The 57245-nt window shown below is 67.6% G+C and carries 47 protein-coding genes and 2 pseudogenes (1 of these 49 only partly in view); 35 read left to right on the top strand and 14 right to left on the bottom strand.

Annotated features, from left to right (window positions below; genetic code table 11):
* Positions 1 to 276: 276 nt before the first annotated feature.
* The 8 genes from C722_RS0107090 to gspK all read left to right on the top strand — a co-directional run bounded on the left by C722_RS0107090 (position 277) and on the right by gspK (position 6819).
* Entirely contained in the window at positions 277 to 915 is a 639-nt protein-coding gene (locus C722_RS0107090) for a peroxiredoxin (RefSeq protein WP_017639832.1), read from the top strand.
* Between the two features lie 163 nt (positions 916 to 1078).
* The gene (gene ssuE, locus C722_RS0107085) at positions 1079 to 1666 is read left to right on the top strand and encodes an NADPH-dependent FMN reductase (protein ID WP_017639831.1); all 588 of its coding nucleotides are present in this window, start codon (positions 1079 to 1081) and stop codon (positions 1664 to 1666) included.
* Between the two features lie 15 nt (positions 1667 to 1681).
* Positions 1682 to 2647: a sulfonate ABC transporter substrate-binding protein gene (locus tag C722_RS0107080; RefSeq protein WP_017639830.1), complete on the top strand. Its 966-nt coding sequence runs from the start codon at positions 1682 to 1684 to the stop codon at positions 2645 to 2647.
* A 24-nt stretch (positions 2648 to 2671) separates the two neighbouring features.
* Positions 2672 to 3820: an FMNH2-dependent alkanesulfonate monooxygenase gene (gene ssuD / locus C722_RS0107075; protein ID WP_017639829.1), complete on the top strand. Its 1149-nt coding sequence runs from the start codon at positions 2672 to 2674 to the stop codon at positions 3818 to 3820.
* Positions 3821 to 3830: 10 nt separating this feature from the next.
* Complete coding sequence (ssuC, locus tag C722_RS0107070) at positions 3831 to 4619, top strand: aliphatic sulfonate ABC transporter permease SsuC (RefSeq protein WP_017639828.1); 789 nt, start codon at positions 3831 to 3833, stop codon at positions 4617 to 4619.
* Positions 4616 to 5425 carry an aliphatic sulfonates ABC transporter ATP-binding protein gene (gene ssuB / locus C722_RS0107065; RefSeq protein WP_017639827.1) on the top strand — a complete coding sequence of 270 codons (810 nt, stop codon included), beginning with the start codon at positions 4616 to 4618 and terminating at the stop codon, positions 5423 to 5425. The genes ssuC and ssuB overlap by 4 nt, the downstream gene beginning before the upstream one ends.
* A 23-nt stretch (positions 5426 to 5448) precedes the next feature.
* Positions 5449 to 5664, top strand: a complete 216-nt coding sequence (locus tag C722_RS0107060; RefSeq protein WP_007163030.1) for a molybdopterin-binding protein — start codon at positions 5449 to 5451, stop codon at positions 5662 to 5664.
* A gap of 135 nt (positions 5665 to 5799) precedes the next feature.
* The gene (gspK, locus tag C722_RS0107055; RefSeq protein WP_256204526.1) at positions 5800 to 6819 is read left to right on the top strand and encodes a type II secretion system minor pseudopilin GspK; all 1020 of its coding nucleotides are present in this window, start codon (positions 5800 to 5802) and stop codon (positions 6817 to 6819) included.
* Between the two features lie 256 nt (positions 6820 to 7075).
* On the opposite strand, the gene C722_RS0107050 is transcribed toward gspK, so the two are convergent.
* Complete coding sequence (locus C722_RS0107050; RefSeq protein WP_017639825.1) at positions 7076 to 9118, bottom strand: PhoX family phosphatase; 2043 nt, start codon at positions 9116 to 9118, stop codon at positions 7076 to 7078.
* Positions 9119 to 9313: 195 nt separating this feature from the next.
* On the opposite strand from C722_RS0107050, the gene C722_RS0107045 reads away from it, so the two are divergent.
* The 12 genes from C722_RS0107045 to C722_RS0106990 are packed head-to-tail and all read left to right on the top strand — an operon-like array spanning position 9314 to position 20577.
* The gene (locus C722_RS0107045) at positions 9314 to 10984 is read left to right on the top strand and encodes a hypothetical protein (protein WP_017639824.1); all 1671 of its coding nucleotides are present in this window, start codon (positions 9314 to 9316) and stop codon (positions 10982 to 10984) included.
* Complete coding sequence (locus C722_RS26415; protein WP_017639823.1) at positions 10984 to 11751, top strand: hypothetical protein; 768 nt, start codon at positions 10984 to 10986, stop codon at positions 11749 to 11751. Before C722_RS0107045 ends, C722_RS26415 begins: the two co-directional genes overlap by 1 nt.
* Positions 11748 to 13757 carry a type II secretion system secretin GspD gene (gene gspD, locus C722_RS0107035; RefSeq protein ID WP_017639822.1) on the top strand — a complete coding sequence of 670 codons (2010 nt, stop codon included), beginning with the start codon at positions 11748 to 11750 and terminating at the stop codon, positions 13755 to 13757. Before C722_RS26415 ends, gspD begins: the two co-directional genes overlap by 4 nt.
* Complete coding sequence (locus tag C722_RS0107030) at positions 13757 to 15214, top strand: GspE/PulE family protein (RefSeq protein WP_017639821.1); 1458 nt, start codon at positions 13757 to 13759, stop codon at positions 15212 to 15214. The genes gspD and C722_RS0107030 overlap by 1 nt, the downstream gene beginning before the upstream one ends.
* 24 nt (positions 15215 to 15238) lie before the next feature.
* Complete coding sequence (gene gspF / locus C722_RS0107025; protein ID WP_017639820.1) at positions 15239 to 16444, top strand: type II secretion system inner membrane protein GspF; 1206 nt, start codon at positions 15239 to 15241, stop codon at positions 16442 to 16444.
* Between the two features lie 23 nt (positions 16445 to 16467).
* Positions 16468 to 16908, top strand: a complete 441-nt coding sequence (gspG, locus tag C722_RS0107020) for a type II secretion system major pseudopilin GspG (RefSeq protein ID WP_017639819.1) — start codon at positions 16468 to 16470, stop codon at positions 16906 to 16908.
* Between the two features lie 6 nt (positions 16909 to 16914).
* Complete coding sequence (locus tag C722_RS0107015) at positions 16915 to 17373, top strand: GspH/FimT family pseudopilin (RefSeq protein WP_017639818.1); 459 nt, start codon at positions 16915 to 16917, stop codon at positions 17371 to 17373.
* A complete protein-coding gene (locus C722_RS0107010; RefSeq protein WP_017639817.1) occupies positions 17370 to 17714 on the top strand; it encodes a type II secretion system protein in 345 nt (114 codons plus the stop codon). Before C722_RS0107015 ends, C722_RS0107010 begins: the two co-directional genes overlap by 4 nt.
* Positions 17711 to 18298 carry a prepilin-type N-terminal cleavage/methylation domain-containing protein gene (locus C722_RS0107005; RefSeq protein WP_017639816.1) on the top strand — a complete coding sequence of 196 codons (588 nt, stop codon included), beginning with the start codon at positions 17711 to 17713 and terminating at the stop codon, positions 18296 to 18298. The genes C722_RS0107010 and C722_RS0107005 overlap by 4 nt, the downstream gene beginning before the upstream one ends.
* 4 nt (positions 18299 to 18302) lie before the next feature.
* Positions 18303 to 19469, top strand: a complete 1167-nt coding sequence (locus tag C722_RS0107000; protein WP_017639815.1) for a type II secretion system protein GspL — start codon at positions 18303 to 18305, stop codon at positions 19467 to 19469.
* Positions 19466 to 19888 (top strand): hypothetical protein, encoded by a 423-nt coding sequence (locus tag C722_RS0106995; RefSeq protein WP_017639814.1) that lies wholly within the window; start codon positions 19466 to 19468, stop codon positions 19886 to 19888. The genes C722_RS0107000 and C722_RS0106995 overlap by 4 nt, the downstream gene beginning before the upstream one ends.
* Positions 19885 to 20577 carry a hypothetical protein gene (locus C722_RS0106990; protein ID WP_017639813.1) on the top strand — a complete coding sequence of 231 codons (693 nt, stop codon included), beginning with the start codon at positions 19885 to 19887 and terminating at the stop codon, positions 20575 to 20577. The genes C722_RS0106995 and C722_RS0106990 overlap by 4 nt, the downstream gene beginning before the upstream one ends.
* A 14-nt stretch (positions 20578 to 20591) precedes the next feature.
* Here C722_RS0106990 and C722_RS0106985 read toward each other — a convergent pair whose 3' ends face one another.
* The 3 genes from C722_RS0106985 to C722_RS0106975 form a co-directional block, all read right to left on the bottom strand.
* Entirely contained in the window at positions 20592 to 21152 is a 561-nt protein-coding gene (locus tag C722_RS0106985) for an alpha/beta hydrolase (RefSeq protein WP_017639812.1), read from the bottom strand.
* 229 nt (positions 21153 to 21381) lie between these two features.
* Positions 21382 to 22002: an NAD(P)H-dependent oxidoreductase gene (locus C722_RS0106980; protein ID WP_007162355.1), complete on the bottom strand. Its 621-nt coding sequence runs from the start codon at positions 22000 to 22002 to the stop codon at positions 21382 to 21384.
* Complete coding sequence (locus C722_RS0106975; protein WP_017639811.1) at positions 21989 to 23383, bottom strand: class II fumarate hydratase; 1395 nt, start codon at positions 23381 to 23383, stop codon at positions 21989 to 21991. The genes C722_RS0106980 and C722_RS0106975 overlap by 14 nt, the downstream gene beginning before the upstream one ends.
* Positions 23384 to 23555: 172 nt before the next feature.
* Between C722_RS0106975 and C722_RS0106970 the strand changes: the two genes are divergently transcribed.
* The 5 genes from C722_RS0106970 (at position 23556) to arfB (ending at position 26777) form a co-directional block, all read left to right on the top strand.
* Complete coding sequence (locus tag C722_RS0106970; RefSeq protein ID WP_017639810.1) at positions 23556 to 24092, top strand: DUF2059 domain-containing protein; 537 nt, start codon at positions 23556 to 23558, stop codon at positions 24090 to 24092.
* A gap of 102 nt (positions 24093 to 24194) precedes the next feature.
* Positions 24195 to 24506 carry a BolA family transcriptional regulator gene (locus C722_RS0106965; protein ID WP_017639809.1) on the top strand — a complete coding sequence of 104 codons (312 nt, stop codon included), beginning with the start codon at positions 24195 to 24197 and terminating at the stop codon, positions 24504 to 24506.
* A gap of 267 nt (positions 24507 to 24773) precedes the next feature.
* Positions 24774 to 25727: a rhodanese-related sulfurtransferase gene (locus C722_RS0106960; RefSeq protein ID WP_017639808.1), complete on the top strand. Its 954-nt coding sequence runs from the start codon at positions 24774 to 24776 to the stop codon at positions 25725 to 25727.
* A gap of 1 nt (position 25728) precedes the next feature.
* Positions 25729 to 26364 (top strand): DsbA family protein, encoded by a 636-nt coding sequence (locus C722_RS0106955; RefSeq protein WP_017639807.1) that lies wholly within the window; start codon positions 25729 to 25731, stop codon positions 26362 to 26364.
* 2 nt (positions 26365 to 26366) lie between these two features.
* Positions 26367 to 26777, top strand: a complete 411-nt coding sequence (gene arfB, locus C722_RS0106950) for an alternative ribosome rescue aminoacyl-tRNA hydrolase ArfB (RefSeq protein ID WP_037063345.1) — start codon at positions 26367 to 26369, stop codon at positions 26775 to 26777.
* 17 nt (positions 26778 to 26794) lie between these two features.
* Here the strand turns inward: arfB and C722_RS0106945 are convergent, their stop codons facing one another.
* A complete protein-coding gene (locus C722_RS0106945) occupies positions 26795 to 27640 on the bottom strand; it encodes a universal stress protein (RefSeq protein WP_017639805.1) in 846 nt (281 codons plus the stop codon).
* Between the two features lie 60 nt (positions 27641 to 27700).
* Positions 27701 to 29161, bottom strand: a complete 1461-nt coding sequence (locus C722_RS0106940) for a SulP family inorganic anion transporter (protein WP_017639804.1) — start codon at positions 29159 to 29161, stop codon at positions 27701 to 27703.
* A 425-nt stretch (positions 29162 to 29586) separates the two neighbouring features.
* Between C722_RS0106940 and C722_RS25405 the strand changes: the two genes are divergently transcribed.
* The 8 genes and pseudogenes from C722_RS25405 to C722_RS0106895 all read left to right on the top strand — a co-directional run bounded on the left by C722_RS25405 (position 29587) and on the right by C722_RS0106895 (position 45545).
* Complete coding sequence (locus C722_RS25405) at positions 29587 to 31650, top strand: acyltransferase family protein (RefSeq protein WP_017639803.1); 2064 nt, start codon at positions 29587 to 29589, stop codon at positions 31648 to 31650.
* A 127-nt stretch (positions 31651 to 31777) separates the two neighbouring features.
* A pseudogene (fdnG, locus tag C722_RS24695) lies at positions 31778 to 34857 on the top strand (formate dehydrogenase-N subunit alpha).
* On the top strand, positions 34857 to 35816 hold the full coding sequence (fdxH, locus tag C722_RS0106920) for a formate dehydrogenase subunit beta (protein WP_017639801.1): 960 nt from the start codon (positions 34857 to 34859) through the stop codon (positions 35814 to 35816). The pseudogene fdnG and the gene fdxH overlap by 1 nt, the downstream one beginning before the upstream one ends.
* Before the next feature lie 45 nt (positions 35817 to 35861).
* Positions 35862 to 36485, top strand: coding sequence for a formate dehydrogenase subunit gamma (locus C722_RS0106915; RefSeq protein WP_017639800.1), 624 nt, complete (start codon positions 35862 to 35864; stop codon positions 36483 to 36485).
* A gap of 175 nt (positions 36486 to 36660) precedes the next feature.
* Positions 36661 to 37578, top strand: coding sequence for a formate dehydrogenase accessory protein FdhE (gene fdhE / locus C722_RS0106910; protein WP_017639799.1), 918 nt, complete (start codon positions 36661 to 36663; stop codon positions 37576 to 37578).
* Between the two features lie 493 nt (positions 37579 to 38071).
* Positions 38072 to 40333, top strand: a complete 2262-nt coding sequence (katG, locus tag C722_RS0106905) for a catalase/peroxidase HPI (protein WP_017639798.1) — start codon at positions 38072 to 38074, stop codon at positions 40331 to 40333.
* Positions 40334 to 40558: 225 nt separating this feature from the next.
* The gene (locus tag C722_RS0106900) at positions 40559 to 44554 is read left to right on the top strand and encodes a Pls/PosA family non-ribosomal peptide synthetase (protein WP_017639797.1); all 3996 of its coding nucleotides are present in this window, start codon (positions 40559 to 40561) and stop codon (positions 44552 to 44554) included.
* Positions 44555 to 44621: 67 nt separating this feature from the next.
* The gene (locus C722_RS0106895; RefSeq protein WP_017639796.1) at positions 44622 to 45545 is read left to right on the top strand and encodes an SdiA-regulated domain-containing protein; all 924 of its coding nucleotides are present in this window, start codon (positions 44622 to 44624) and stop codon (positions 45543 to 45545) included.
* Between the two features lie 15 nt (positions 45546 to 45560).
* On the opposite strand, the gene C722_RS24690 is transcribed toward C722_RS0106895, so the two are convergent.
* The 3 genes from C722_RS24690 to C722_RS0106880 all read right to left on the bottom strand — a co-directional run bounded on the left by C722_RS24690 (position 45561) and on the right by C722_RS0106880 (position 47952).
* Positions 45561 to 46217, bottom strand: a complete 657-nt coding sequence (locus tag C722_RS24690; protein WP_017639795.1) for a nucleotidyltransferase domain-containing protein — start codon at positions 46215 to 46217, stop codon at positions 45561 to 45563.
* Complete coding sequence (locus C722_RS0106885; protein ID WP_017639794.1) at positions 46218 to 46742, bottom strand: ankyrin repeat domain-containing protein; 525 nt, start codon at positions 46740 to 46742, stop codon at positions 46218 to 46220.
* Between the two features lie 118 nt (positions 46743 to 46860).
* Positions 46861 to 47952 (bottom strand): hypothetical protein, encoded by a 1092-nt coding sequence (locus C722_RS0106880; protein WP_017639793.1) that lies wholly within the window; start codon positions 47950 to 47952, stop codon positions 46861 to 46863.
* A 278-nt stretch (positions 47953 to 48230) separates the two neighbouring features.
* Between C722_RS0106880 and selA the strand changes: the two genes are divergently transcribed.
* The gene (gene selA, locus C722_RS0106875) at positions 48231 to 49640 is read left to right on the top strand and encodes an L-seryl-tRNA(Sec) selenium transferase (RefSeq protein ID WP_017639792.1); all 1410 of its coding nucleotides are present in this window, start codon (positions 48231 to 48233) and stop codon (positions 49638 to 49640) included.
* Positions 49641 to 49779: 139 nt separating this feature from the next.
* Here selA and phnE read toward each other — a convergent pair whose 3' ends face one another.
* The 5 genes and pseudogenes from phnE to C722_RS0106855 form a co-directional block, all read right to left on the bottom strand.
* Positions 49780 to 50511 (bottom strand): phosphonate ABC transporter, permease protein PhnE, encoded by a 732-nt coding sequence (phnE, locus tag C722_RS26670; RefSeq protein WP_231893118.1) that lies wholly within the window; start codon positions 50509 to 50511, stop codon positions 49780 to 49782.
* A gap of 51 nt (positions 50512 to 50562) precedes the next feature.
* Positions 50563 to 51375: pseudogene (locus C722_RS26665) on the bottom strand (PhnE/PtxC family ABC transporter permease); the annotation flags it as partial.
* Positions 51369 to 52178 carry a phosphonate ABC transporter ATP-binding protein gene (locus C722_RS0106865; protein ID WP_017639790.1) on the bottom strand — a complete coding sequence of 270 codons (810 nt, stop codon included), beginning with the start codon at positions 52176 to 52178 and terminating at the stop codon, positions 51369 to 51371. The gene C722_RS0106865 and the pseudogene C722_RS26665, both read right to left, overlap by 7 nt.
* Positions 52175 to 53023: a putative selenate ABC transporter substrate-binding protein gene (locus C722_RS0106860; RefSeq protein ID WP_017639789.1), complete on the bottom strand. Its 849-nt coding sequence runs from the start codon at positions 53021 to 53023 to the stop codon at positions 52175 to 52177. The genes C722_RS0106865 and C722_RS0106860 overlap by 4 nt, the downstream gene beginning before the upstream one ends.
* A 196-nt stretch (positions 53024 to 53219) precedes the next feature.
* Complete coding sequence (locus C722_RS0106855) at positions 53220 to 55148, bottom strand: transglycosylase SLT domain-containing protein (protein ID WP_017639788.1); 1929 nt, start codon at positions 55146 to 55148, stop codon at positions 53220 to 53222.
* Between the two features lie 220 nt (positions 55149 to 55368).
* On the opposite strand from C722_RS0106855, the gene C722_RS0106850 reads away from it, so the two are divergent.
* Positions 55369 to 57245, top strand: the 5' portion of a protein-coding gene (locus C722_RS0106850) for an ATP-binding cassette domain-containing protein (RefSeq protein ID WP_017639787.1). The gene runs 28 nt beyond the window's last position; the window shows 1877 of its 1905 coding nt (coding positions 1-1877); the start codon lies at positions 55369 to 55371; its stop codon lies off the right edge, out of view.

The raw sequence follows: 57245 nt of genomic DNA, 5'->3' as shown, positions 1-57245 counted from the left end.
CCAACAGACCATGGCGAGCGCTGCGGGTTGCCCCGCTCGGCCAAATGGCGGTCCGTCGATCTTCCTTAGGTGTAGCACCCTAGCGGCCGCTGCGCCTGGGTGGAAAAAGCGCGACGAAATTGTGAGGGACATCACGCAGCACAGGACGTAGCCGCCGGACGATGGCCCTGGACGGGTCGTCTTTCGCGTTATAACCACAGCGTGATCCGATCTTTCCCGCCCATGCTGATGGGCGGCATAGTGCCGCTATCCCTACCTGCATCAGGAGAACTGCCAATGACCATCCGTCTGGGCGACATCGCCCCCGATTTCGAACAGGATTCCAGCCTGGGCCGCATCCGCTTCCATGAGTGGCTGGGCGAAAGCTGGGGCGTGCTCTTCTCCCATCCCGCTGACTTCACCCCGGTGTGCACCACCGAGCTGGGCCTCACCGCCAAGCTCAAGGACGAATTCGCCAAGCGCGACGTCAAGGTGATCGCCCTCTCGGTGGACGGTCTGGAATCGCACCAGGGCTGGATCAAGGACATCGAGGAAACCCAGGCCACCGCCGTGGGCTTTCCGATCCTGGCCGACGCCGACCGCAGCGTGTCGACCCTCTACGACATGATCCATCCCAATGCCAACGACACTCTGACGGTGCGTTCGCTGTTCATCATCGATCCCCAGAAAAAGGTGCGGCTGTCGATCACCTATCCGGCCAGCACCGGGCGCAACTTCGACGAGATCCTGCGGGTGATCGATTCCCTGCAGCTCACCGACAATCACAAGGTGGCGACCCCGGGCAACTGGAAGGATGGCGATGACGTGGTCATCGTGCCGTCGCTCAAGGACGAAGAAGAACTCAAGCGCCGTTTCCCCAAGGGCTACACCGCGGTGAAGCCCTATCTGCGCCTGACCCCGCAGCCCAATCGCTGACACCTCTGGTGACAAGAAAACCCCGGCTCCGGCCGGGGTTTTTGTTTTCTGGTTATAACCAAGTGCCTAAAGGATATTTTTAGGGAATAAGCACCCCTTGCTAAGGTCCGCTCATTCCTTTTCGAGCGGCGCGACACCGCTCCTTTTTATCCTGGAGGCGGCGATGCAGGTGGTGACTTTGGCGGGCAGTCCGGGAGCGCGGTCGCGCTCCACCGGCGTGCTGGATCTGGCAGCGAACTGGCTGCAGGCGCGCGGCGTGGAATTGTCGCGCTGGCGTATCCAGGACTTTCCCGCCGCCGACCTCATCGGTGCCCGTTTCGACAGTCCGCCAGTAGTGGAACTGATCGCCCAGTTGCAGGCCGCCGATGGCCTGGTGATCGCCACCCCGGTGTACAAGGCCTCCCTGGCCGGCGCCCTCAAGACCCTGCTGGACCTGCTGCCCGAACGCGCCCTGACCCATAAGGTGGTGCTGCCCCTGGCCACCGCCGGTTCTAGCGGCCACCTGCTGGCCATCGACTACGCGCTGAAGCCGGTGCTCTCGGCGCTCAAGGCTCAGGAAATCCTCAATGGCGTCTTCGCCGACGACAGCCAGGTCAGCTACACCGAGACCGGCGTCGCCCTGACTCCGGCGCTGGAGCAGCGCCTGTACGAATCCCTCGAACAATTTCACGCGGCCCTGGTGCGGCGTCCCCAACCCCTGACTCCCGAGCTGCTGGCCGATCGTATCGGCCAGGCGCGCTGGGGTATCTGACCCGGAGTCTCAGTCATGCAGTTCTCCTTCACCCGTTCACTGCTCGCCGTTTCCCTGCTGACCCTGGCCGCCGGCCTGGCACAGGCGGAAGAGACGGTGCGCATCGGCTACCAGAAGTACGGCACCCTGATCACCCTCAAGGCCCGCGGCACCCTGGAGCAGCGCCTGGCCAAGGACGGCGTCAAGGTGCAGTGGACCGAATTCCCCGGCGGCCCCCAGCTGCTGGAAGGCCTCAATGTCGGCAGCATCGACTTCGGCGTTACCGGGGAGACACCGCCGGTGTTCGCCCAAGCCGCCGGCGCCGATCTGGTCTATGTGGCCCATGAGCCGCCGGCGCCCACCAGCGAAGCCATCCTGGTGCCCAAGGATTCGCCGATCCGCTCGCTGGCCGATCTCAAGGGCAAGAAGATCGCCCTGAACAAGGGCTCCAACGTCCACTATCTGCTGGTGCAGGCACTGGCCAAGGCCGGCATCCCCTACCAGGACATCCAGCCGGTGTACCTGCCGCCCGCCGATGCCCGGGCCGCCTTCGAGCGCGGCGCGGTGGATGCCTGGGTGATCTGGGATCCCTATCAGGCCGCCGCCGAGACCCAGTTGCAGGCACGTACCCTGACCGATGCCACCGGCCTTGCCGACAACCACCAGTTCTATCTGGCCACCCGCAGCTTCGCCAAGGCCCATCCCGAACAGGTCGGCGCCATCGTCGACGAGGTGCGCTCGGTGGGCGAGTGGGCCAAGGCCCACCCCGACCAGGTCGCCGCCCAGGTGGCGCCGCTGCTGAACCTGCCGCTGGACACCGCCGAACGGGTGGTCAAGCGCCAGGGCTATGGCGCCCGGTTCATCAGTCCCGAGGTGGCGGCGCAGCAGCAGAAGATCGCCGACGCCTTCACCGCCCTCAAGCTGATTCCCAAGCCGCTGGTCATCCGCGACGTGGTGTGGACCCCGCCCGCCAGTCTGCAGACCGCTGCCGCCCAACCCTGATTTCGCCTGCTGGAGAACGCCCCCATGAGTCTCGATATCTTCTGGTTCCTGCCGACCCACGGCGATGGCCACTACCTGGGTACCGCCGAAGGCGCCCGCGCGGTCGATCACGGCTACCTGACCCAGGTCGCCCAGGCCGCCGATCGCCTGGGCTTCGGCGGGGTGCTGATCCCCACCGGCCGCAGTTGCGAGGATTCCTGGCTGGTGGCCGCCTCGCTGATTCCGGTCACCCAGAAACTCAAGTTCCTGGTGGCCCTGCGCCCCGGGATCATCTCGCCCACGGTGGCGGCGCGGCAGGCCGCCACCCTGGATCGCCTCTCCGGCGGCCGGGCGCTGTTCAATCTGGTCACCGGCGGCGATCCGGACGAGCTGGCCGGTGACGGTCTGCACCTGTCCCACAGCGAAAGATACGAAGCCTCCGTGGAATTCACCCGCATCTGGCGTCGCGTGCTGGAAGGCGAGACGGTGGACTACGACGGCAAGCACATCCAGGTGAAGGGCGCCAAGCTGCTCTATCCACCGCTGCAACAACCGCGCCCACCGCTGTATTTCGGCGGCTCCTCCGATGCCGCCCAGGACCTGGCCGCCGAGCAGGTGGAGCTGTACCTGACCTGGGGCGAGCCGCTGGACGCGGTGCGCGAGAAGATCGAGGCGGTCAAGGTCAAGGCCGCCGCCCAGGGCCGCACGGTGCGCTTCGGCATCCGCCTGCACGTGATCGTCCGCGAGACCAACGAAGAGGCCTGGAAGGCCGCCGACCGGCTCATCGCCAACCTGGACGATGCCACCATCGAAAAGGCCCAGGCCGCCTTCGCTCGCTTCGACTCGGTCGGCCAGCAGCGCATGGCCGCGCTGCACGGGGGCCGCCGCGACAACCTGGAGATCGCCCCCAACCTCTGGGCCGGGGTCGGCCTGGTGCGAGGCGGTGCCGGGACCGCGCTGGTCGGCGACGGTCCCACCGTGGCCGCGCGGGTCAAGGAATACGCCGCCCTGGGCATCGATACCTTCATCTTCTCCGGCTATCCGCACCTGGAAGAATCCTACCGGGTGGCCGAACTGCTGTTCCCGCACCTGCCGGTCAAGCGGCCGACCCAGGTGGAGGGCGCCAACTACGTGAGTCCCTTCGGCGAGATGGTGGCCAACGACATCCTGCCGCAGAAAGCGGCGCAGAGCTGAGGGGGCGGGCATGAGCAGCACGACCGAACGTCAACTCCAGCGCCTGGCGCCCTGGGTGGTGCCGGTGGCCCTGATCGTCGCCTGGCAGCTGTCGGTGAGCAGCGGCCTGCTGTCCAGCCGCATCCTGCCGTCACCGGCGGCGGTGCTGGAAGCGGGCTGGAGCCTGGTCAAGAGCGGTGAGCTCTGGCAACACCTGGCCATCAGCGGCTGGCGTGCCGGTATCGGCTTCGCCATCGGTGGCAGCATCGGCCTGGCGCTGGGCTTCATCACCGGGCTGTCGAAATGGGGCGAGCGCCTGCTCGACAGCACCCTGCAGATGGTGCGCAACGTGCCGCACCTGGCGCTGATCCCGCTGGTGATCCTCTGGTTCGGCATCGACGAATCGGCCAAGTTGTTCCTGGTGGCCCTGGGGGTGTTCTTCCCCATCTACCTCAACACCTACCACGGCATCCGCAACGTCGATCCGGCGCTGGTGGAGATGGCCCGCAGCTACGGCCTCTCCGGGGCGCGGCTGTTCTGGCACGTGGTACTGCCGGGCGCCTTGCCGGCCATCCTGGTGGGGGTGCGTTTCGCCCTCGGCCTGATGTGGCTGACGCTGATCGTCGCCGAGACCATTTCCGCCAGCTCCGGTATCGGCTACCTGGCGATGAACGCCCGGGAATTCCTGCAAACCGACATCGTGGTGCTGGCCATCCTGCTCTATGCCGTCCTCGGCAAGCTGGCGGATCTCGCCGCCCGCGGCCTGGAACGCGCCTGGCTGCGCTGGCACCCGGCCTATCAGAAGGGAGCCCACGCATGACCAGTCTGCAAGCCGTTCCACCGCTGGCGCGGGGCATCGCCCTGAAGCTGCAACAGGTGGTCAAGACCTTTGGCGAGCGCACCGTGCTCCATGGGATCGATCTGGAGATCCCGGCCGGCCAGTTCGTCGCCGTGGTGGGCCGCAGTGGCTGCGGCAAGAGCACCCTGCTGCGCCTGGTGGCCGGACTCGACCGCGCCAGTGGCGGCACCCTGCTGGGGCAGGACGAACCCCTGGCGGCGCACCGCGAAGACACCCGGCTGATGTTCCAGGACGCGCGCCTGCTGCCCTGGAAACGCATCATCGACAACGTCGGCCTGGGTCTCAAGGGCGACTGGAAGCCCAAGGCGCTGGAAGCGCTGGAAGCGGTCGGCCTGGCCGATCGCGCCCAGGAATGGCCCTCGGCGCTGTCCGGCGGCCAGAAGCAGCGCGTGGCCCTGGCCCGCGCCCTGATCCACCAGCCGCGCCTGCTGCTGCTCGACGAGCCGCTGGGCGCCCTGGATGCCCTGACCCGCATCGAGATGCAGCAACTCATCGAGGGCCTCTGGCAGCGCCACGGCTTCACCGTGCTGCTGGTGACCCACGACGTGGGCGAGGCGGTGGCCCTGGCCGACCGCGTGGTGCTCATCGAAGACGGCCATATCGGCCTGGATCTCGACGTCAACCTGGCGCGCCCCCGGGCCGCCGGCGATGCCCAACTGGCCCGCCTGGAAGCCGAGGTGCTGGCCCGGGTGCTGCAGCAGCCGCTCAACCCCGATCTACCGGAAATCGTGCAACCCCTGCCCACGCAACTGCGCTGGGCCTACTGATCGTTCATCCGAGGAGTTCTGCCATGACCATCAAGGCCATCAACGTTCGCAACCAGTTCAAGGGCACCATCAAGGAAATCATCGAAGGCTCGGTGCTTTCCGAGATCGACGTCCAGACCGCCGCCGGCATCGTCACCTCCGTCATCACCACCCGCTCGGTCAAGGAGCTGGAACTGCAGGTGGGCAGCGAGGTGATCGCCTTCGTCAAATCCACCGAGGTGTCCATCGCCAAGCTGTGAGGCGGCCCTGCTGGTGAGGAAACCCGCCCTGGTGGCGGGTTTTTTTGTTGGGGCCTGGTGTTGGGTATCCGCGTCACTGCCACGATTCTGCAACCTGGGTCGGTTCCAATGCCGCTTTTGTCTGGAGGAATGCGGGTGCGGCGACAAAGGGGCGTGGCCCTGCTCATGGCGCTCTGGGCGCTGGCCCTGGTGGCGGCCTTGTTGCCGGTGCTGCTGGCCGAAGGGCGGGCCGAACTGCAGCGGGCGCGGTTGCTGGAGCACGAGACCCTGGCGCGGGCGCTGGCGGCGGGCGCCGAGCAGGTGGTCACCCAGGGTCTGATACAGGCCGGGGCCCGTCAGCGTCCCGAGTTCTGGCAGAGCCTGAGGGGCGAGGTGCTGGCCTATGAGGTGGAGGGGGCCCAGGTCCGTGCCCAGCTGCGCGATCTGCACGGCTGCTTCAACGTCAACGCCCTGGCCGGCCCCGAGCGGGACCTGGCGTTGCGGCAGCTGAAGCAGCTGCTGGCGCAGCGTCCGGGCGGCCTGGGCGAGCCCGGACTGACGGCTGCGGCCTTTGCCGAACGCCTCGCCGACTGGGTCGATGCCGACGGCGAGACCCGTGAACTCGGTCTGGAGAGCGCCGAGGCCCTGCGGCTGGCGCCGCCGGCGTTGGTGCCCAATCTGCCGCTGGCCGAAATCGGTGAGCTGGATCGGCTGGAGCCGGCGCGTCCGGGTCGGCATCTGCACTTGCGCGAACTCTGTGCCCTGCCGGAAACCTCCGGCTGGCGCCTCAATGCCAATGCCCTGGGGCTGGGTCAGCTGCCGCTGCTGGAAGCGCTGTTTCTCGATGAGGTGCCGCGGGAGACGCTGCAACTGCTGATCACCGCGCGGCCCGCCCAGGGCTATGCCACGGTCGAGAGCCTGCGCGAAGCGCTGCCGGGGGTGGGGGAGGAGACCTTCAGCCTGCTGACCCAGCGGCTGATCCTCAACAGCGGCGACTTCCTGCTCGGGGTCGAGGTGAGTCGCGACGGTCAGGTCTTTCGCCAGGTGCGGCAGCTGGCGGCCCAGGGCGTGAGTCGCTGGCATGCGGCGGTACCGGCGCAACGGGTGCGCTGGCTGGCGACGCGTGACACCACCCTGTGGGTGCCGGGGCCTGGTGGGGCTGAGGTGTTGCAGTAGCTGATCGCGGCCAGCGCACGCCGAAGCGGCCGTTCTCACCACTCGTCGTAGGTTGGGTTGAGCGTAGCGAAGCCCAACGTAGCGGGGCTTGGGTGCTGGCAATGTTGGGCTTCGACGATGGAGCAGTCTCAGCCCAACCTACGGTCAATCTGGCGCCAGGAGGTGAGAACGCCACAGTGCGGATTTTGAATCCGCTACAAAGCAAAAGGCTCCCGCGGTCTTCGCCGACCGGGGAGCCTGGCTATCGCCGACGCGATCAGACGCCGATGGGGCCGCCGTCGAGTTTCTGGATCACCACGGTGGAGGCGCGGGGGCGCACCTTGGTGCCGGCCGGGGTGGCCTCGGTGGCGACTTCGCTGAAGGGCCAGTTGTCCGGATGCTGGACGTTGATGAACATGGTCGTGAGATCCGGCGTCCAGGTGATGCCGGTGATCTCGCAGCCGTTGGGCCCGACCAGGAAGCGGCGCAGCGCGGTCTGGTTGGTGGCCGAGATGGCGACCTGCTTGCCGCTGTCGTCCACCACCTGGGCCGGGATGACCGCCAGCAACTGGTCGTTGGTGTACTCGGCCACGGCGTTGTCGCTGTTGTCGGTCTCGATCCAGAGGATGCCGCGGCTGTCGAAGGCCAGGCCGTCGGGGCTGGCGAACTGGTTGAGTTCGGTCAAGCCCGAGCGGTTGATGTCGGGCGCCGCACCGGCGTCCGAGCCGAAGACGAAGATGTCCCAGGTGAAGTCGGTCTGGTTGCTGTTGTCCTTCCAGCGCACGATGTGACCGTTGACGTTAGGCACCCGCGGGTTGGCGGCGTTGGCGGCGGTGCGCGCCGAGTTGTTGGTGAGGGTGACGTAGACCTCGCCGGTGAAGGGGTTGACGGTGGTCCACTCCGGGCGGTCCATGGGGGTCGCGCCCACTGCATCGGCGGCGCCGCGGGTGTTGAGGATGATGCCGGCCAGGTCGCCATAGAGGGCGCCCAGGGTACGGCCGTCCTTGGTCGGCGCATTGACCGTCAGCGGCAGCCACTTGCCGTTGCCGTTGCCGCCGTCGTCGAAGCGAGCGACGTAGAGGGTGCCGTTGTCCAGGTACTTGGCGCCGATGGCCAGGCGGTTGGCCGAGTTGGCGTCGGCCGGATCCCAGGCGGCGGCGGAGACGAACTTGTAGATGTATTCGTTGCGCGAGTCGTCGCCCATGTAGAACGCCAGCGGCTGGCCGGCGACCGGAATGCCGTAGGCCGAGCCCTCGTGGCGGAAGCGGCCCATGGCGGTGCGCTTGGTGGCGGGCGCGGCGCTGTTGTAGGGATCGATCTCGACGATGTAGCCGTAGCCGCTGGCTTCGTTGCGGAAGTCCTGAGTCGCGCTGGCGCCGGTGGGGGTCAGGTCGAAGCGACGGAATTCGTTGTCCACCTCGCTGGCGTCACCCGCCGGCGTCTCCCAACCGTAGTTGCTCTTGCTACCGATGCCGATGCGCTTCTGGTCGACCGGCAGAGTGCCCTTGTTGACGAAGATGCCCGGCCAATTTTCCTCGCAGGTGAGGTAGGTGCCCCAGGGGGTGAAGCCGTTGCCGCAGTTGTTGTTGGTACCGCGGGTACGGGTGCCGTCCGGAGAGTAGGGAGTGATCAGGTTGGCGTTGCCGCGCAGCGGGCCGGCGATTTCCATCGGCGTGGCGCTGGTGAAACGGCGGTTCAGAGCGTCGTTGGTGACCACCTGCCAGATGCCGTCGACCTTGCGGATGCGGATCACCGCCGCCCCGTGGGCGTTGATCTCCTTGCGCACTTCCTCGGCGGGCCGCTTGCCGTTGGTGGTGGTCGGGCCGTTGGGGTGCAGCACCTTCTGGTCGATGTATTCGTAGTTGATGGCCAGCAGGCCATCGCTGCTGGAGTTGTTCAGCGGGAAGAAGTGCATGCCGTCGTGGTGCATGCCAGCCGCATTGGCCTGGTCGGTGGAGGTATTGCTGCCATCGCTGCGCCAGGCGTTGGCCAGGTTGTTCAGCGGGGTGCCCCAAGGCGCCAGGGTGCGGGCGCTGTAGCCGGCGGCCAGGACGATGGCGTCGAGGCGCGCGCCGCGGATGGATTCGAAGCCAAGCTTGAGCTGCGGCGCCGGGGTCGGCTGGCTGGGAGCCGGATCGTCGTTCGAGCCGCCACCGCCATCGAAGCAGGCGGTCAGTCCACCGCCGGCGATCATGGCGATGGCAGCGCCCAGGCCGCCCTTCATGACGCTGCGGCGCGACAGGTAACGGTCGACGACGGCGTCCAGCGGTTCGTTGCCGCTTTCATTACGGTTACGGTCGTCGCTCGTGAAAGTGCTCATGCGCAAAGCTTCCTTGATTAATCACGGGAGCGGCGACTGTAGGAAGCCTCTGTGATGGTCTGGTGACTGAAAGGTTACAGCCGGCATTTCCCGGCAGGCCATCTGTAACAGTTTGTAACTTGCTGTTTTGTCATGAATTTGTAGCTTTTCGCCGCCTAGGATGCCGCCCTCTCTAGCGCGCAGGGCAGATATCGGATGAGCAACTGGGCACGACGCCAGGTCTTGGGTTGGCTCGCGGCGGGCGCCACGGTGCCGCTGCTGGGCGGCTGTGCCCAGGGCCTCTCGACTCGCTCGGGGGATGCCGATCTGCAACTGCTCTATGTGGCCGACACCCTGGACGCCCGCGAACCCGGCTGGCCGGTGGTGCCGCGGGTACGCCTCGGCCCGGCCGGGCGCATCGGCGCCGCGCCCTGGCGCACCGGTGCCGATGCCGCGCGCCTGGCCCCGACGCTGGCGCCTCTGCTGGATGCCGGGCGTGGCGATGGCCAGCGCTACGGTGGCTATGCCGCCCTGGCCTGTCAGCTCTCCCAGCTGCGCACCCGTCAGGGCGCGACCCGCAGCCTGACCCTGGAAAATGGCCAGTGCTGGAACGGCAGCGGCCTGACCCAGCTCACCCGCGGCGAAGCCGGGGTGGATGGCAGCCAGTTGCTGGGCAGCGAGGTCCGGGTCAGCAGTGACGAACGCCTGCTCTGGCCCGAGCGCAGCGCCGCCCTCTATCGCCGTTATGGTCGTCCGGTACTGGGCGCCACCCTCACCGAGGAACAGCGCAGCGCCCTGGGCGTCGCCCCCTTCACCCTGATCGAGCGCGACGGGGTGCGCATCGCCCTGGTCGGCGTGACCGATCCCTATGCCAGCGATCAGCAGGCGCCCCTGGCCGATTGGTATGCCCGGCTGCGCCCGGTGCTGGCCGAGGCACGGGGCAAGGTCGATCTGCTGGTGGTGCTGGCCGATGTCGGCAGTGGACCGGGCCTGTGGCTGGCCGAGCGGTTGGAGGAAGCGGACCTGCTGCTCTGCGCTCGCGGGCAGGATCTCTGGCCGGAGCTGATCCCGGTGATGCGCGGTAGCGGTCGGCCGCTGCCGGTGTGCCTGCCGGGTTGCCGCGGCGTCGGTATCTTCGAGATCCGCTGCCGGGGTGGTCGCGACGGCTGGCGCCTGGACGCCGTCTTCCATCCGGTGCAGGCCGAGCGGGTGCTCGACCGGGCCCTGCTGGAAAGCCACCAGCGTCAGTTGGCCGTCGCCCGCGCGCCCCATGCCGGGTGGCTCGACCAGCGTCTGGCACGGGCGCCGGTGGACCTCTGGCGCCGTGACCTGCTCGGCGGCAGCTGGGACGCCCTGATCGCCGCGGCCCTGGGCGGTGGCGATGCGCAGCCGGTGCTCCTGCCGGGGTTGAGATACGACCAGCCGCTGCGCCGGGGCGACTGGATCACCCGCGAGCACCTGATCGCCCTCTGTGGCGGCCACGAGGCCACGGTGCTGGATCTGCCCACCTCGGCCGACGGCCTGCGCACACTGCTGGAGGAAGCCGCGGACAATCGCTTCGGCGAACCCCTGCTGCTGGACAACAGCCAGGATCTGCCGCGGCTGACGGGCGTCCAGTGGACCTGCCGCTATGGCGCGCCGCGTGGCCAGCGCATCGGACCGGTGCAGGCGCCCCTGGGCACCTCCTTTACCTGTCGCACCTTCGCCCTAGGGCGCGAGCTCGGCGCCGGTGAGGCGCTCTGGCAACGCCTCGAAGCCTTTCTGCGCGCCCGGCCCGCCGACTGGGGCCTGGCGCCGCTACCCGTGCCACGCCTGGAGTTCGTCGAAGGTCATCCGGGCCGGCATCCGCTGGCCGCCTTGCGCCGCCGTCTGGAGTCTCTGGCCTGATGGCGCGCCTGCTCATCCATCCCCTGGCGTTGCGGCTGCTGACCCTGCTGTGGCTGGGCATCGCCGCCTGGCTGGCGGCGCGGGTGGTCTGCGATCTGCGCCTGCTGTGGCTGCCGACGCCCGTACCCAGTGTCCAGGTCGAGGCGTCTCCCGCCACCGATCTGCTCGCCGGCCATTGGCGCGCCGCCAGCCAGGCGGCGCCCAGCACCCTGCCGATCCAGTGGGTCGGGGCGATCAAGGCAGTGCCCATCGACGGCTCCGTGGTGGTCCTGCGCCACGGCGATCGCCAGCGGTCACTGGTCCTGGGCGACAGCCTGGCGCCTGGGCTGGTGCTGACCGCCATCGACGCCCAGGGCCTGGTCTTCAGCCGCGCCGGCCGCGAAGAGCGGCTGCCCTGGCCGGCGCCGCGAGCGCTGGTGGGCCTGGCCGCCAGCGATACGGCCACGCCGGCCACAGTCAAGGCGCCGTCTACGCCAGCGGCGGAGGAGGGTGACCTCGCCAGTCTGCTCAGACGCATTCGCGCCACCCCCGTGCGCGAACACGGCGAGTTGACCGGCTACCGCCTGCAACCCGGGGCCGAGCCGGCCTTCTTCAGCGGCCTCGGACTTGAGCCCGGGGACGTGCTGCGCCGGGTGGATGCCGTCCCCGTGGCCGATACCCGGGCGCTGCTGCAACGCCTGCCGCACTGGCGCGCTACCGGCGCCCTGACCTTGGAACTGGAACGTCAGGGCCACGCCCTGGCCCTACCCGTGAGACTGTCCCTGTGAAGAAACGCAGCTATTGCGGCCTGCTCCTCGCCTTCTGGCTGCTCGGCGCCCAGGCCGAACAACGCTTCGAGGTCAATTTCGAGAACACCGAGATCGATCTGTTCATCGAAAGCGTGGGGCGCATCACCGGCACCAACTTCGTCATCGATCCCCGGGTGCGCGGCACCCTGACGGTACGCAGCGCCCAGTCCCTGGCCGCCGATGACGTCTATGCCCTGGCCCTGGCCCAGCTGCGCGCCAATGGCTACGCCGCGGTGGAGCTGGACGACGGCAGCGTGAAGATCCTGCCGGACCAGGCCGCGCGCACCGAACCGTTGCCGGTGGAGGTGGACGACGGCGCCCCGGCCAAGCCCGGCGCCGGGGATACCGTGGCCACCCGGGTATTCGCCGTGCGCGGCGGCAATCTCGAACAGCTGCTGGGCATCGTCCGCCCGCTGATGGACGCCCGGGTCGGAGTGGCCACGCCCTATCCGGCCAGCAACCTGCTGGTGGTGACCGACTGGCGCAGCAACCTCAGCCGCATCGGCCAGCTGCTGACGCGGCTGGATCGCGGGCGCGACGAACCGGTGGAGATGATCAGCCTGCGCCATGCCCAGGCGCGTGACACCGCGCCGCTGGTGGAGCGCCTGCTGGCCAGCCGCGGCCAGGCCGGTGGCGGCGTCCAGGTGCTGGCCGACGCCCGCAGCAATGCTCTCATGGTGCGTGGCGACGAAAGCGTGCGGCGTCAGGTACGCCGGCTGGTGGCCGAACTGGACGTCTCTCGCGATGCCGCCAGCGACACCGAGGTGGTCTATCTGCACCATGCCAAGGCCGGCGAGGTGGTCAAGGTACTGCGCGGCCTGAGCGGCGAGGTCACCCAGGAGGCGCGGGTGGAGATCCCTGTGGCCGCCCCTGTCGGTAATACCACCCCTGTTGAAAGAGGTGGAGAGGGGGAAGCTCCTCTGCCCAAGGGCAGCAGCGGGGCGTTGGCGCCGGGAGCGCCCGGTATTCGCCTGGAAGCGGACATGGGCACCAATTCCATCGTGCTGATCGGGCCGCCGCGGGAGCTGGCCGGCTACAAACGCATCATCAGCCAGCTGGATATCCGCCGCGCCCAGGTGGTGGTGGAAGCCATCATCGCCGAGATCACCGACACCAAGGCCAACCAGCTGGGCGTCCAGTGGCTGTTCCTCGACCGCAACGGCAACCTGCCGGCAGGCAGCGTCAACTTCACCAACGGCACGCCCATCAACGGCATCGCCGCCGCCGCGGCCAACCAGGACACCAGTGCCCTGGGCAGTCTACTGTCGGGCATGCAAGGCATCTCCGCCGGGGTCGGGCGCATCGGCGGCAGCGGCTTGAATTTCGTCACCCTGCTGCAGGCCATGCGCAGCGAGAGCGGCTTCAACCTGCTGTCGACCCCGACCCTGCTGACCCTGGACAATGCCGAAGCCTCCATCATGGTCGGCCAGGAGGTGCCCTTCGTCACGGGTTCGGTCACCAGCAACAACGCCAATCCCTACCAGACCATCGAGCGCCGCGAAGTGGGGGTCAAGCTCCGTCTCAAGCCGCAGATCAACGAGGGCGACACGGTGCGCATGGAGATCGTCCAGGAGGTCTCGTCCCTGGCCGACAACGTGCGTGCCAGCGACGTGGTCACCAACAAGCGCGAGATCAAGACCACGGTGATGGTGGAGGACAATGGCCTCATCGTCCTCGGCGGCCTGATCAGCAACGAGGGTAACGACAGCGACCAGCGGGTGCCGCTGCTGGGCGACGTGCCGGTGCTGGGCAATCTCTTCAAGTCGCGTACCCGCTCCAGCACCAAGCAGAATCTGGTGGTGTTCATTCGCCCGCGCATCCTGCGCGATCCGGCGCTGGTGCAGCAGATCAGCGAGGACAAGTACCGCGGCATGCGCGCCGCCGCCCCGGCCGCGGCCTTGCCGGCCACGCCGCCGGGTACGCACGGTGCGCCCACCCTGCAGAGTCTCTATCCCTCGGCGCGGGCGCGCCTGGACGGCCTCTGATGACGCCGACGCTGCCCTATCGTCTGGCGCGCCAGGCCGGCATCGCCCTGGCCGCCGCACCCGAGGGCTATCGGCTGCTGTGCCGCACGGATGCGGACCTGGCGCTGCTGCAGGAGGTGCAGCGCCGCCACGGACCGCCGCAGGGCTGCGAATGGCTCGCCCGCGAGGTCTTCGAACAGCGCCTGGGGCCGCTCTACGAAGCCGGGCAGACCAGCACCGAGGCCTTGGTGGAAGGCCTCGGCGAGACCGTCGACCTGGCCGGGCTGATGGAGGAATTGCCACGGGTCGAGGACCTGCTCGACAGCGCTGGCGAGGCGCCGGTGATCCGCCTGATCAACGCCTTGTTCGCCGAGGCCCTGCGCCTGGATGCCTCCGACCTGCACGTGGAAACCTTCGAGCAGGCGCTGGTGGTGCGGGTACGGGTGGACGGGGTGCTGCGCGAGCTGCTGCGCCCGCCGCGGGCCTTGTCGGCCATGCTGGTGTCGCGGATCAAGGTCATGGCGCGGCTGGACATCGCCGAGAAGCGCCAGCCCCAGGACGGCCGCATCACCCTGAGGGCCAGCGGGCGCGACGTCGACATCCGCGTCTCGACCCTGCCCGGCGTGCATGGCGAGCGGGTGGTCATGCGCATCCTCGACAAGCAGGCCAGCCTGCTGGAGCTCTCACGCCTCGGCCTGCCACCGGCCATCGATGCCGGTCTGCGCGGCGCCCTGGCGCAGCCCAACGGCATCCTGCTGGTCACTGGCCCCACCGGGTCGGGCAAGACCACCACCCTCTATGCCAGCCTGGGGCTGCTCAACGAAGGCAGCCGCAGCATCCTCACCGTGGAAGACCCGGTGGAATACGCCTTGCCCGGCATCGGCCAGACGCCGGTCAACCCCCGTGCCGGCCTGACCTTCGCCAGCGGCCTGAGGGCCATCCTGCGCCAGGATCCGGACGTCATCATGATCGGCGAGATCCGCGACGTGGAGACCGCCGGTATCGCCGTGCAGGCCAGTCTCACCGGCCACCTGGTGCTCTCCACCCTGCACACCAACAGCGCCCTGGGCGCCATCACCCGCCTGCGTGACATGGGCGTGGAGCCCTTCTTGCTGGCGTCGAGTCTCAAGGGCGTGCTGGCCCAACGGCTGGTACGACGGTTGTGCAGCTGCGCGGCCTGGCGTCCACTGCGGGCAGCCGAACAGACGCTGCTGCCAGGGCTGACCGGGCTCGAACGGCTGCGCGAGCCCCAGGGTTGCCCAAGCTGCAATGGCAGTGGCTATCGCGGTCGCCTGGGGCTCTACGAATTCGTCGCCCTGGACGCCGAACTGGCCGAGCTCATCTATCGCGGCGCCGGTGAAGGCGAGATGGCCCGGCTGCTGGAGGGCCGCTGCGCCAGCCTGGCCGAGAGCGCCCTGGAGCGCCTGGCGGCGGGCGAGACCAGCCTGGCGGAGGTGCTGCGTGCGGTGCACCAGTAACGCCCTCGGCGGAGCGCTACGCTGATGCCGGCCTACCGCTACCTGGCGCTGGACGGCGACGGGCGTCGCCAGCGCGATGTCATCCAGGCCGAGAGCGAGCGCCATGCCCGCCAGTTGCTGCGCGAGCGCGGCCTCTTTCCCCGCGAGGTGCAGGCGACCGGTCCAGCACGGGGGGCCCGCAACCATGCCGGGCGGCTGGATGCCAACAGCCGCACCGATTTCACCCGCCAGCTGGCGACTCTGGTGGGCGCCGCCATTCCCCTGGCCGACGCCCTACAGATGCTGGAGCGCCAGAGTCGCCAGGCGGCGCTCAAGGCGCTGCTGCTGGATCTGCTGGGCCAGGTGCGCGAGGGCTATACCCTGGCCGACAGCCTGGGGCACCATCCGGGCACCTTCGATCCGCTGTACCTGACCCTGGTTGCCGCTGGCGAACGGGCCGGACGCCTGGGCCCGGTGCTGGAACGCCTGGCCGACTATCTCGAACGGGTGCAGCGCCAGCGCCACAAGGCGCGCACCGCGCTCATCTATCCGCTGGCGCTGGCCCTGGTGTCGGTCGCCGTGGTGGCGGGGCTGATGACCTTCGTGGTGCCCAAGCTCACCGAGCAATTCATCCACAGCGGCCTGCAACTGCCCTGGATCACCCGCGCCCTGGTGGCCGTCAGTGACGGCCTGCTGGTCTTCGGGCCCTGGTTGCTGGGCCTGGTACTGCTGGTCGGCTTAGGTCTGCAGCGCCTGTTGCGCCAGGTCGAGTGGCGGCGTCGCTGGCACCGGCAGCTGCTGCGCCTGCCGCGCCTGGGCGAGTTGCTGCGCACCCTCGACAGCGCCCGCCTGACCCGCAGCCTGGCGATCCTGGTCGGCAGCGGCATCCCGGTGCTCGAAGGCCTGCAGGTCAGTCGCGCCACCCTGGGCAACCAGGTGCTGCGCGATGCCCTGGAAGCCGCCATCGAGCAGGTCACCGCCGGCACCGGCCTTGGCCGGGCGCTGGATCGCAGCGGCGTCTTTCCCCCCTTGCTGGTGAACATGGTCGCCAGCGGCGAGGCCAGCGGCACCCTGGACGCCATGCTGGAACGGGTCGCCGATGCCCAGGAGCGCGACTTCAACCAGCAGGTGGACCTGGCCCTGGCGCTGTTCGAGCCGGTGCTGATCCTCGTGCTCGGTGGGGTGGTGCTGGCCATCGTGCTCGCCATCCTGCTGCCCATCATGCAGCTCAACCAGGCGCTCAACCTCTGATGCACTCCAAGGAGACTTTCGCGATGCCTTCCCATGCCGTACCCGCCCGCCAGGCCGGTTTCACCCTCATCGAGATCATGGTGGTGATCTTCATCATCGGCCTGCTGGTGGCCATCGTCGCGCCCAATGTGCTGGACAACCAGGACAAGGCCATGCAGCAGAAGGCCCGCGCCGATCTCGCCAGCCTGGAGCAGGCGCTGGACATGTACCGCCTGGACAACCTGCGCTATCCCACCGCCGAGCAGGGCCTCGCCGCCCTGGTGAGCAAGCCGACCCAGGCCCCCGAGCCGCGCAACTATCGCGCCGACGGCTATATCCGCCGCCTGCCGGAGGACCCCTGGGGCGCCGCCTATCGCTATCGCATCCCCGGCGAACATGGACGGGTGGATCTCTACAGCCTCGGCGCCGACGGCCGCGAAGGCGGCGAGGGCAGCGATGCCGACATCGGCAACTGGACCCTCTGAGCTGCCATGCCAGGGCGCCAGGGCGGTTTCACCCTGCTGGAGCTGATGGTCGTGCTCTTGATCGTCGGGCTGCTGACCACCGTGGGCGTGGCGCGCCTGGGCGGCGGCAGTCCGGCCGGGCAGTGGCGGCTGGAAAGCCTCGCGGGCGACTTCCAGCTGGCGCGGGACACCGCCCGCCACAGCGGGCGCATCCTCGGCTGGCAGGCCGACGCCAGCGGCTTTCGCTATCTGCAGCTGGTGGCCGATGCCCAGGGCCCGCGCTGGCAACCCCTGGCCAGCGCCGATCTGCCCGACGGGCGCTGGCCCAGCGGTTTGCAATTGGCCGAGCCGGTGAGTGCGCAGCCGCGGCTGGTCTGGTGGCCGAACGGCGATACCCGAGGCCAGCGCCTGGCCTTCGCCGAAGAAGAGCGGCAGTGGCTGCTGGTGGTCGATGCGCGGGGTCGTGCCGCGGTGGAGCGTCCATGAACCAGCGCGGTTTCACCCTGCTGGAGGTGCTGGTGGCCCTGGCCATCGTCGCCTTCATGGCGGTGGGCGTCAGCCAGGTGATCGGCCAGCGGCTGGACATCGCCGGCGTCGCCCAGGCCCGCGAACGGGCCCAGCTCTGCGCCCGCGAACTCCAGGCCCGCTGGCAGGTGGAAGGCCTGACCGCCAGTCAGGGCGAACTGAGCCAGGGCGGCGAGCGCTGCTACTGGCGTCTGGAGGGCGCGGGCGGGCCCCTGGGCGGGCAACGCCTGGCGCTCTATACCGATGCCGCCCTCGGTCGAGCCTTGGGCGACTGGCCGATCCATGCCGGAGCCCAACCATGAGGGGCCAGGCGGGCATGACCCTGATCGAGGTGCTGCTGGCCATCGCCCTCACGGCGCTGCTCGCCGTGCTGCTGGGTGGGCTGGTCAATCTCTGGCTCGACGCCCGCGGCCGCCTGGCTGCGCGGGAGTCGACCGATGCGCGGGTACTGGACCTCTGCGGCCTGCTGGATCGCCGCCTGGGTGGCCTGGTCCTGCGCCCGCTGCAGGAGCACCGTCTGCCGCTGCACAACGCCCTGCTGGACTGGCACCCCGACGAGCACCGGCTGGACTGGGTCGCCCTGGATGCCCTGCCGCTGAGTGCGGGACAGGGCGCCGGTCGCCTGCGCCGCCAGCGCCTGGAATGGGATGCCGACCAGGAGCGGCTGCGACTGTGGCGCAGCGCCGAGTTGGATGCGGTGGAGGCCCCGGTCTGGCAACCGGTGCTCGACCAACCGGGCATCGAGCGCCTGCAACTGGAATTCCACGGCGGCGGGCGCTGGCTCGCCTATCCGCCCCAGGCCGAACCCGCCAATGGGGTACGGCTGACCTTTACCGTGCAGAGTGCCGGCTATGTCTGCACCTTCGCCCTGCCTCAGACAGGTTGACCCCATGCTCGCCTCCCTCCCGTTCGGGCGCCTGCTGCCCCAGTTGCGCCGCGACCTCAGCCCGGCCCAGAGTTCCGCGCGCCTGCTCCTGCGCACGCGGCGACCCGGTCCGCCGGGCCCGGACAATCCGCTGGTGGCCGCGCGCCTCCAGGGCGACCGGCTGCAAGCCGCGGCGGCGCTGCCAGAGGCCGCCCAGCCGGTGACCCTGCTGCTGCACGGTGAGGACTGCAGCCTGTTCGACGTCGCCGCGCCCAAGGGACTGCGTCCCCACGAGTGGGGCCTGCTGCTGGAAGACCAGTTGCTGGCGGACGCCAGCGGCCAGCACCTGGTCTGCCTGGGTCGCGCTCCTGGCCGGTTGCGCCTGCTGGCCCTCGACCGGGCGCTGCTGGAGTCCTGGCGTGAGCACTGCGCCGCCTGCGGCTGGACGGTGGCCGCCTGCTGGGTCGACTTCCAGTTCTTGCCCGAGCCCACCGCCGAGGGTGGGATCGGCGTGCGCCTGGGCGACAGCCTGAGATTCAAGACCCGCGTGGCGGATCGCGACGTCTGGCTGACCTGGCCCAGCGCGCTCCAGGCGAGTCTGCCGCCAGCCTTGGCCACTCTGCTCGACGCCGATCCCGAGGCCACCGTCGCACCCCTCTGGCCCCAGCCCGCCGCCGGCGTGGCGCCCCAGGATCTCTGGCCACGGCAAGGCCAGCGCCGCCGTCGAGCGTCCTTGGAGCTGCCACGGCCCCTGGTACTGGGCATGGCCGCCGCTGCGGTGCTGGCCGCGGTGCACCTGGGGCTGCAACAGGTGCAGCATTGGCGCCAGGCCCAGACGGACCGGGCCTATGTCGCCCAGCGTCTGGGCCTGCCTAGCGACCGGCTCGATGCCGGCCGCGCCGCGCGCGAACTTCAGCTGGCCAGCCGGACCCAACGGCAGCTGGAGGGTCAGTGGCGCCTCTGGCAGCGGCTCGATGGTCCGCTCGGCGCCGCCTTGAATACTCAGCCCGGCCTGCGCCTGGTGGAGTGGTCGCTGGACGAGCAGGGCATCCAGGTGGTGCTGGACGGGCCGGCCAGCCTGGACAAGGCCTTGCGCACCCGACTCGGTGAGGAATTCGCTACCCTGCAGTGGCAACGGCAGGCCGGGCGCCTGACCCTGCGCCTGGCGGTCCCGACGGAGAAGCGACCATGAGCACCCTTTTGCAGCGCTGGCAGCGGCTGCCCGCCGAGCGCCAGCGACTGGCCCTCGGCGGCCTGGTCATCCTGTTGCTGGCCGCCATCCTGTTGCTGCGCCCTGCGCCAGGCAGTCGACCCGTCTCGGTGGACTGGGTCCGCCTCGCCGAAGAGGCTCGGGCGCTGCCCGTCGCCCAGCCGTTGCAGGAGGCGGATTGGCGCGGTGCGGTTGACGGGGTGACCTTCAGCGCCCTGACCCTGGGCGAGCCGGTCTGGCACCTGCGCGGAGACGCGGTGAATGTGGCCGCCGTGGAGCGGCTGCAGGCCTGGGCGCGTGTGCGTGGCTGGTTGCCCCGGACCCTGAGGATCCGCAGCCAGCCGACGGGCGTGGCCTTCGAACTGGAAGTCCTGGCGGTACTGGTGGAGCGCGCGCCATGACTCGCTGGCTCGTGCGCCTGGCGTTCACCCTGTTCGCCTGCCTGATCTTCGCCCTGGGCTGCCTGCTCTACTGGCCGGCCGCGGACTGGCTGCCGCGCCTGCTGCCGCCCCAGGTCACCCCGGTCGGCTTGCAGGGCTCCTTGCTCGGCGGCGGCATGCAGCGCCTCGCCTGGCCCGGTGGTGGCGCCGGGCCCTGGCAGTGGCACCTGCGCTGGCCGGGCAGGCTGCAGGTCACGGTAGGCGAGCCCGAAGGTGCGCCCTGGGGGCTGACCCTGAGCGGCTGGCCCTGGCAGTGGCGGGCCGATCTCGCCGGTGGCGATCTGCGCTGGGTGCAAACACCGGGTAGTGCGCTGCTCGCCGGTCGGCTGGTCGGCGCCGTCCGCCTCGGGGGCAGCTGGCGCCGTTGCCTGGCGGCCGGTGGCGCCTGGCAGGGCGATGGCCTGCAGATCCTGGTGCCCCGGCGACTCAGCCTGGGCGACGTTCGGCTGCAGGTGGATTGCCAGACCGCACCCTGGCTGCAGGGCGTCTTCGAGCGCCCCGGCCAGCATCGTCTGGACTTGCGCCTGAGCCTAGCCAACTGGCGGGGTCAGGTGCAGGGTACGGCGCAGCCCGGCAGCGACATCTCTCCGGTGCTGCAGAGCATCGGCTGGCTCAGGGCCGGCCAGAGCCAGGTCATGGGGCGTTTCTGACCGCTGAGCGCGGCTCAGGCGACCCGCAGGCCCTGGGCCGATCCCAGCTTCGCCAGCTGCAGCAGACCCTCTTCCCACTGCCGATGCCCCGAGCGGGTATTGATATGGCCGGCGCCGGGCAGGATGTCCAGCTCGCTGCCCCAGGCCTGCGCCAGGGCATCGGCCCGCGCCAGGCTGATGGCATGGTCGTTGTCCGAGGTCACCACCCGCGAGGGAAAGGGCAGCGCCTGGCGGGGCAAGGGCGCGAAACCCACCAGCTCCGCCGGGCAACCCGGGCGCTCGACGTCGGCCGGCGCCACCAGCAAGGCGGCCAGCACCCGCTGCCGACGCGCTACCGGAGCGCTGGCGGCCCAGCGCGCGACGGTGACGCAACCCAGGCTATGGGCGATCAGCACCACGGGTAAGGGCGAGCTGGCGATGGCCTGGTCAAGGGCATCCACCCACCGTTGCGGATCGGGGCGTTGCCAGTCGTCTTGTTCGACACGACGGGCGTCCGGCAGCAGGCGTTGCCAGTGGGTCTGCCAATGTTCAGGGCCAGAGCCCTGCCAACCGGGAAGGATGAGATAGCGGGTCATGGCGGATCTCCGCGGACGAAAGGGGAGCGTCGATAGTGACGGCGGATGATCCGTACAGGAAAGAATAAAAGGCGCTTTGGTTATGCCCGGAGCTTGAGTCGGGGTTGGCCGTGGTAGACCGGTAGGTTGGGCTGAGACGGCTCCATCGTCGAAGCCCAACGGGGCCAATGTCGAAGTCCTGTTGGGCTTCGCTGGCGCTCAACCCAACCTACCAAGGCCCTTGGGTGGACTACTCGTTTCGCCCCAACCGCTCCACTTCCTGCAACCAACGCAACCGCTGCTCCTCGTCGGCTGCCCGCACTGGCGAATACTCGTGGACCTGCAGCACCTGGATACCGCAGGCCTCGAGGCCCTCCTGGATGCCCTGGCGATGGGGCGCCTGGTTGCGCAGGCGCTGCCAAGGGGAGGGCGGGGTGTCGGAGGTCACCAGCAACTCGGCGCTACGGCCGGTCAGCAGGGGTTCGCCGCCCCAGGTCTGGTCGCGCTGGGCAAAGGCGAAGCCCGGTTGCAGCACCCGTTCGAGAAAGCCCGCCAATACCGCCGGCAAGCCGTTCCACCACACCGGGTAGATGAACACCAGGTGCTCGGCCCAGTGGATCTGCCGCTGGGCTTCCAGCAGATCCGGCTCCAGGGTCTGGGAGAGGTCATAGCCTTCGCGCAGCACCGGATCGAACTGGGCATCGGCCAACTTGAGCTGGCGCACCACCTGGCCGCTGGCCTGGGCGCCCTGGACATAGGCGTCGGCCAGCGACTGGCAGAAACTGGTGCGCTTGGGATTGCCCTGGATGACCAGCAGGCGCCGGCCATCTCCCTCCAGCGGCGTGGCGCCGCGGGCCTCAGCCACGGCCACCGGCTTCCAGCATGGTCTCCGGGCGTACCCACTGATCGAACTGCTCGTCGGTCAGGTAGCCAAGCTCCAGCGCGGCGGCGCGCAGGGTCTTGTTCTCGGCATAGGCCTTCTTGGCGATCTCGGCGGCCTTGTCGTAGCCGATGTGCGGATTGAGCGCCGTCACCAGCATCAATCCCTGTTCCAGGTGCTCGGCCATCTTGTGCTCGTCCGGCTCCATGCCGGTGACGCAATGGGTGTTGAAGTTGCGACTGCCATCGGCCAGCAGGCGGATGGATTCCAGCACGTTGTGGGCGATCACCGGCTTGTAGACGTTGAGCTGCAGATGGCCTTGGCTCGCGGCGAAACCCACGGTGACGTCGTTGCCGATCACCTGGCAGGCCAGCATCGACAGCGCCTCGCACTGGGTCGGGTTGACCTTGCCCGGCATGATGGAACTGCCCGGTTCGTTGGCCGGCAGCTTCACCTCGGCGAAACCGGCGCGCGGACCGGAGCCCAGCAGACGCAGGTCGTTGGCGATCTTCATCAGCGCCACGGCCAGGGTCTTGAGCCCGCCGTGCAGGGCCACCAGCGGTTCATGGCCGGCGAGGGCGGCGAACTTGTTCGGCGCGGTGACGAAGGGCAGGCCGGTGAGTTCGGCGATTTCCTTGGCGATGGCTTCGTCGAAGCCCTTGGGTGCATTGAGGCCGGTGCCCACGGCGGTGCCGCCCTGGGCCAGTTCCAGGACCGCCGGCAGGGCGTTGCGGATGGCGCGCTCGGCCAGGTCCAACTGGGCGACGAAGGCCGACAGCTCCTGGCCGAAGGTCACTGGCGTCGCATCCATCATGTGGGTGCGGCCGGTCTTGACCAGGTTCTGGTAGCGCGCCGATTGCAGCGCCAGGCCGCCGGACAGCTCGGCGATGGCCGGCAGCAGGTCGTTCTGCACCGCCAGGGCGGTGGCGATGTGCATGGCGGTGGGGAAGCAATCGTTGGAGCTCTGGCCGCGATTGACGTGGTCATTGGGATGGACCGGCTTCTTGCCGCCCATGCCGTTACCGGCCAGTTCGTTGCTGCGCCCGGCGATGACCTCGTTGACGTTCATGTTGCTCTGGGTGCCACTGCCGGTCTGCCAGACCACCAGGGGGAACTGGTCATCGTGGAAGCCGTCGAGGATCTCGCTGCTGGCCTTTTCGATCAGGGTGGCGACATCTTCCGGCAATTCGCCAAGGCGCAGATTGACCCGCGCGGCCGCCTTCTTCACCGTCGCCAGGGCATGCACCACCGCCAGCGGCATCTGCTGGTTGCCGATGGCGAAGTTCTCCAGCGATCGCTGGGTCTGGGCGCCCCAGTAGACGTCGTCGGCTACTTCGATGGGGCCGATGCTATCGGTTTCGGTACGGCTCATGGCGGTCTCCGCTTAGGAATGTGTGGGTCCAGCTAAGTTGGGCAGCAGCTTAGCGCCAGGGTTCCCAAATGGGAAGTATTCTCAATTGTGAGGGTGCCGTGGGCAGTTCAGCTGGCATTCAGCCCATCTCTGCCAGACTTCCCGTCCATTTTTCGCATCCCCAAGGACGTCCATGAAAAAGACTCTCCGTACGCTTGGCGCCGTAGTGCTGCTCGCCAGCGCCAGCAGCTTCGCCCTGGCCGACGCCAAGAGCCACGCGGCCGACGCGGAGCGCTTTCTCAAGCTGGCCAATGCCGACAAGCTGACCACCCCGGTCTACGCCCAGGTCCAGCAACTGTTCGCCCAGCACTTCGAGCAGGCCAAGGCGCCGGCCAAGAAAGCCGTGCTGGAAAGCTATACCGCCCGTGCCAACCAGGCGCTGGACAGCACCATCGGCTGGGAAAAGATCAAGCCCGAGATGGTCAAGCTGTACACCGACAACTTCACCGAAGACGAGCTGGAAGGCCTGATCAAGTTCTACCAGTCCGATCTGGGCAAGAAGATGATCGCCACCCTGCCGCGGCTGTCGGCCCAGTCCGCGCAGCTGACCCAGGCCAAGCTGGAGCAGGCGGTACCCAAGGTCAACGGCATCCTCGCCGAGATGGACAAGGAGCTGGGCGTGAAGCCGCCGGCCGGTGCCGAGAACGCGCCGCCGCCCGCCAAGCGCTGAGTCGAGCCTTTGCCACGAAGCCCGGACCCGTTCCGGGCTTCGTCGTTTCCGGGCCGGGCCCAGGCTCGCTAGAATGACGTTTCTCACAGTCGAGGTATCCCCATGAGCATGCGCGAACGTATCCAGTCCAGCCTGGGCCTGTTGCAACCCGAGCACCTGGAGGTGCTGGACGAAAGCCACATGCACAGCCGCGGCCAGGAGACCCATTACAAGGCGGTGGTGGTCAGCGAACATTTCGCCGGGCTCAACGCGGTGAAACGCCACCAGAAGGTCTACGGCACCCTGGGCGAACTCATGGGCCAGTTCCACGCCCTGGCGCTGCACACCTATACCCCGGCGGAGTGGGCGGCCCAGGGGCAGGCACCGGATTCGCCCACCTGTCGCGGCGGCAGCAAGCACGACCCGGTGGGTTGATCTCAAGGCGCCATTGTTCGGCGCCCTGCTAATTGGTTAAAATTTGATCGGCGCCGGCATTCTTGCCGGCGTTTTCGTCAAAGAACCTGTTTCACGACCTAGCGAGCTAGAGACAAACGAGGCGAAAAGGGCTGAGGAAGCGGAGTTTACGAGTGGTAAATGAGCATTCCGAAGACCTTTTCAACGCAGTTTGGCCGACGCGCAGCAGGTCATGAACAGGTTCTAACCGGTCCGCCCTTTGCGAGGGCGACCTCTGGGAACCCGAAGATGACCGACAAGATTGTCGTGGCGGCCTTGTACAAGTTCGTCACCCTGGACGACTACGTCCAATTGCGTGAACCCCTGCTGCAGAGCCTGCTGACCCATGACGTCAAAGGCACCCTGCTGCTGGCCGAGGAAGGCATCAACGGCACCGTTTCCGGCAGCCGCGAAGGCATCGATGCGGTACTGGCCTGGCTGCGCGCCGATCCGCGCCTGGTCGACATCGACCACAAGGAATCCTACTGCGCCGAGCAGCCCTTCTATCGCACCAAGGTCAAGCTGAAGAAGGAGATCGTCACCCTGGGCGTGCCCGGCGTCGATCCCAACCGGCGCGTGGGCACCTATGTCGAACCCCGGGACTGGAACGCCCTGGTCGACGATCCCGAGGTGCTGGTGATCGACACCCGCAACGACTACGAGGTGGGCATCGGCAGCTTCAAGGGGGCGATCGATCCCAAGACCAAGAGCTTCCGCGATTTCCCGGCCTATATCCGCGAGCACTTCGATCCGGTCCGGCACAGGAAGGTCGCCATGTTCTGCACCGGTGGCATCCGCTGCGAAAAGGCGTCGAGCTTCATGCTGCAAGAAGGCTTCCCCGAGGTCTTCCACCTCAAGGGTGGCATCCTCAAGTACCTCGAAGAGGTGCCGGCGGAGGAATCCCGCTGGGAGGGCGAGTGCTTCGTCTTCGACAACCGCGTCACCGTGACCCATGACCTCGCCGAAGGGGTCTACGACCAGTGCCATGCCTGTCGTACGCCGGTCTCGCCGGAAGACATGCAGTCGCCGCACTACAGCCCCGGCATCAGCTGCCCGCATTGCTGGGATTCGCTGTCGGAAAAGACCCGCGCCGGTGCTCGCGAGCGGCAGAAGCAGATCGAGCTGGCGCGCCTGCGCAACGAACCCCATCCCATCGGCCGCGATCCGCGGCTGAACGCCACGCCCAGCCCCAAGGAGGTCTAGGATGCCCGGTCGCCTGCTCTATGTGATGGACCCCATGTGCTCCTGGTGCTGGGGCTTCGCCCCGGTGGTCGAGCGCCTGGCCGAGCGGGCGGCCGCCCAGGGCATTCCCCTGCACCTGGTGGTGGGCGGCCTGCGTCGCGAGCGGGTGGCCCAGGACACCGCCAGCCGAGTACGCACCCTGGCCTACTGGCAGGCGGTGCAGGAGACCACCGGCCAGCCCTTCGCCCTGGACCAGGGGCCGCCGGAAGGCCTGGTGTACGACACCGAGCCGGCCTGCCGCGCCCTGGTCGCCGCGCGTCAGCTCGACGAAGAGGCCGTCTGGCCACTGGCCAAGCGTATCCAGCGGGCCTTCTATGTCGAAGCCCGCGACGTCACCCAGCCGGCGCTGCTGGTGGAGCTGGCCGAAGCCTGTGGCCTGCCGCGTATCGAATTCGCCCCGCTGTTCGATGGCGAGCCGGCGCACCAGGCCACCCAGGCCGACTTCGACTGGGCGTTGAATCTGGGTATCGCCGGCTTCCCCACGCTGTTGGCCGAGCGTGATGGTCAGCTGGCGCTGGTCACCAACGGCTACCAGCCGCTGGAGGAACTGGAACCGCTGCTGGACGCCTGGCTCAGCCGCGGCGCGCACCTGGCGTGAGTCTGGTCATCGACGAGCGTCTGACGCTGCCCGAGCAGGAAATCCAGCTCACCGCGGTTCGCGCCCAGGGTGCGGGTGGGCAGAACGTCAACAAGGTTTCCAGCGCCGTCCACCTGAGATTCGACATCCAGGCCTCTTCGCTGCCGGAAGCGCTCAAGGAGCGGCTGCTGGCGCTGCGCGACGGGCGCATCAGCCGCGACGGCGTGGTGGTGATCAAGGCCCAGCAATACCGCACCCAGGAACAGAATCGCGCCGACGCCCTGGAACGCCTGGCCACGTTGATTGCGGCGGCCAACGTCCAGGAAAAGCCGCGGCGCCCGACCAAGCCCACCTACGGTTCCAAGCAGCGCCGCCTGGAAGGCAAGTCGCGCCGCAGCGGCCTCAAGGCCAGTCGCGGGCGGGTGGATTTCTAGGCTGAGCAGAGGCCCCTTTAGCGCACCACGATCAGCGCACTGCCGGCCGCTTCCAGCATGTTGCGGGTGTTGCTGCCCATGAAGAAGTGGCGCAGGCGGGAGTGTCCGAAGGCGCCCATGACCACCAGCTCCAGGCCGTGTTGCTTGCGATAGCGCTCCAGGCCCAGTTCCACGTCGCCGTCGGTGATGGCGGTGGTGACCGTGCGGCCCTGCGCCCTGAGTTCGGTGGCGGCGCGGGTGAGGGCAGCGCGGCGTTCTTCGCGGTCACGGCCGACGGTCACCAGGTGGCAGGCGAGGCCGTCGAACAGCCGGCAGTTGGCCACCCAGGTCACCGCCTTGCGCGCGCTACTGCTGTCGTCATAGGCCAGCAGCACGCCGCTGGGTTTGACGAACAGGTGGCCGGCCACCAGCAGCGGGCGGTGCAGGAGGCGGATGGCGCTTTCCAGGTGGCGACCGATCAGCCGCTTGGGCGGGCTGTCCTCACCCTGGCGCCCCAGCACGATGAGGTCGAAATCCTCCTGCAGGCTCTCCAGCGAGCTCATCAGATCTCCATGTTGCAGCACGGCGCCGGCGCAGCGCGCCTGCTGCTCTTCCACCCGTAGCTGGGCCGCATCGAGCAGTAGCCGGCCCTGGTCTTCGGCGAGCGTGCCGCGCTGGGCATCCAGGGCGGCCAGCTCGGTGAGCAGCTGTTCCCGATTGACCAGCAGCGGCGAGGTGGCCTGGCCTGGTCGGGGGAAGCGTCGGTGATCCAGCACATGCAGCAGGGTGAGCGGGGCATCCAGGGCGGTGCCGGCCCAGGCGGCGAAGTCACAGACGGCGGCGCTCACGGCCGAGCCGTCGAGGCAGGCGAGGATCTTGGACATGGCCGCGGGTCTCCGGGAACAGGATATTGCTGGGAGAGACCCGGCGGCGCCGTTTCGGGTTCAATCGCCGAGGGCGAGGTCGTCCGTCACGCCGCCACGCCGCAGCAGCTGCTTGCAGCGGGCGGACAGGTGCAGCACCCGCACCCGCTTGCCGGCCTTGGCATAGCGCTCGTGCAGGGTGCGCAGTGCCGCCACGGCGGAGTAGTCGACGAAACTCAGGTGGCGGCAGTCCACCACCACCTTGGGCGGATCACCGGCCGGATCGAACTGGTTGAGAAAGGTGGCGGTGGAGGCGAAGAACAGGGTGCCGTGCACCTGGTATCTCTTGCTGCCGTCGGCTTCCAAGTGGCTGTCGGCATAGAGGCGGCGGGCGTGCTGCCAGGCGAAGTTGAGTGCCGCCAGGACGATGCCGCAGAGCACCGCGGTGGCGAGGTCGGCGAAGACGGTGATCACGGTGACGGCAATGATCATCAGCATGTCGCTGCGCGGCACCCGGTGCAGCACCCGCAGCGAGGCCCAGGCGAAGGTCTGCTGGGCGACCACGAACATGGTGCCGACCAGCGCCGCCAGCGGAATGCGCTCGATCAGCGGCGAGAGGAACAGCACGAAGAGCAGCATCAGGATCCCGGCGACTATCCCCGATAGCCGGCCGCGGCCGCCCGAACTCAGGTTGATCATGGTCTGGCCGATCATGGCGCAACCGCCCATGCCGCCGAACAGGCCGGACGCCATATTGGCCGCGCCGAGGGCCACGCACTCTCGATTGGGCCTGCCGCGGCTCTCGGTGATCTCGTCGGTGAGATTCAGCGTCAGCAGGGTCTCCAGCAGGCCGACCAGGGCCATCAGCACCGCATAGGGCAGGATGATCTGCAGCGTTTCGAGCGTCCAGGGAATGTCCGGCAGGGCCAGCTGCGGCAATCCGCCGGCGATGTGAGCCATGTCGCCCAGGGTGCGGGTCGGCAGGTCGAGGAAATACACCGCCAGCCCCACGCCAAGGATGGCCGCCAGCGCTGGCGGTACGGCACGGGTCAGGCGGGGCAGGAGCCAGATGATGGCCATGGTCGCCAGGGTCAAGCCGATCATCAGATACAGCGGGGCGCCGCTGAGCCAGGTGTCGCCCTGCTTGAAGTGTTCCAGCTGGGCCAGGGCGATGACGATGGCCAGGCCGTTGACGAAGCCCAGCATGACCGGGTGCGGCACCATGCGGATCAGCTTGCCCAGGCGCAGGAGGCCGAAGGCGATCATCAGCAGGCCGCCCAGCACCACCGTGGCCAGCAGGTACTGCACGCCGTGCTGCACTACCAAGGCGACGATCACCACCGCCATGGAGCCGGCTGCGCCCGAGATCATGCCGGGCCGACCGCCGAAGAGGGCGGTGAGGGTACAGATGAAAAAGGCGCCATAGAGTCCCATCAGCGGATTGAGATGGGCGACCAGGGCAAAGGCGATGCACTCGGGCACCAGGGCGAAGGACGTGGTGAGACCGGCCAGGATGTCGGCACGGGGAGAGACACTTTTCATGGCGTATCCAGAACGGGCGATGGTACGGCGGGGCACGATCGCGGATAGACGACGGGGCAGGACGATGCGGGCACACGCCGCAGGGGCGGTTACCGGAGGAGGGGTGGTGCTATGGCGGCGTCGGCAGGTGCTTGGACATGGTGGAAGGGTCCGAAGGCATCGCGAGGAAAGTTAGCGAGCTTAGCATGACTTTTCGATGCTGCCGAATCGCCGGGATCGGTGGCAGATGCCCGCGCTAGAGTGATCTACTTCTCGTTTGGGTGTTTCGGTTGCGCCTAGTGCTGAACCTCTAGAGCAACCACCGGTCGCAGGCGGGTTGCGCAAAGGGATGCGCAGCGTCCTTGCAGCGATGGCGTCTCCGGGGTCGGCATGATTCCTGGCTGAGGCCCTCGCTGGATCGTCGAGGCCTAGCAGGAGTCTGTACCATGGAGCTTAACTATCGTCGGGACATCGATGGCCTGCGCGCCATCGCCGTGTTGCTGGTCGTTCTCAATCACGTCGGCTTCAGCGCCTTTGGTGGCGGCTATATCGGCGTCGATGTCTTCTTTGTCATCTCCGGCTATCTGATCACCCGCAAGACCGCACCGGACCTCGCGCTGGGGCACTTCAGCTTCGCCGACTTCTATCTGCGCCGCGTGCGGCGGCTGCTACCGGCCTTCGTGGCCATGGCCGTGGTCACCAGCGTGGCGGCTGCCTGCATCCTGCTGCCGCGGGATCTCGCCAGCTACAGCAAGAGCCTGATGGCCGCGCTGCTGTCCATCGCCAACGTCTTCTTCTGGCGCGCCAGCAATGGCTATTTCTCGCCCACGGCGGATGAGCTGCCGCTGCTGCATACCTGGTCGCTGGCGGTAGAGGAGCAGTACTACCTGTTCTGGCCGGTGCTGCTCCTGCTGGGCTATCGCCTGCTGGGCGTGCGCCGTTGCGGCCAGGTCGCGGTGTTGCTGGCGCTCGCGGGCCTTGCGCTGTCGGAGTGGGCCGCACGGGCGCAACCCAATGCCGCCTACTACCTGCTGCATGCCCGCGCCTTCGAACTGCTGGTGGGCAGCCTGCTGGCGCTGTACTGGGAGCGCCTGCCGCGCGCCAGCGCCGGGCAGGCCAGGGTGCTTGGGCTGGTGGCCTTGGCGTTGATTCTGGTACCGGCCTTCACCCTCGATCACCACAGTCGCTTCCCAGGGGTGAATGCTCTCTGGCCCTGCCTGGGCGCTGCCCTGCTGATCTGGACCGGAGAAAACGGTCGGGGCCCCGCGCGCTGGCTGCTGGCCCAACGGCCCCTGGTGTTCATTGGCCTGATCTCCTATTCGCTGTATCTCTGGCACTGGCCGCTGATGGCCTTCACGAACTACATGGAAGTGCCCAAGGAGCTGGGGCTGCAACTGGCCCTAGTGGCGGCCTCGGTGGTGCTGGGTGCACTGTCGTGGCGCTTCGTCGAGCAACCCTTCCGCGGTCGGCCGCGTCATTCGCCACGACTGATCTTCGCCGGCCTCTATGCCGCGCCGCTGCTGGTGGGTGCGCTGGCGGTCGGGCTGACGCTCAAGTTCCAGGGTTTTCCGCAGCGTTACGACGCCAACACCGCCGCCATGGTCGAGGCGCTGGACAGCACCTTCGCCAAGGCACGGGGCAGCTGCTTCATCGAGGAGTTCGGCACCATGGCGACCCAGTGGTCGCCGGACCGCTGCCGCCTGGGCGCCGTCGACCGGCCACGGGCGGAGGTGCTGCTGGTGGGCGATAGCCACGCCGCCGCCAGCACCGGCATGCTCGATGTCCTGCTCAAGGACGCCGGCCTGCGCGGCTATGACATGACCCGCAGTGGCACCCTCTACCTGCCCGGTCTCGACGACGTCCACATCACCCGCCCGGGCAATCGCCTGGATCCGTCGATCCAGCTCACCGCACCGGTGGTGACCCAGGCCATCCGTACCGGCGGCTATCGCTATGTGGTGCTGGGCGGACGCTGGCCGATGTACCTGGAAGGCATGAGCGAAGCGGGCCTTTCGGCCTACAACGTGCTGCAGCGCCCGGGGGGCGGCGCGACGCCCGCCGAGCTGTTGCGGGAGGGCCTGGACAACGCCCTGCGCATCATCGTCCAGAGCGGCGCCACCCCGGTGATCCTGGCCGGCATCCCCGAGATCGGTGCCGGGCGCGACACCTGTCAGGTCAAGAACCGGCTGTTCCACACCGCCAACGACTGTTCCGTCGAATTGGGCGACGTGGCGCGGCGCCAGGAACCCTTCACCCTGATCCTCGACGACCTCAAGCAGCGCTACCCGCAGCTGCTGACCCTGGATCCCAAGGCCGTCACCTGCGATGCCCAGCGCTGCCATTCGGCACTCGACGGCACGCCGCTGTACCAGGATGGCAACCACCTCAACGTCAGGGGTTCACGGCTGATCGGCGAACGACTGGTGGCGCGGGGTGACAATCCGCTGCAGGTGGAAGGGGCGACGACCGAGCTGGATGCTCAGGCCATTCGTCAGGTCGCATCGGACTAGAGGAGGGAAGGCCGACTTCCATTGATCGGCGACAAGGGCGAAGCGCTCGATAAGCCAAACGATTGGGTTACTCTTGCCTCAGGGCCTGGCTATGCACCAGGCCCAGCCTGAACGAGGACAAGAAAACGTGGATATGAACCGTCGGCAATTCTTCAAGGTCGCTGGAGTCGGCCTTGCGGGATCCAGCCTGGCGGCGTTAGGCATGGCTCCCACAGCCGCCTTTGCCGACCAGGTGCGCCATTTCAAATTGGCGCACACCGTGGAAACCCGCAACACCTGTCCCTACTGCTCGGTCGGCTGCGGCCTGATCATGTACAGCATGGGTGACCGGGCCAAGAACGTGGCCCAGAACATCATTCACATCGAGGGCGACGCCGACCACCCGGTCAACCGTGGCACCCTCTGCCCGAAAGGCGCCGGGCTGCTGGATTTCATCCACAGCCCCAATCGCCTCAAGTATCCCGAAATGCGCAAGCCTGGCAGCAACGAGTGGACCCGCATCAGCTGGGACGAGGCGCTTGACCGCATCGCCACCCTGATGAAGGAAGACCGCGATGCCAACTTCATCGCCACCAACGACAAGGGCCAGACGGTCAATCGCTGGCTGACCACGGGCTTCCTGGCCGCCTCGGCGTCCTCCAATGAAACCGGTTATTTGACGCACAAGATCGCGCGGAATCTGGGCCTGTTGGCCTTCGATAACCAAGCGCGCGTCTGACACGGCCCGACGGTGGCAGGTCTTGCCCCGACGTTTGGCCGTGGCGCCATGACAAATCACTGGAGCGACATCAAGAACGCTAACCTCGTCTTGATCATGGGCGGCAATGCCGCTGAAGCGCACCCGTGTGGTTTCAAGTGGGTCACCGAGGCCAAGGCACACACAACGCCCGGCTGATCGTGGTCGATCCGCGCTATACCCGTTCTGCCTCGGTTGCGGACTACTACGCCCCCATCCGGACCGGCAGCGACATTGCCTTCCTGGGCGGGTTGATCAATTACCTGATCACCCACGACAAGATCCAGCACGAATACGTCCGTAACTACACCGACGTAGGCTTTATCGTGAAGGAAGGCTTCTCCTTCGAAGACGGCCTGTATACCGGCTACGACGCTGAAAAACGTACCTATACTGACAAGACTCAATGGGGCTACGAGATCGGCGACGACGGCTTCGTCAAGATCGATGCAACGCTAGAGCACCCGCGTTGCGTCTTCCAGTTGATGAAGCAGCACTACAGCCGCTACACCCTGGAAGTGGCCAGTCAGGTATGTGGGACGCCCGTTGAGGCGATCGAGAAGGTCTGGGCCGAGATTGCCGAGACGTCGGCGCCCGGTCGCACGATGACCATCCTCTATGCCCTAGGTTGGACTCAGCACTCCATTGGCGCCCAGATCATTCGTGCCGGCGCCATGGTGCAGCTGCTGCTTGGCAACATCGGTATGCCCGGTGGCGGGATGAACGCCCTGCGCGGTCACTCCAACATCCAAGGCCTTACCGACCTGGGTCTCCTGTCGATCCAGCTGCCGGGCTACCTGACCATCGGCGCCGACGGCGAGCAGGACTACCACGCCTTCATCGACCGACGCGCCAGCAAGCCGCTGCGCCCGGGACAGATGAGCTACTGGCAGAACTACGGCAAGTTTCACGTCAGCCTGATGAAGGCCTGGTACGGCGACAATGCCACCAAGGATAACGACTGGTGCTACCACTGGTTGCCCAAGGTCGATGTCACGGGTGCTGGCTACGATGTGCTGCGCTACTTCGACATGATGGACAAGGGTCAGGTCAACGGCTATTTCTGCCAGGGTTTCAACCCCATCGCCGCCTTCCCCAACAAGGCCAAGGTGATGCGCGGGCTGTCCAAGCTCAAGTGGCTGGTGATCATGGATCCGCTGGCTACCGAGACCTCCGAGTTCTGGCGCAACCACGGCGATCACAATGATGTGAATACCGCGGAAATCCAGACCGAGGTGTTCCGCCTGCCCACCACCTGCTTCGCCGAGGAAGACGGCTCCCTGGTGAACTCCAGTCGCTGGCTGCAGTGGCACTTCAAGGGTGCCGAAGCGCCTGCCGAGGGCCGAAGCGACATCGTCATCATGTCCGAACTGTTCCTCAGATTGCGCGAGGCCTATCGCCAGGACGGTGGTGCCTTTCCTGATCCGATCCTGGGCCTTTCCTGGCCCTATGCCAAACCAGGAGAGCCTTCGGCGGAGGAGTTGGCCAAGGAGTTCAACGGCTACGCTGTGACCGACGTGCTCGATGCCAAGGGCGCCGTTTCGGCCAAGGCCGGCCAGCAACTTGCCGGTTTCGGCCAGTTGATGGACGACGGCAGTACCGCCTCGGGCTGCTGGATCTATTGCGGCGCCTGGACCGAGCAGGGCAACCAGATGGCGCGGCGCGACAACAGCGATCCGTTCCACATGGGGCAGACCCTGGGCTGGGCCTGGTCGTGGCCGAACAACCGCCGCATCCTCTACAACCGTGCCTCCTCGGATCTTAGCGGCAAGCCGTGGGACCCGAGCAAGAAGCTGGTCTGGTGGAACGACAAGGCGCAGAAGTGGGGCGGTACCGACGTGCCGGACTTCAAGATCGACGGCAAGCCTGGCGACGGGATGAGTCCGTTCATCATGAACCCGGAAGGGGTAGCGCGCTTCTTCTCGCTGGACAAGATGGCCGAGGGGCCCTTCCCGGAGCACTACGAGCCGTTCGAAACGCCCATCGGCGTCAACCCGCTGCACCCCAACAACCGCAAGGCGCTGAACAGCCCGGCGGCGCGGGTGCTCAAGGACGACTGGGCGGACTTCGGCGATCGCAAGGACTTCCCCTATGCGGCCACCACCTACCGCCTGACCGAGCACTTCCACTACTGGAGCAAGCACTGCCGCCTCAACGCCATCATCCAGCCCGAGCAGTTCGTCGAGATCGGCGAGGTGCTGGCCAAGCAGAAGGGCATCGCCGCGGGTGATCTCGTACGCGTCAGCTCCAAGCGCGGCCACATCGTCTGCAAGGCGGTGGTGACCAAGCGGATCCGTCCGCTGCAGGTCAATGGCGAAACGGTGCACCATGTCGGCATCCCCATCCACTGGGGCTTCTCCGGCGTGGCGCGGATGGGTTACCTGGCCAATACCCTGACTCCCTTCGTGGGTGACGGGAACACCCAGACGCCCGAGTTCAAGTCGTTCCTGGTCAACGTGGAGAAAGCGTGATGGCAAGCCAAGATATCTACGCCCGCTCCGCGACGACTACGGCTTATCCGTCCGTGCGCAATCAAGCGGAAGTGGCCAAGCTGATCGATGTGTCCAAGTGCATCGGCTGCAAGGCCTGCCAGGTCGCCTGTTCGGAATGGAACGAGCTGCGCGACGAGGTGGGCCATACCCACGGCACCTACGACAACCCGGCGGACCTCACCGCGGACTCCTGGACGCTGATGCGTTTCACCGAGCACGAGGACGAGGCCGGCAAGCTGGAGTGGCTGATCCGCAAGGACGGCTGCATGCACTGCGCCGAGCCGGGCTGCCTGAAGGCCTGTCCGAGTCCGGGGGCCATCGTCAAGTACGCCAACGGTATCGTCGACTTCAACCAGGACCACTGCATCGGGTGCGGCTACTGCATCGCCGGTTGCCCCTTCGACATCCCGCGGATCTCGAAAAAGGACAACAAGGCCTACAAGTGCTCGCTGTGTTCGGACCGGGTCGGGGTCGGCCTGGAGCCGGCTTGCGTCAAGACCTGCCCAACCGGCGCCATCGTGTTCGGCACCAAGGACGCCATGAAGGAGCACTCCGCCGAGCGCATCGTCGATCTCAAGAGTCGCGGCTACGAGAACGCCGGTCTGTACGACCCGGTGGGGGTAGGGGGCACCCACGTCATGTACGTGCTGCACCATGCCGACCAGCCGCAGCTGTACAACCACCTGCCCAAGGATCCGACCATCAGCCCCACCGTGGGCCTGTGGAAGGGCTTCACCAAACCCCTGGCGCTGTTCGCCATGGGCGCGGCGGTGCTGGCCGGTTTCTTCCACTACGTGCGCGTCGGTCCCAACCGGACCGATGACGACGACGAAGTGGTCGAAGCACCGCCCCGTCACGAGGGCGATGCGCCCAAGGGCGAGGTCAAGCAGCTGAGTCCGTCCGTGCAGATCTTCGATCCGCACGACAAGCAGCCCTAGCAGGGGTACGCCCCCGGTTAGCCGGGGGCGTCCTGGGAGATCGAGATGAAACCTGAAATCCAGCGTTACAACGCCAACGAGCGGACCAACCACTGGATCGTGGCGATCCTGTTCTTCATGGCCGGGCTGTCGGGACTGGCGCTGTTCCACCCGGCGCTGTTTCCGTTGTCGAGCCTGTTCGGCGGCGGCACCTGGACGCGCATCCTGCATCCCTTCATGGGTGTGGCGATGTTCCTGTTCTTCGCCTTCCTGGTGATCCGCTTCTGGCGGCACAACAAGATCGGTCGTGAAGACGCCCAGTGGCTCAAGCAGATCAACGATGTGCTGAACAACCGCGAGGAAAAGCTGCCGCCGATCGACAAGTACAACCCCGGGCAGAAGATCCTGTTCTGGGTACTGCTGGCCTGCATGCTGGTCCTGCTGGTCAGCGGCGTGGTCATCTGGCGGCAGTACTTCGCCCACCTGTTCCCCATCCCGGTGATCCGCCTGGGCGCCCTGGCCCATGCCGTCGCCGCCTTCGTGCTGGTGCTGTCGATCATCGTGCACATCTATGCCGGGATCTGGATCAAGGGCTCGGTGACCGCCATGATGACCGGCTGGGTGAGCCGGGCCTGGGCCAAGAAGCACCACTCGCTGTGGTACGAGAAGGTCACCCGCGAGAAGAAGTGAGCGGTCTCTATCGTTGGGCTTCGCTACGCTCAACCCAACCTACGGCTGAGGGGCGCGGCATTTTGCCCCTCTCCCTCCGGGAAAGGGCTGGGGTGAGGGCAGCGGAGCCCGACACCCCAACCCGCCCGCTATCCTGAATCCTCCATCTTCCACCGTTTTCCTAAGGAGCCCTGCCATGGCGGGCCAGATCCTCGAGCCCGGCGAAATCGAAGCCGCGGCCGTCAATCCCGATTTCATCCTGCTGCCCGGTGGCGAGCTGTTCGGCTATCGCGCCGACCGCCTGCGCCTGCTGGCCGCCGGCAATGCGCTGAGTGACTACCTGCTGCTGATGGCCGACCTGTGCGAAGCACAGCAAGGGGTCTTCGACCGTCTCGCCCCTCTGCCGCTGGACGAGACGCGCAGCGCCCAGAGTCTGCAGCACGGCCTACCGCCGCTGGGCTACGACACCCTGGTCCGCGAAGGCGACTGGTTGCCCGCGCTGGATGCCCTACTGGAGAACCTCAAGCTCGCGCAGGCGCCAGTGCAGGCCGCCCTGGACGAACTGCGCCAGGCCGATGCCGGCCAGCGCAAGGCCTGGGCCATCGCCCTGCTGGCCGGCAGCTATGAGCTGGTGCCCGCCGGCGTGGTGCCCTTTTTGGGCGCCGCCCTGCAGGTAGCCTGGACCCACTGGCTGCAGCGCAGTGACTTCAGCGCCCTGCGCGAACAGGGCAGCCAGACCCTCTGCCCGTGCTGCGGTGCGCCGCCCATGGCCGGCATCATCCATCACCTGGGCAAGGCCAATGGCCTGAGGTATCTCACCTGCTCGCTGTGCGCCTGCGAGTGGCACTTCGTGCGGGTCAAGTGCAGCCACTGCGAGACCGGCAAGGGCCTGGGCTACTACTCCCTGAGCACCGACGACGCCAACGCCCAGAAAGCACCGCTACGCGCCGAGACCTGCGCCCACTGCAAGACCTACCTCAAGCACCTCTATCGCGACCACGACACCCGCAGCGAACCCCTGTCCGCCGACCTCGCCAGCCTGGCGCTGGACGTGCGCCTGGCGGAAGAGGGCTACGAACGCCACGCGCCCAACCTGCTGTTCGCCCCGGGCTAGACCGGGCTGGGCGACCGCCCGGGGCAGGGTGGTCGCCGTTCCTTCTGTTTCCGCATATGGCGGGCTGCCTCGCCTGGCCAGTGCCCAAACGCGCCTTCGATTTCACTTTCTGAAGCCAAGCCGCGCGAACCTCGGCGAAGCGGTCGCCAACGTTGCTTATCGCGACAAGAGTCGGCTGGCAGCACCCTGTCACTCCGGGGTCATCTTGCAGAGCCAGTCTATCGAGGGACACAAAACCTTCTATCACGCCAGGCGGCGAAGCCATCTAGTATGGATCTTACGCCGCTTCGTCGGTGTGCCCATCTGATGAGGGGATAACAATGACCGCAACGTCCGTTTTGCCCAGGGTGGGGCTTCCCCCTGCGCCGGCTCGACGCCGGCAGCTGTGTCTGTCGAGCCCCTAGGGCCGACACGACCGGAACCCTGCCTTCTGAAGGCCGTGCTGCCGTCACGGCTGACAACCGGATGAACAAGACCCTGAGGTGCCAAGAAGATGTCGACCGAATCCAAGTGCCCGTTCAATCACGCCGCCGGCGGCGGTACCACCAACAAGGATTGGTGGCCGAATCAGCTCAATCTCAACTTCCTGCACCAGCATTCCTCGCTGTCCGACCCCATGGGCGAGGACTTCGACTACGCCGCCGAATTCAAGAGCCTCGATCTGGAGGCGGTGAAGGCTGACCTGCGCGCCGTGATGACCGATTCCCAGGACTGGTGGCCGGCCGACTTCGGGCACTACGGTCCGCTGTTCGTGCGCATGGCCTGGCACAGCGCCGGTACCTATCGGGTCGGTGACGGCCGCGGCGGCGCCGGTCAGGGCCAGCAGCGCTTCGCGCCCCTGAACAGCTGGCCGGACAACGTCAGCCTGGACAAGGCACGCCGGCTGATCTGGCCGGTCAAGCAGAAGTACGGGCGCAAGATCTCCTGGGCCGACCTCATCGTCCTCACCGGCAACGTCGCCCTGGAATCCATGGGCTTCAAGACCTTCGGCTTCTCCGGCGGTCGCCAGGACGTCTGGGAACCGGACGATGCGGTGTTCTGGGGTTCGGAAACCGTCTGGCTGGGTGGCGACGTCCGCTATGGCGCCCACAAGAAGATGGAGCAGCCCGGTGACGGTGTGCTGACCGCCCAGCCCGAGCAGCATCCGGTGGAGCACAGTCGCAACGATAATCCGCAGCGCACCCTGGAAAATCCCCTGGGCGCGGTGCAGATGGGCCTGATCTACGTGAACCCGGAAGGCCCGGAGGGCAATCCCGATCCGGTGGCTTCAGCCCATGACATTCGCGAGACCTTTGGCCGCATGGCCATGAACGACGAGGAGACTGTCGCCCTCATCGCCGGTGGCCACGCCTTCGGCAAGACCCACGGCGCAGGTCCCGCCACCAGCGTCGGTGCCGAGCCGGAAGCGGCCGACCTCGAACAGCAGGGCCTTGGCTGGAAGAACAGCTATGGCACCGGCAAGGGCGCCGACACCATCACCAGCGGCCTCGAAGTGACCTGGACCTCCACGCCCACCCGCTGGAGCAACGAATACTTCGAGAACATGTTCAAGTTCGAGTGGGAGCTGTTCAAGAGTCCCGCCGGCGCCCACCAGTGGCGACCGAAAGACGGCGCCGGTGCCAATGCCGTGCCCGATGCCCATGATCCCAACAAACGTCACCAGCCGACCATGCTCACCTCGGACCTGGCGCTGCGCTTCGATCCGGCCTACGAAAAGATCTCCCGCCGCTTCCTGGAAAACCCGGACCAACTGGCCGACGCCTTTGCCCGTGCCTGGTTCAAGCTGACCCACAGGGACATGGGTCCCCTGGCCCGCTACCTGGGCCCGGAAACCCCGAACGAAGAGCTGCTGTGGCAGGACCCGCTGCCCAAGGCCGCAGGCGCGCCCCTGGGCGAGGCCGAGGTCAAGGCGCTCAAGGACAAACTGGCCGCGTCCGGTCTGAGCGTGTCCGAACTGGTCGGCACCGCCTGGGCGGCTGCCTCCACTTTCCGCGGTTCCGACAAGCGCGGCGGGGCCAACGGTGGCCGTCTGCGCCTGGCGCCGCAAAAGGACTGGGAGGTCAACCAGCCGGCGCAACTGGCCAAGGTGCTGGGCGTGCTGGAAGGCATCCAGCGTGACGTCCAGGGTCAGGGCAAGCAGGTCTCCATCGCCGACCTGATCGTGCTGGCCGGCAGCGTCGGGGTGGAAAAGGCCGCCCAGGCGGCGGGTCATTCGATCAGCGTGCCCTTCACCCCGGGTCGCGTGGATGCCTCCCAGGAGCAGACCGACGTTCATTCCTTCGGGCACCTGGAGCCCTGGGCCGATGGCTTCCGCAACTATGTGGGCGGGGAGTTCAAGGTCAAGCCGGAATTCCTGCTGGTGGACAAGGCGCACCTGCTGAACCTGACCGCGCCCGAGCTGACGGTGCTGCTGGGCGGCCTGCGCGTGCTGGACATCAACGTAGGCGGCGCCAAGCACGGCGTCTTCACCCAGCGACCGCAGACCCTGACCAACGACTTCTTCGTCAACCTGTTGGACATGGCCACCGAGTGGAAGGCTACCGGTCCGGACAAGGCCACCTTCGAAGGTCGTGATCGCCAGAGCGGCGAGCTGAAGTGGACCGGCACCCGGGTCGACCTGGTGTTCGGTTCCCATGCCCAGCTGCGCGCCCTGAGCGAGGTCTACGGCAGTGCCGACGCCCAGGAGAAGTTCGTCCGGGACTTCGTCAAGGTCTGGACCAAGGTGATGGAGCTGGACCGTTTCGATCTGCGTTGATCGCCGCGTGGTAACCAGAAACGCCTCCTCCGGGAGGCGTTTTTTTGTCCGCGCAACCGACCCGCCACTCATCGCCGATCAATGGAGAGTCGCCTTGAATGCGCATTCCAGAGCCTTCCTTGCGTGTGATGCGCCACGTCCCGCCTTAAGCAAACCCTAAGCGCACCTTAAGGAGCGCATAACCGAGGGAATACAGACTGCGCTAAACACCCAGAGGCTGTCCCCATGGAAGCGCTTGCCGAACTCTCCCTCAGTCTGGTCGAAGGCCCCATCCGCCCCGATCTGTGCCGCGATGAAGTCCTCGCCGATCTGTTCGAGGCCACCGCGACGCGGGCGCCGGAGCGGCCCGCCCTGCTCGAAGGTGAGCGCAGCCTGAGCTACGGCGAGCTGGACGCCTGGGCCGATCGCGCCGCCTCGCGGCTGCTGGCGGCTGGCGCCAGGCCTGGCCGCGTGGTCGGCCTCTGGCTGCCGCGCGGCATCGAGCTGCTGGTGATGCAACTGGCCATCGCCAAGACTGGCGCCGCCTGGCTGCCTTGCGATGCCGAGACCCCGGCCGACCGCGTGGCCCTCTGCCTGGAGGACGCCCAGGCGGTCGGTGTGATCACTGGAGCGCCCTTCGCCGATCTGCTGGCGCGTCCCGGGCTTGGCTGCTGGACCCCCGACGAGCTGAGCGTCGGCCTGGCCCAGGGCGAGACCCTGCGCCGGCGTGGCCAGGTCTCCCCGGACAACCTGGCCTACCTGATCTATACCTCCGGCTCCACCGGCAAACCCAAGGGCATCGGCATCCGCCAGGACAGCATCTGCCACTTCTTGCGCAGTGAGAATTCGCTGCTCGGCATCGAGGCCGGCGACCGGGTCTACCAGGGCTTCTCGGTAGCGTTCGACATGTCCTTCGAGGAGATCTGGATCAGCTACCTGGTGGGCGCCACCCTCTGGCTGGCGCCGCGGGAGATCACCGCCGACCCCGAGGCCCTGGCCCGCGCCCTGACCGCCAATCGCATCAGCGTGTTGCACGTGGTGCCGACCCTGCTGGCACTGTTGCCGGAAGACGTCCCTAGCCTGCGGCTGATCAACCTCGGCGGCGAGATGTGCCCCGAGCCCCTGGTGGCGCGCTGGAGTCGGCCGCAGCGGCGGCTGTTCAACACCTATGGCCCGAGCGAGGCCACTGTCTCGGCGAGTCTGGCGCAACTGCAACCGGGCGAGCTGGTGACCATCGGCCGGCCGCTGCCCAACTACAGCCTGCTGGTGGTGCACGCCGATGCCAGCCTGCCGCTGGCGCTGCTGCCACGCGATCAGGTGGGCGAACTCTGCATCACCGGTCCGGGCGTGGCGGATGGCTACCTGGGGCGGCCGGAACTGACCGCCGAGAAATTCCTGCCTAATCCCTGGAGCACTGGCAGCCACGACCTCAAGCTCTATCGCACCGGTGACCTGGCGCGGGTCGACGAACACGGCCAGGTGCATTGCCTGGGCCGGGTCGACGACCAGGTGAAGATCCGCGGCTATCGGGTCGAGCTGGGCGAGATCGAAGCCACCCTGGCGAGGCAGCCCGGCGTCGGGACCGTGGCAGTGGTGCTGCGCGAAGAGGCCGGCGTCGAGCAACTGGTGGCCTTCCTGGTCGGTGATGGCGGCCCGGTGCCGCGCAGCGACCTGTTGCGGACCGAGTTGGCCGGCTGCCTGCCGCTGTACATGGTGCCCAGCCGTTTCGAGTGGCTCGGCGAGATGCCGCGACTGAATTCCGGCAAGATCGACCGCAAGCAGTTGCGCACCCGGCCGCTGGCCATTGCCGTGGTGGCGCCGGTCGCTCCGGCCAGCGGCGCCCTGGGCGCCGTTCTCGCGGCCACCGCCGAACTGTTTCCCGGCCAAGCGCTGCACGCCGAGATGGATTTCTTCGATGACCTGGGCGGTCACTCGCTGTTTGCCGCCCGACTGGTTTCGCGCCTGCGTCAGGACTCGCGCTATGCCAGCGCCACGGTCAAGGCGGTCTATTCCGGTCGCACCCTGGGCGCCATTGCCGACGCCCTGGAGGCGGATGCCGCCGAGGCTGGCCAGGCCATGGCCACCGAGGCCTGGGCCCCACCCAGCCGCTGGCGCCGCTGGCGTTGCGGGCTGGCCCAGGCGGCGGCTCTGCCGCCACTCCTGACCCTGCGCCTGGGACGCTGGTTGGCACCTTTCCTGGCCTTCCCGCTGCTGATCCATTCCGGCACCACGCTGCCCCTGGCCATGCTGACCGCCCTGAGTCTGTTCGTTCTGGCCATCGGCCTGGAATTCGCCGTGGCCCTGGTAGGCAAGCGCCTGACCGGGCGCCTGCAGCCCGGTCGTTATCCGCTGTGGGGCCTGACCTACTACCGCTGGTGGCTGGGCGAACGCTTTCTCGCCCTGGCGCCGGCCTACCTGCTCAGCGGCTCGCCATTGGCTCGTGGCTGGCTCCGGCTGCTGGGCGCCCAGGTCGGTGCCGAGGCCTTCGTCGGCACCCTGACCTTGCGCGTCCCCGAGCTGCTGACCCTGGGGCAGGGCGCCAGCCTGGGCAATGGCGTCAACTTCGAGAACGCCCGGGTGCTGCGCGGCGAGTTGCTGCTTGGCCCCGTGACCCTCGGCCAGGAGGCCCAGGTCGGCTCCTATGCCATCCTCGAAGGTGATACCGCCCTTGGTGACGGCGCTCGCCTGCAGGCCCAGTCTGCCTTGCGCAGCGGTCAGCGCGTCCCGGCCGGACGCCACTGGGGCGGCGCGCCGGCCCATGACCAGGGCGCCGCCGGTGCCCGCGTCCTGCCGCCGACCCCGGTGTCCCGTGCCCAGCGTGCCGTACTGAAAGGGCTCTATGCCCTCAGCGGTCTGGTGGTCTCGGTGCTGTTCTTCATGCCGCTGTTTCCCCTGGCGCTGCTGATCGACGAACTGGAAAGTTTCGGTGGACTGCCCTGGTGGCACACCTCTTCGCTGCTGCTCGACGCCCTGCAGTATGGGGTGCTGGCGCTGCCACTGGGCGTGGTCAGCGTTGCCCTGACCCTGCTCGGCTGCGCCCTGGCGCGCCGGCTGATCCTGCCGCGCCTGGACGAAGGCCAGTGGTCGGTCGACAGCCTCTTCTACTGGCGCAAGTGGCTGGCCAACCTGATCCAGGAGTCGGCGCTGCAAAGCCTGCAGGGCCTCTATGCCACGGTGTACTCGGCCCTCTGGTATCGCCTGCTGGGTGCCCGGGTCGGCCGTGATGCGGAGATATCCACCGCCCAGGGCCCGGTGTCCTCGTTGCTGGAACTGGGCGCCGAGACCTTTATCGCCGATGCCGTGATGCTAGGCGACGAACAGGTAGCCCAGGGCTGGATGACCCTCAGGCGCACCTCCATCGCCCGCCGCAGTTTCGTCGGCAACGGCGCCTATGTCGCCGACGGCTGCCATATCCCCGAGGACGCCCTGATCGGTGTCCTGGGTCGACTCGACGAAGGCGTGCCCCTGCGCCAGGGCGAAACCTGGCTCGGCTCGCCGGCGGTGCGGTTGCCGGCGCGGGAAACCCTCACCGGCTACCCGGAAAGCCTGACGTTCCGCCCGGCACCCTGGCGCCGGGTGGCGCGTGGTCTGATCGAGGCCCTGCGCATCGTGCTGCCTACCGGCTTCACCGTCGCCGCCGGCTGCGCCATCGCCGAAGCCCTGGTACCGCTGTGGCAGGCCGGAGCCTGGCTGCAACTGCTTGGCGAGACCCTGCTGGCCGGCAGCGCTTTCGCCCTGGCCAGTTTCCTGGTGGTGCTGGGCCTCAAGTGGCTGGTGGTCGGTCGCTATCGACCGCGCTCGGCGCCCATGTGGACCTTTTTCGTCTGGCGCAGCGAAGCCATCACCAGCCTCTACGAGACCCTGGCCGTGCCCAATCTGCTCGGCACCCTGCGCGGTACGCCCTGGCTGCCCCTGGCACTGCGCCTGCTCGGCGCCCGACTGGGCCGGGGCACCTACCTGGATACCACCGACCTCACCGAGTTCGACTGCGTGCGGCTGGGCGATCACGGCGAACTCAATGCCCTGGCCGGGCCCCAGACCCACCTGTTCGAAGATCGGGTGATGAAGGTGGGCGAAGTCGAGCTGGGGGCCGGGGTCAACCTGGGGCCGCGCAGCGTGGTGCTCTATGGCGCCCGCGTCGGCGACGACGTGGAACTGGGCCCGCTGTCGCTGGTGATGAAGGGCGAAACCCTGCCGGGTCGCTCGCGCTGGGAGGGTAACCCCGTTCAGCCCCGGCGCTAGGACTGTCACACAACCATAAAGACAGCCCTGGATACTCCGCCCCGTACAACAATGACGGGGCAAGGCGATGACGGCGTGGGTACGACGGATCAGGATCGGACGGACCGGCTGGCTGCTGGGCCTGGCCCTGCTGCTGGCACTGGGGGTGACCCAGGGCCTGCGCAGCAGCCATCTGGACAGCCAGTTGCTGTTCTGGGTCGGCCAGCAGTGGCAGAGCGAACCCCGAACCTCCCTGGAACTCGGTCGCTACCGGGTGGCGGTGGAAGCCAAGCCGGTGGCCGGCGTCACCGAGAACCTGTCCGACCTCAGCTATGACCCGGAGCGGGATCGCCTCTGGGCAGTGGTCAACAATCCGCCGGAGTTGCTGGCGCTGAGCCGGGACGGCGAGCTGCTGCAACGCCATCGCCTGGAAGGCTTCGACGACGTCGAAGGCGTGACCTACCTGGGCAACGACCGCCTGCTGCTGGCGGAAGAGGGTGCCAACGCCCTGACCCTGGTAGGCATCCCCGAGGGCGACGACGTGCTCCGGCGCAAGGACTATCGCAGCCTGACCCTGGATCTCTTCCCCCGCGCCAACCAGGGCTTCGAAGGCCTGGACTACGACGCCGCCCGCGATCGGCTGTTCGTGGTCAAGGAGCACTCGCCGCGCAAGCTCTATGAAATCCGTGGCCTGCTCAAGAGCTTCGACGGCGACTTCGCCCTGCGCATCATCGATCGCCAGGCCTGGCTGGACCAGGCGCCCAGCACCGGCGACCTGTCCGCGGTCCATGTCGATCGCCGCACCGGCCACCTGCTGCTGCTCAGCGACGAGTCGCGGGTGCTGATCGAACTCGACGACCAGGGCCATACCCTGGATACCCGTTCCCTGGTGGCGCCCTTCGGCGGCCTGTCACGGCGGATCCGCCAGCCCGAGGGTGCCACCCTGGATACCGCCGGCAACCTCTATGTGGTCAGCGAGCCTAACTTGTTCTATCGCTACCAGAAGCGCTGAAACAGGTGCTTGGATTCAAGACTGCTCGATACCGGTGGAGGGGTCGTAGATCAAGCTAACCAGATCGGCCACCTCGGTTAGCGAGCCCCTCATCGCCATCGCTCGATCAAAGCCATGAAAGTGCTCAGGCGCACCTTGACGCAACAAGGCAAAAGCCGCTTTCGGACCCGGATAATAGAGTCCCCGCACCGCGAAATAGTCTTCCAGCAGGGAGAACAGCAGCCAGTGGAGCCGATAGTGACCTTCGGCATCGTCGCGTGCTGCCCGGCGCAACATGCGCCGCGCCCACTGTTGCCGGTGGAGACGTTCATCGGTTGACAGCGCTACGGTCTGTTCTGCTACTAGCTCTTCCACCTGGGCAAGCACCTGCTCGCCAAACCGTTCGCGCTGGAACAAGACTCGGCCGCCCTTTAGCCGAACCCAACTGGCATTGGGTCGTGCAGCGGTCGCATCGATCCAGCCATCCACATATAGGCCCTGCCAGTCCGTGGGCAAGCGGATCGGGGCGTCCGTATCCCGGAACCCTAGTACATCCAGATCGCTGTCAGGCTCCCAGTCGCCACGAGCGCGCGAGCCGTAGAGGATAGCGGTATGACAGCCGTAGTCGTGGCGCAGCACTTCGGCAAGGGCTGCCACCAGCGTGGCGTTGTCCGCCGCTGAACAACGAGCCATTCAGACGCCGCCCAGTCGCTCCAACACGGCGGGGGTGTCCTGGGCGCCCATGGCGCGGGCCACGCTCAGCGCCGTGTTGCCGGCGGCGTCCCGGGCCTTGGGATCGGCGCCGCGGGCGACCAGCAATTCCACCATCTGCACGTGATTGAACATGGCCGCCATCATCAGCGCGGTCTTGCCGTCGGGCATGGCGCCCTCCACGGCGGCGCCGTGCTCCAGCAGCAGTTCGGCCATCGGCAGGTTGTTCTTGAAGGCCGCCCCGGCCAGGGGCGACTGGCCCATGTCGTTGGCCAGATTCGGATCGGCCCGGTGCTCCAGCAGGACGCGACTGGCCTCCAGGTGACCGTGGTAGCTGGCCAGCATCAGCAGGCTGTCGCCCTTGTGATTGCGCAGATTGGGCGTCAGCCCCTTGTCCAGTACCAGGGCCAGCACCTCGGCATTGCCGGTGCGCGCAAGGTTGAACACCTCGGTGGCGAATTCCTGGGCTTCTTCATCGGTCATGCGCTGGGGACCGTCTGCGGTCATGGGGTTCTCCTGGGCTAAAGGCGGGCGGGACCCTCGGGGTCCCAGACGATAGGAGGGCAGACCCGAACGGCAGGAGGGAGTTCTCCCACGGCGGCGAAACAAGGCCGCCGCGAGCCGGCTAGCCGAAGGTCGCATGGGTCTCGGAAAAGGCCTGCAACTCCGCCACGCTGTAGTTGCCGACCATCAGCACCGGACCATGGGCCGTGCCGATCTGTGCCGGCAGGGTGTCGAGAAAGCCACCGGTCGGGGTCACTCCCAGGTTAGTGTATTCGGCGGCCGGCAGATGGAATTCGGCGATCAGGCGCGCCGCTTCGGCGATCCCGGCGGCCACGCTGACCGGATGCAGGGCCACCCCCAGCGGATTGACCTGGCCACCGTTGTCGCCATTGAACAGGTGGCCCACCTTGGCCGCCGCCTCGGCCAGGTCGTGCTGGTCGGCCTGGGCACCGATCAGGAACAGCGAGCCATAGTGCGGCAGGCTGCCACCGCCCTCGGCCTGGCTGACGAAGCTGGGCGCGAAGGGTTGCTCGCCACGGATGTCGGAACTGTAGTTGGCCACTGGATCACCGAGGGTGACCACGTTGACGAAGTTGCCTCCCTGGCCCACCGCGTGCAGGTCACGCGGAATCCCGGAGGCCTCGAAGCTGATGCCGCCCAGACCGGTCTGCTGGGCAACGTATTCCGCCGAGATGCCACCCAGGGAGTGGCCGGTGACGAAGATGTCCTGGGTGCCATAGCCCTGCTTGGCCGCCGCCTCGATCACCTGGTGGGCGAAGTCCAGCGGCTGGTGCTGGGCGCTGGACACCTGCTGGCCGAGGATCTGCAGATCGCTCAAGAGGCTACCGGCGGTGGACAGGGGGTCGATCAGCAGATTCTCGCCGCGGGTCGTGCCAGCATAGCTGATGAGCACCTGGTTCTCGGCGGTGATCCAGGTGTGAGCCGTCGCGCCGTTGAGCGAGTTGTGCAGCGTCAGCTGCTGGCCATCGACCAGGAAGGGCCGCATGCCGTCGGGCGTGCCACCCAGCACGTACTCGCTGATGGCGCCGTTGAGGAATTCGCTGACGGTGGGGGTGCTGGCCGAACTGGTCTGCGCCAGCGGCGTGACCGCGGCGCCTTTCAGCGTGTGCAGGTAGGTGAAGTTGCCGAGGCTGACGATGTCGCTGTGGTCGAGCAGGCCATCGCTGGCCCAGGGGGAGGTTTTCTTGGACATGACGGCACCTTTGTTATTGTCGTGAGGTGGACGTGGTGGCCAGGGCTTTCCACGCCAGGACTGCGGTAGGCGCCTGGGAAAAGCCCGCGAAAACCATCCTAGGACGGGCTCTGGCACGCGGCAAACCGGGAACCCAGGGGTCATTTCCAGACGACCGAGGTCCGGGTTCGGGCCACCCCATGCAACGGCGGGCCAGGCCTGCAGCAGCGCGGCACGCTCTGGTCGACCCGCCCTGGGTTCGGGCTACACTGGGGATCGACTCGACCCCAGAGGCTCCCATGACCGCCATTCGCCTGCCGTCCATCGACCGCCTGCTGCGCCACCCCGCTTCGCGTCCGTTGGAGGAGCGCCACGGTCGCGAGCAGGTCCTGGGCGGCTATCGGTCGCTGCTGGACGATCTGCGCGGCGCCCTGAAGGCCGGCACCCTGACCGCCGTGGAGGTAGAGGAGGGCGTCCTGGCCGGCCGCCTGGGCGAGCGCCTGGCACTGCGTAGCCAGCCACGGGTGCGGCGGGTGTTCAACCTCACCGGCACGGTGTTGCACACCAACCTGGGGCGGGCGCTGCTGGCGGAAGAGGCCATCGCCGCGGTGACCGAGGCCGCGCGCCAGCCGATGAATCTGGAATTCGACCTGGCCACCGGCAAGCGCGGCGATCGCGACGACCTGGTCGCCGACCTGGTGCGCGAACTGACCGGCTCCGAGGCGGTGACCGTGGTCAACAACAATGCCGCGGCGGTCCTGCTGGCCCTGCATGCCATAGGGGCGCGCAAGGAAGGGGTGCTGTCCCGTGGCGAGCTGATCGAGATCGGTGGTGCCTTTCGCATCCCCGACATCATGGCCCGGGCCGGGGTCAAGCTGGTGGAGGTGGGCACCACCAATCGCACCCATGCCCGCGACTACGAGGCCGCCATCGGCCCGCGCACCGCGCTGCTGATGCGGGTGCACACCAGCAACTACAGCGTCCAGGGCTTTACCGCCAGCGTGGCCACGGCGGAGCTGGCCGCCATTGCCCGCGCCCATAACGTGCCGCTGCTGGAAGACCTGGGTAGCGGCACCCTGGTGGACCTGACCCGCTGGGGGCTACCCGCCGAACCCACGGTGCAGCAGGCCCTGCGCGATGGCGCCGACCTGGTGACCTTTAGTGGCGACAAGCTGCTGGGCGGCCCCCAGTGCGGCCTCATCGTCGGTCGCCGCGACCTCATCGAGCGCATCAAGAAGAATCCGCTCAAGCGGGCGCTGCGGGTCGACAAGCTGACCCTGGCCGCCCTGGAAGCGACCCTGGCGCTCTATCGCGATCCGGATCGACTGGCCGAGCGGTTGCCCAGCCTCAGGCTGCTGTCGCGCTCGGCCGAGGCCATCACCACCCAGGCCGAGCGGCTGCTGCCGGCCTTCGCCGCCGTGCTAGGCGCGACCTATGCGGTCAGCGTGGAGCCGGCGCTGGGCATGATCGGCAGTGGCGCCCAGCCGGTGGCACGGCTGCCCGGGGCGGCGCTGTGCTGTCGCCCCCAGGTCAGCAAGCGCCTGCGTGGGCGCGCCCTGCGGCAATTGGAAGAGGGCCTGCGCCAGCTACCCATTCCGGTGGTGGGGCGCATCGACGCCGATGCGCTCTGGCTGGATTTGCGTCAGCTCGACGACGAAGCCGCCTTTCTCGCGCAATTGCCAGCGCTGCTGCTGCCGGAGATTCGCTAAGAGCCTGTTCAAAGGCTCGCGAGCTAGAGCCAAACAAGGCGAAAAGACCTGAGGAAGCGGAGTTTACGAGTAGTAAATGAGCATTCCGATGGTCTTTTCAACGCCGTTTGGCCGACGCGCAGCAGCCTTTGAATAGGCTCTAACGAACGACCCAGCGCTGCCGGGCCCAGTTACTCAGCAGATCCACGCCCAGCACCAGCACCAGCATGCCGAGGATCACGGTGGCGGCCTGGGCCTGCTGGAACAGGCTCAGGCTGAAGTACAGCTGCTGCCCCAGGCCGCCGGCGCCGACGAAGCCGAGGATGCTGGCCATGCGGATGTTGTTTTCCCAGCGATAGAGCAGATAGGCCAGCAACTGCGGCCAGACTGCCGGCAGGGTGCCGTAGAGAAAGGCCGCCAGCGCGCCACCGCCGGCCAGGCGAATGGCTTCGGCAGGCGCCTTGGGGGTGTTTTCCAGGGCTTCGGCGAACAGCCGGCCAAGCACCCCGGCGGTGTGTAGGGCCAGCGCCAGGGTGCCGGCATTGGGTCCCAGGCCGGCGGCCAGCACCATCAGCGCCGCCCAGACCAGTTCCGGCACGGCGCGCAGGGCATTGAGCAGCAGCCGCGCCAGCGCCAGGGCGGCCAGGCCGAAGCGGCCGGCCGCCAGCAGCGCCAGCAGGATGCCCAGTAGCCCGGCGAGCAGGGTACCCAGGGCCGACATCGCCAGGGTTTCCACAGCGCCCCGGGCCACGGCCGACAGCTGGGCGAGGGAGAAATCCGGCTTGAGGAAATCGGCCAGGAAGCTACCCATCTGACCCAGGGCGCGGGCGCTCAGCAATTCGCCAAAGGCGGTGCCCAGGTAGCTGATGGACGCCAGCAGGGCGGTGCCCATCGCCACTACCGTCAACAGCCCGGGGCCACGGCCTCGGCCGCGCTCCACCTGGCGCAGCAGCCGGCTCAGCACATCGGCCAGCAGCACCAGCACCAGGAAGGTCAGCAGCAGGCTGGCCACCTCGCCACCGGCGAACATGCGTAGCGACAGGTCGACCTGCTGGCCGAGGCCGCCAGCGCCGACGAAGCCCATCACCACCGAGGCGCGGATGGCGCACTCCCAGCGGTAGACGCTGTAGGAAATCATCTCGCCCGCGGCATTGGGCAGCACGCCATAGACGAAGGCCTGCAGGCGACCGGCGCCCTGGAGCAGCAGGGCCCGCGCCGGGCGGGGATCGACCGATTCGAAGATCTCCGCATAGACCTTGCCCAGCATGCCGCCGTAGGTGATGGCGATGGCCAGCACCCCCGCCGTGGGGCCCAGGCCGACGGCGCGGACGAACAGCAGCGCCCAGACGATCTCCGGCACGCTGCGCAGGACGATCAGTACCCCGCGGACCAGCCCGCGGAGCAGGCGTGGCAACCGACCGGGGCGACCGGCGCGGGGCAGGGCGGAAATCGACAGCGCGCGGGTGGCTAGCAGGGCAGCGGGCAGGGCGATCAGTGCCGCCAGGGCCATGCCCAAGGTGGCGATGGCCAGGGTTTCCAGGGTGGCGCGACCCAGCACGGCGAGAAAGTCGGCGTCATGGGCCGGGGGCCAGAAGCCGGCGAGAAAGTTGCCCATGGTGCGGGCATTGTCGCCGGTGAAGAGGCCCAGCAGATCGAATTCCGCCAGGCGCAGCGTCGGCCAGGCCAGCACCAGGGCCAGCAGGGTGAGCAGCAGGCGGGGCCGGGCAGCGGGGTCCCGACGAGGCGGATTCAGCATCGTGGCAGATCGAGCGGTGTCTCGGCCGGAGTCGGCGCGGCGGGCGCTAGGGTGGTACTCAGGCCGTCATTGGCATAGAGCGCCGCGAGATCGGCCTCGCTCACCGCGCTGGCGGGCTTGTCCCACAGCAGCCGACCGGCACGCAGACCGAGGATGCGCGGAAAGCGCTGTAGCGCCAGTTCGACGTTGTGCAGGCTGGTGACCAGGGTGCTGCCCTGGCGCCCGGCGGCGTCGCGCAGCACCTCCAGGGTATGGCCGGCCAGCACCGGGTCCATGGCCGACACGGGTTCGTCGGCGAGCAGCAGCTGCGGTTGCTGGTAGAGCGCCCGGGCGATGCCGATGCGCTGCAGCTGGCCACCGGACAACTGATCGCAGGAGGCGTAGAGACGGTCGGCGAGATCCAGCGGCGTCAGGGCCGCAGCGGCGCCGTCACGATCCAGGGGATGCACCAGGCTGATCAGGCTACGCGCCAGCGACCACTGGCCGAGCCGTCCGGCCAGCACCGCGGTGATGACTCTCTGGCGTGCGGGCAGCGGCGGGGCCTGGTGGATGAGACCGATACGGGCGCGCAGCTGGCGCCGCGCGCGGTTGCCCAGCGTCCAGGGATCTTCCCCGAGTAGCTCCAGCTGACCCGTCACGGGCCGCAGCCCGGTGGCGAGCAGCCGCAGCAGGCTGGTCTTGCCCGCCCCGGACGGGCCGATTAGGGCGACCTGCTCACCCTGTTCCAGGTGCAGGTCGAGATCGGCCAGGGCGGGCGAGCCGTCGGCGTGTACCAGCGTCACGCCCCTGAGGGCGAGACTCACTTGAGCAGGCCGGCTGCCAGGGCGGAAGCTTCGATGCTCTTGTAGTTGTCCGGCGAGGTCGGCACGAAGCGGCTGGCCGCCTGCAGGTCGAGGATCGCCTTGTCCGCCGGCTTGGCCGGGTCCAGGTCGAGGAAGGCCTGCTTGATCTTGGCCGCCAGTTGCGGATCCAGATTGCCCCGCACCGTCCAGTTGTAGTCGTAGTAGGCCGGGGTGGTGGCGATCACCCGCACCTTGCTGGTGTCGACCTTGCCGGCGTCGACCAGCTTCTTCCACACCGAGGCGTTGAGCACCCCGGCATCGGCCTTGCCCGCGGCAACCCAGGCGACGGTGGCGTCATGGGCGCCGGAATAGGCTACCCGCGAGAAGAACTGCTCGGGAACGATGCCGTCCTGCTGCATGAAGTAGCGCGGCATCAGGCTGCCCGAGGTGGAGGAGACCGAACCAAAGGCGAAGGTCTTGCCCTTGAGGTCCTGCAGACTCTTCACGGCCGGATCGGCGGTGATGAATTTGCTGGTGAACTGCTGATCTTCCTCACGCTGTACCAGGGGATTCATCGGCGCCTTGCGCTGCGCCTGGACGAAGGTGAAGCCACCGAACCAGGCCAGGTCCAGCCGATCCGACGCCATGGCTTCCACCACGCTGGCATAGTCGGACACCGGCACGAACTTGACCGGCATGCCCAGGCGTTGCTCCAGGTATTCGCCCAGCGGCTTGAACTTGCGGATCAGCTCGGTGGGCGCCTCGTCGGGAATGGCCGAGACGCGCAGTTCGTCGGCGGCATGGGAAAGCAGGGACGTCAGGGACAGGGCCAGGCCTGCTGCCAGGGCCAGCGAACGCTTGAGCATGGGTTTCTCCGGTTCAATAGCGGAAAAAAAGGGGCTGCAGTATAGGGGGTGACGCTCGATTGCGCAGCCGTCACGGGGCCGGAGGCCTTGCCGGAACGTGCGGCGCAGCGACGGAAACGCTCTAGACGGCGACTGCGCGGCGGACTCGAAGCAGCGTTCGAGTCCGCCAGGGAGGGGGAGATTAGCCGGCAGGCGCTCAGGTCTCGTCGAAGAAGCGCTCGTTCCAGTCCACCAGGGGTTGTGGCGAATTGAGCTTCTGCCCGTAGATCACCGCGTAGGCCAGCACGTTCTGCACGTATTGCCGCGTCTCGTCGAAGGGAATGGTCTCCACCCAGACATCGAAGGCCAGGTGGCGGGCGCCGTTCAGCCAGCGCTTCACCCGGCCCGGGCCGGCGTTGTAGGCGGCCGAGGCCAGCACGCGGTTGCCGTTGAACTGGGCATGGACCATGGACAGATAGGCGGTGCCCAGCTGGATGTTCTTTTCCGGGGTCAGCGCCTGCTGCGGCGAGGCCAGGGGAATGGCGAACTTGCTGGCGGTATGGCTGGCGGTGGCCGGCATCAGCTGCATCAGCCCCATGGCGCCCACGCCGGAGCGCGCATCGGCCATGAAACCGCTCTCCTGGCGGGTGATGGCGAACACCCAGCTGCTGTGCAGGCCGCGGGTCTGGGCCTCGCGCACGAAGCTCTCGCGATAGGCGATGGGGAAGCGGATATCCAGGTCGTCCCAGTACTTGGCCAGGCTGATGGTGCGAATCGCCGGGAAGTACCACTGCATGTCGTAGGCCATGCGCGCCTGGGCCACCAGTTCGTCACGGTTGAAGTGCCGGCTGACGTAGAACCACTCGCGGCGGGCATTGATCGGCTCGCCGCGAGCGATGAATTCCAGGGCCCGCTGCACGCCCGGGGTGTTGCGTACCTTGCGCTTGAGGGCGTCGCTGAGCATCAGCGGCTTGTTGTTGAGCTGATAGGGCGCCTTGCTGCGGTCGGCAGCGAGAAAGCCGTAATAGTCACGCTCGCGACTGACTTCGGCGTATTCGCGCAGCACCGCCGGACTCTGCGGCTGCATCAGCTCCAGGGTGCGGGCGCGCCAGTATTCCCAGCGATTGGCCTTGGCCAGGCTGGGCGGAAAGCGCTCGATCAGGGCATGGGCATCGCTCCAGCGACCCAGGCGCAGGAGCAGTCGGGCGCGCCATTCGCTGACGTCGTCATCACGCAGCTCGGGATCGTAACGCTCCATCAACGGCAGGGCGCGCGGATCGAAGTTCTTCGCCAGGGTCAGGCCGATCTGGCGGGCGATGGCGACCTTTTCGTCGCGGGTGAAGGGCATGCGCTGGCTGTAGACATCGAGCAGACCCATGGCCTGTTCCGGATCCTGGCGCGCCAGTTTGCGCAGTCCCAGGCCGACCACGTCGGCGAGGCTCTCGCTGGCCGGGGCGAAAGCCTGGACATTGGCGATCTGCTGCGGCTTCTGCGCTACGTCGATCAGCCGCTGGGCCTGGCCGGACAGCGTCGGCAACTGGGCGGAGAGGGTGCGCACCAGGCCGTATTCGCCCTTGTCGGCGGCCAGCTTGGCGCGCTCCCAGACCCGCTCCTCGGTGAGCTGGCCGCGCGCCGCCCAGGCCTGGAACAGGCCGTCGCAGCTGGTCGGCTGGGCTTTGCCCACCAGCCAGTACTTCTCCGCCAGCTTGAAGCCCTCGCTGGCATTGCCCTGGGCGATCAGGTACTGGCCGTGCAGGCAATCCAGTTCGGTGAAGTTGTAGTCGGGCGAATAGTATTTCTCGAAGCGATTCCAGTCGCCGCGATCGGCCAGGCTGCGCAGCCAGCGCAGACGCAGCCAGTTGGACTGCGGCAGATCGCCGTGCTCGGCGAGAAAGGTCTCGATCTCGGCGTCGCTGGCGCCGGGGACGCGCTTGATCAGCTCGTCGTAGGCCAGGTAGGGCTCCAGCGGATAGGTGCGCAGTTCGCCGCGATTGGCCAGGTAAACGCTGGCGTCGCCGCGATCCAGCGCCGCCTTGGCCTGGTCGTAGAGTTGCCGCTGCTGCTCTAGGGGAGCGGCTTGCGAGGTGGTGGAGCCGATCAGGGGAGCGAGGAGCAGGGGCAGGATGACGAACAGGCGACCGCGCATGGGAATTCCGTAAAAGCTGAATGCGGAGGAGGCGGCGCGCCAGGCTCAGGGCCAGCGGCCGACCGTCACGGGGCAGTCTAGCTTACGTGCCGGCGCCAGGCGGCGAAAGCGTCGGCCATGGCCTGCCGTCGGGCGGTCCGGGCGTTTCGCCGGGTCGCGTCGACCGGCGCTAGGGTAGGCGTCTCTGCTAGACTGGCTGGCCTTTTTCGCGGAGAAACCCATGGCGCTGCTCAAGTTCACCAACGTATCCCTGGCCTTTGGCGTCACCCCCTTACTGGACGGGGTGTCCTGGCAGATCGAACGGGGCGAGCGGGTATGCATCATCGGCCGCAACGGCACCGGCAAATCCAGCCTCTTGCGCATCGTCAAGGGCGAGCAGCAGGCCGACGACGGCGAGGTCTGGCGCGCGCCGGCGCTGAAGATCGGCGAGCTGCCGCAGGAACTGCCGCGCGCCGACGACCGCTCGGTGTTCGACGTGGTGGCCGCCGGCCTGGCGGGCGTCGGCGAGCTGCTCGCCGAATACCATCACCTGACCCAGGACACCAGCGGTGAACTGGACATGGACCGCCTCATGCACGTCCAGCAGGAGCTGGAGGCCCGCGATGGCTGGCGCCTGCAGCAACTGGTGGAGAGCACCCTGAGCCGGCTGCAGCTGCCGGCGGAAAAGACCCTCGCCGAACTGTCCGGTGGCTGGCGGCGGCGCGTGCTGCTGGCTCAGGCCCTGGTGGCCGAGCCCGATCTGCTGCTGCTCGACGAACCCACCAACCACCTGGACATCGGGGCCATCGCCTGGCTGGAAGACGCCCTGCGCGGCTATCCCGGCGCCGTGCTGTTCATCACCCACGACCGGGCCTTCCTTCAGGCGCTGGCCACCCGCATCCTCGAACTGGACCGCGGCAACCTGATCGATTGGCAGGGCGACTACGCCAGCTTCCTGGTGCACAAGGAGCAGCAGCTGGCGGCGGAAGAGACCGCCAATGCCCTGTTCGACAAGCGCCTGGCCCAGGAAGAGGTCTGGATCCGCCAGGGCATCAAGGCCCGACGTACCCGTAACGAAGGCCGGGTCCGTGCCCTCAAGGCCATGCGCAACGAACGCAGCGAGCGACGCGAACGCCAGGGCAAGGCCAATCTGTTGCTGGAAACGGCCGACAAGTCCGGCAAGCAGGTCATCCTCGCCGAGCACATGAGCTATGCCCACCCCGGCGGCGAGCCGCTCATCCGCGACCTGACCCTGCTGATCCAGCGTGGCGATCGCATCGGCCTGCTCGGCCCCAATGGCTCGGGCAAGACCACCCTGCTTAAGTTGCTGCTGGGTGACCTGCAGCCCACCACCGGCAAGATCCAGTACGGCACCAAGCTGGAGATCGCCTACTTCGACCAGCTGCGCCTGCAACTGGAGCCGGAGAAGACGGTGATCGACAACCTCGCCGAGGGTCGCGAATTCATCACCATCAACGGCCAGGATCGCCATGTGCTGAGCTACCTGGGCGATTTCCTGTTCAGCCCCCAGCGTGCCCGTACCCCGGTCAAGGCGCTGTCCGGTGGCGAGCGCGCGCGCCTGCTGCTGGCCAAGCTGTTCAGCAAGCCGGCCAACCTGCTGGTGCTGGACGAACCCACCAACGACCTCGACGTCGAGACCCTGGAACTGCTCGAAGAGGTGCTGCTGAGTTTCGAGGGCACCGTGCTGATGGTCAGCCACGACCGGGCTTTCCTCGACAACGTGGTGACCAGCACCCTGGTGTTCGAAGGGGAAGGGCGGGTACGGGAGTACGTCGGTGGCTACCAGGATTGGCTGCGCCAGGGTGGCTCACCGCGCCTGCTGGGCGTACAAACCCGCGAAGACAAGCCGGTACAGCCGGCCGCCAAGGCCGAGCCTGCTCCTGTGGCGGCACCCGCAGCCGCGCCGGCCAAGCGCAAGCTCAGCTACAAGGAGCAGCGTGAGCTGGACGCCCTGCCAGGCGCCATCGAAACCGCGGAGATCGAACTGGAAGCCCTGCAGACCGCCATTGCCGATCCCGGCTTCTACCAGCTGCCGGGCGAGGTTACCCAGGCCAAGCTGGCCCGCATGGACGCGCTGCAGGCCGAACTGGACCGCCT

The organism is Pseudomonas sp. 313 (assembly GCF_000316965.1).
Taxonomy (GTDB): domain Bacteria; phylum Pseudomonadota; class Gammaproteobacteria; order Pseudomonadales; family Pseudomonadaceae; genus Chryseomonas; species Chryseomonas benzopyrenica.
The sequence above is the reverse complement of the archived record's forward strand: the minus strand, read 5'-3'. Positions and strand labels throughout refer to the sequence as shown.

Coding starts and splice junctions, on each gene's coding strand:
- gspF (WP_017639820.1), top strand. CDS start 15,239: ATGCCGGCCTACCGCTACCTGGCGCTGGACGGCGACGGGCGTCGCCAG.
- C722_RS0106985 (WP_017639812.1), bottom strand. CDS start 21,152: ATGACCCGCTATCTCATCCTTCCCGGTTGGCAGGGCTCTGGCCCTGAA.
- C722_RS0107060 (WP_007163030.1), top strand. CDS start 5,449: ATGACCATCAAGGCCATCAACGTTCGCAACCAGTTCAAGGGCACCATC.
- ssuD (WP_017639829.1), top strand. CDS start 2,672: ATGAGTCTCGATATCTTCTGGTTCCTGCCGACCCACGGCGATGGCCAC.
- C722_RS0106960 (WP_017639808.1), top strand. CDS start 24,774: ATGACCGACAAGATTGTCGTGGCGGCCTTGTACAAGTTCGTCACCCTG.
- C722_RS0106955 (WP_017639807.1), top strand. CDS start 25,729: ATGCCCGGTCGCCTGCTCTATGTGATGGACCCCATGTGCTCCTGGTGC.
- C722_RS0107045 (WP_017639824.1), top strand. CDS start 9,314: ATGAGCAACTGGGCACGACGCCAGGTCTTGGGTTGGCTCGCGGCGGGC.
- C722_RS0106970 (WP_017639810.1), top strand. CDS start 23,556: ATGAAAAAGACTCTCCGTACGCTTGGCGCCGTAGTGCTGCTCGCCAGC.
- ssuC (WP_017639828.1), top strand. CDS start 3,831: ATGAGCAGCACGACCGAACGTCAACTCCAGCGCCTGGCGCCCTGGGTG.
- C722_RS0106880 (WP_017639793.1), bottom strand. CDS start 47,952: ATGTCCAAGAAAACCTCCCCCTGGGCCAGCGATGGCCTGCTCGACCAC.
- C722_RS0106895 (WP_017639796.1), top strand. CDS start 44,622: ATGACGGCGTGGGTACGACGGATCAGGATCGGACGGACCGGCTGGCTG.
- C722_RS0106855 (WP_017639788.1), bottom strand. CDS start 55,148: ATGCGCGGTCGCCTGTTCGTCATCCTGCCCCTGCTCCTCGCTCCCCTG.
- fdhE (WP_017639799.1), top strand. CDS start 36,661: ATGGCGGGCCAGATCCTCGAGCCCGGCGAAATCGAAGCCGCGGCCGTC.
- C722_RS0106860 (WP_017639789.1), bottom strand. CDS start 53,023: ATGCTCAAGCGTTCGCTGGCCCTGGCAGCAGGCCTGGCCCTGTCCCTG.
- katG (WP_017639798.1), top strand. CDS start 38,072: ATGTCGACCGAATCCAAGTGCCCGTTCAATCACGCCGCCGGCGGCGGT.
- C722_RS0107005 (WP_017639816.1), top strand. CDS start 17,711: ATGAGGGGCCAGGCGGGCATGACCCTGATCGAGGTGCTGCTGGCCATC.
- C722_RS26415 (WP_017639823.1), top strand. CDS start 10,984: ATGGCGCGCCTGCTCATCCATCCCCTGGCGTTGCGGCTGCTGACCCTG.
- ssuE (WP_017639831.1), top strand. CDS start 1,079: ATGCAGGTGGTGACTTTGGCGGGCAGTCCGGGAGCGCGGTCGCGCTCC.
- C722_RS0106975 (WP_017639811.1), bottom strand. CDS start 23,383: ATGAGCCGTACCGAAACCGATAGCATCGGCCCCATCGAAGTAGCCGAC.
- C722_RS0107015 (WP_017639818.1), top strand. CDS start 16,915: ATGCCAGGGCGCCAGGGCGGTTTCACCCTGCTGGAGCTGATGGTCGTG.
- C722_RS0107010 (WP_017639817.1), top strand. CDS start 17,370: ATGAACCAGCGCGGTTTCACCCTGCTGGAGGTGCTGGTGGCCCTGGCC.
- ssuB (WP_017639827.1), top strand. CDS start 4,616: ATGACCAGTCTGCAAGCCGTTCCACCGCTGGCGCGGGGCATCGCCCTG.
- C722_RS0106885 (WP_017639794.1), bottom strand. CDS start 46,742: ATGACCGCAGACGGTCCCCAGCGCATGACCGATGAAGAAGCCCAGGAA.
- C722_RS0107080 (WP_017639830.1), top strand. CDS start 1,682: ATGCAGTTCTCCTTCACCCGTTCACTGCTCGCCGTTTCCCTGCTGACC.
- C722_RS25405 (WP_017639803.1), top strand. CDS start 29,587: ATGGAGCTTAACTATCGTCGGGACATCGATGGCCTGCGCGCCATCGCC.
- C722_RS0106900 (WP_017639797.1), top strand. CDS start 40,559: ATGGAAGCGCTTGCCGAACTCTCCCTCAGTCTGGTCGAAGGCCCCATC.
- C722_RS24690 (WP_017639795.1), bottom strand. CDS start 46,217: ATGGCTCGTTGTTCAGCGGCGGACAACGCCACGCTGGTGGCAGCCCTT.
- C722_RS0106940 (WP_017639804.1), bottom strand. CDS start 29,161: ATGAAAAGTGTCTCTCCCCGTGCCGACATCCTGGCCGGTCTCACCACG.
- phnE (WP_231893118.1), bottom strand. CDS start 50,511: ATGGGCACCGCCCTGCTGGCGTCCATCAGCTACCTGGGCACCGCCTTT.
- C722_RS0106995 (WP_017639814.1), top strand. CDS start 19,466: ATGAGCACCCTTTTGCAGCGCTGGCAGCGGCTGCCCGCCGAGCGCCAG.
- selA (WP_017639792.1), top strand. CDS start 48,231: ATGACCGCCATTCGCCTGCCGTCCATCGACCGCCTGCTGCGCCACCCC.
- C722_RS0106965 (WP_017639809.1), top strand. CDS start 24,195: ATGAGCATGCGCGAACGTATCCAGTCCAGCCTGGGCCTGTTGCAACCC.
- C722_RS0106990 (WP_017639813.1), top strand. CDS start 19,885: ATGACTCGCTGGCTCGTGCGCCTGGCGTTCACCCTGTTCGCCTGCCTG.
- C722_RS0106945 (WP_017639805.1), bottom strand. CDS start 27,640: ATGTCCAAGATCCTCGCCTGCCTCGACGGCTCGGCCGTGAGCGCCGCC.
- C722_RS0106915 (WP_017639800.1), top strand. CDS start 35,862: ATGAAACCTGAAATCCAGCGTTACAACGCCAACGAGCGGACCAACCAC.
- C722_RS0107090 (WP_017639832.1), top strand. CDS start 277: ATGACCATCCGTCTGGGCGACATCGCCCCCGATTTCGAACAGGATTCC.
- C722_RS0107050 (WP_017639825.1), bottom strand. CDS start 9,118: ATGAGCACTTTCACGAGCGACGACCGTAACCGTAATGAAAGCGGCAAC.
- C722_RS0107030 (WP_017639821.1), top strand. CDS start 13,757: ATGACGCCGACGCTGCCCTATCGTCTGGCGCGCCAGGCCGGCATCGCC.
- C722_RS0107000 (WP_017639815.1), top strand. CDS start 18,303: ATGCTCGCCTCCCTCCCGTTCGGGCGCCTGCTGCCCCAGTTGCGCCGC.
- fdxH (WP_017639801.1), top strand. CDS start 34,857: ATGGCAAGCCAAGATATCTACGCCCGCTCCGCGACGACTACGGCTTAT.
- gspG (WP_017639819.1), top strand. CDS start 16,468: ATGCCTTCCCATGCCGTACCCGCCCGCCAGGCCGGTTTCACCCTCATC.